Annotated in this window: 42 protein-coding genes; 13 read left to right on the plus strand and 29 right to left on the minus strand. The window is 58.7% G+C overall.

What is annotated here, in order from left to right:
* The 4 genes from VGK14_RS08330 to VGK14_RS08345 form a co-directional block, all read right to left on the minus strand.
* The coding region (locus VGK14_RS08330; RefSeq protein ID WP_331508600.1) for a crossover junction endodeoxyribonuclease RuvC at window positions 1-238 on the minus strand (238 nt) is incomplete at its 3' end.
* Window positions 238-963: a YebC/PmpR family DNA-binding transcriptional regulator gene (locus VGK14_RS08335; RefSeq protein ID WP_331508547.1), complete on the minus strand. Its 726-nt coding sequence runs from the start codon at window positions 961-963 to the stop codon at window positions 238-240. The genes VGK14_RS08330 and VGK14_RS08335, both read right to left, overlap by 1 nt.
* Window positions 964-1,009: 46 nt before the next feature.
* Window positions 1,010-1,924, minus strand: a complete 915-nt coding sequence (locus tag VGK14_RS08340; RefSeq protein WP_414691712.1) for a DMT family transporter — start codon at window positions 1,922-1,924, stop codon at window positions 1,010-1,012.
* Between the two features lie 42 nt (window positions 1,925-1,966).
* Window positions 1,967-2,476 (minus strand): MarR family winged helix-turn-helix transcriptional regulator, encoded by a 510-nt coding sequence (locus VGK14_RS08345; RefSeq protein ID WP_331508549.1) that lies wholly within the window; start codon window positions 2,474-2,476, stop codon window positions 1,967-1,969.
* 117 nt (window positions 2,477-2,593) lie between these two features.
* Here VGK14_RS08345 and VGK14_RS08350 point away from each other — a divergent pair, with 117 nt between their 5' ends.
* Window positions 2,594-3,022 carry a CBS domain-containing protein gene (locus tag VGK14_RS08350; protein ID WP_331508550.1) on the plus strand — a complete coding sequence of 143 codons (429 nt, stop codon included), beginning with the start codon at window positions 2,594-2,596 and terminating at the stop codon, window positions 3,020-3,022.
* On the opposite strand, the gene yegQ is transcribed toward VGK14_RS08350, so the two are convergent.
* The 9 genes from yegQ to VGK14_RS08395 are packed head-to-tail and all read right to left on the minus strand — an operon-like array spanning window position 3,019 to window position 12,073.
* On the minus strand, window positions 3,019-4,365 hold the full coding sequence (yegQ, locus tag VGK14_RS08355; protein WP_331508551.1) for a tRNA 5-hydroxyuridine modification protein YegQ: 1,347 nt from the start codon (window positions 4,363-4,365) through the stop codon (window positions 3,019-3,021). The two genes, VGK14_RS08350 and yegQ, sit on opposite strands and share 4 nt — an antisense overlap.
* The gene (locus tag VGK14_RS08360; RefSeq protein ID WP_331508553.1) at window positions 4,362-5,489 is read right to left on the minus strand and encodes a deoxyguanosinetriphosphate triphosphohydrolase; all 1,128 of its coding nucleotides are present in this window, start codon (window positions 5,487-5,489) and stop codon (window positions 4,362-4,364) included. The genes yegQ and VGK14_RS08360 overlap by 4 nt, the downstream gene beginning before the upstream one ends.
* Window positions 5,482-6,564, minus strand: coding sequence for a 3-dehydroquinate synthase (gene aroB / locus VGK14_RS08365; RefSeq protein ID WP_331508554.1), 1,083 nt, complete (start codon window positions 6,562-6,564; stop codon window positions 5,482-5,484). The genes VGK14_RS08360 and aroB overlap by 8 nt, the downstream gene beginning before the upstream one ends.
* Before the next feature lies 1 nt (window position 6,565).
* Window positions 6,566-7,081, minus strand: coding sequence for a shikimate kinase AroK (gene aroK / locus VGK14_RS08370; RefSeq protein ID WP_331508555.1), 516 nt, complete (start codon window positions 7,079-7,081; stop codon window positions 6,566-6,568).
* A gap of 43 nt (window positions 7,082-7,124) precedes the next feature.
* Window positions 7,125-9,233 carry a type IV pilus secretin PilQ gene (gene pilQ, locus VGK14_RS08375; protein ID WP_331508556.1) on the minus strand — a complete coding sequence of 703 codons (2,109 nt, stop codon included), beginning with the start codon at window positions 9,231-9,233 and terminating at the stop codon, window positions 7,125-7,127.
* Between the two features lie 8 nt (window positions 9,234-9,241).
* Complete coding sequence (locus VGK14_RS08380) at window positions 9,242-9,748, minus strand: pilus assembly protein PilP (RefSeq protein WP_331508557.1); 507 nt, start codon at window positions 9,746-9,748, stop codon at window positions 9,242-9,244.
* Window positions 9,745-10,416 carry a type 4a pilus biogenesis protein PilO gene (locus tag VGK14_RS08385; RefSeq protein ID WP_331508559.1) on the minus strand — a complete coding sequence of 224 codons (672 nt, stop codon included), beginning with the start codon at window positions 10,414-10,416 and terminating at the stop codon, window positions 9,745-9,747. The genes VGK14_RS08380 and VGK14_RS08385 overlap by 4 nt, the downstream gene beginning before the upstream one ends.
* A gap of 2 nt (window positions 10,417-10,418) precedes the next feature.
* The gene (locus tag VGK14_RS08390; protein ID WP_331508560.1) at window positions 10,419-11,009 is read right to left on the minus strand and encodes a PilN domain-containing protein; all 591 of its coding nucleotides are present in this window, start codon (window positions 11,007-11,009) and stop codon (window positions 10,419-10,421) included.
* Window positions 11,006-12,073 (minus strand): pilus assembly protein PilM, encoded by a 1,068-nt coding sequence (locus tag VGK14_RS08395; RefSeq protein WP_331508561.1) that lies wholly within the window; start codon window positions 12,071-12,073, stop codon window positions 11,006-11,008. The genes VGK14_RS08390 and VGK14_RS08395 overlap by 4 nt, the downstream gene beginning before the upstream one ends.
* 160 nt (window positions 12,074-12,233) lie before the next feature.
* Here VGK14_RS08395 and VGK14_RS08400 point away from each other — a divergent pair, with 160 nt between their 5' ends.
* The 3 genes from VGK14_RS08400 to VGK14_RS08410 are packed head-to-tail and all read left to right on the plus strand — an operon-like array spanning window position 12,234 to window position 15,971.
* Window positions 12,234-14,606, plus strand: a complete 2,373-nt coding sequence (locus VGK14_RS08400) for a penicillin-binding protein 1A (RefSeq protein WP_331508562.1) — start codon at window positions 12,234-12,236, stop codon at window positions 14,604-14,606.
* A complete protein-coding gene (locus VGK14_RS08405) occupies window positions 14,606-15,217 on the plus strand; it encodes a hypothetical protein (protein WP_331508563.1) in 612 nt (203 codons plus the stop codon). The genes VGK14_RS08400 and VGK14_RS08405 overlap by 1 nt, the downstream gene beginning before the upstream one ends.
* Complete coding sequence (locus VGK14_RS08410; RefSeq protein WP_331508564.1) at window positions 15,210-15,971, plus strand: flagellar brake protein; 762 nt, start codon at window positions 15,210-15,212, stop codon at window positions 15,969-15,971. The genes VGK14_RS08405 and VGK14_RS08410 overlap by 8 nt, the downstream gene beginning before the upstream one ends.
* A gap of 13 nt (window positions 15,972-15,984) precedes the next feature.
* Here VGK14_RS08410 and hemB read toward each other — a convergent pair whose 3' ends face one another.
* From hemB to rpe, 8 genes are all read right to left on the minus strand, one after another.
* Window positions 15,985-16,986: a porphobilinogen synthase gene (gene hemB, locus VGK14_RS08415; protein WP_331508565.1), complete on the minus strand. Its 1,002-nt coding sequence runs from the start codon at window positions 16,984-16,986 to the stop codon at window positions 15,985-15,987.
* A 12-nt stretch (window positions 16,987-16,998) separates the two neighbouring features.
* Window positions 16,999-17,787 (minus strand): indole-3-glycerol phosphate synthase TrpC, encoded by a 789-nt coding sequence (gene trpC, locus VGK14_RS08420; protein WP_331508566.1) that lies wholly within the window; start codon window positions 17,785-17,787, stop codon window positions 16,999-17,001.
* Between the two features lies 1 nt (window position 17,788).
* Window positions 17,789-18,817 carry an anthranilate phosphoribosyltransferase gene (gene trpD / locus VGK14_RS08425; protein WP_331508568.1) on the minus strand — a complete coding sequence of 343 codons (1,029 nt, stop codon included), beginning with the start codon at window positions 18,815-18,817 and terminating at the stop codon, window positions 17,789-17,791.
* Window positions 18,817-19,383, minus strand: a complete 567-nt coding sequence (locus VGK14_RS08430) for an aminodeoxychorismate/anthranilate synthase component II (RefSeq protein WP_331508570.1) — start codon at window positions 19,381-19,383, stop codon at window positions 18,817-18,819. Before VGK14_RS08430 ends, trpD begins: the two co-directional genes overlap by 1 nt.
* A gap of 9 nt (window positions 19,384-19,392) precedes the next feature.
* Window positions 19,393-20,883, minus strand: coding sequence for an anthranilate synthase component I (gene trpE / locus VGK14_RS08435; RefSeq protein WP_331508571.1), 1,491 nt, complete (start codon window positions 20,881-20,883; stop codon window positions 19,393-19,395).
* A 95-nt stretch (window positions 20,884-20,978) separates the two neighbouring features.
* A complete protein-coding gene (locus VGK14_RS08440; RefSeq protein WP_331508572.1) occupies window positions 20,979-21,677 on the minus strand; it encodes a phosphoglycolate phosphatase in 699 nt (232 codons plus the stop codon).
* The gene (locus tag VGK14_RS08445; RefSeq protein WP_331508575.1) at window positions 21,670-22,095 is read right to left on the minus strand and encodes a hypothetical protein; all 426 of its coding nucleotides are present in this window, start codon (window positions 22,093-22,095) and stop codon (window positions 21,670-21,672) included. Before VGK14_RS08445 ends, VGK14_RS08440 begins: the two co-directional genes overlap by 8 nt.
* Before the next feature lie 2 nt (window positions 22,096-22,097).
* On the minus strand, window positions 22,098-22,796 hold the full coding sequence (rpe, locus tag VGK14_RS08450; RefSeq protein ID WP_331508576.1) for a ribulose-phosphate 3-epimerase: 699 nt from the start codon (window positions 22,794-22,796) through the stop codon (window positions 22,098-22,100).
* Between the two features lie 124 nt (window positions 22,797-22,920).
* On the opposite strand from rpe, the gene hemA reads away from it, so the two are divergent.
* Window positions 22,921-24,171, plus strand: a complete 1,251-nt coding sequence (gene hemA / locus VGK14_RS08455; RefSeq protein WP_331508578.1) for a glutamyl-tRNA reductase — start codon at window positions 22,921-22,923, stop codon at window positions 24,169-24,171.
* A 51-nt stretch (window positions 24,172-24,222) separates the two neighbouring features.
* Window positions 24,223-25,305 (plus strand): peptide chain release factor 1, encoded by a 1,083-nt coding sequence (prfA, locus tag VGK14_RS08460; RefSeq protein ID WP_331508579.1) that lies wholly within the window; start codon window positions 24,223-24,225, stop codon window positions 25,303-25,305.
* 163 nt (window positions 25,306-25,468) lie between these two features.
* Here the strand turns inward: prfA and VGK14_RS08465 are convergent, their stop codons facing one another.
* The 5 genes from VGK14_RS08465 to VGK14_RS08485 form a co-directional block, all read right to left on the minus strand.
* A complete protein-coding gene (locus VGK14_RS08465; RefSeq protein ID WP_331508580.1) occupies window positions 25,469-26,305 on the minus strand; it encodes a hypothetical protein in 837 nt (278 codons plus the stop codon).
* Between the two features lie 199 nt (window positions 26,306-26,504).
* A complete protein-coding gene (locus VGK14_RS08470) occupies window positions 26,505-29,477 on the minus strand; it encodes an AsmA family protein (RefSeq protein WP_331508582.1) in 2,973 nt (990 codons plus the stop codon).
* 46 nt (window positions 29,478-29,523) lie between these two features.
* On the minus strand, window positions 29,524-30,147 hold the full coding sequence (locus VGK14_RS08475; RefSeq protein ID WP_331508584.1) for an exopolysaccharide biosynthesis protein: 624 nt from the start codon (window positions 30,145-30,147) through the stop codon (window positions 29,524-29,526).
* Between the two features lie 15 nt (window positions 30,148-30,162).
* On the minus strand, window positions 30,163-30,963 hold the full coding sequence (locus tag VGK14_RS08480; protein WP_331508585.1) for an undecaprenyl-diphosphate phosphatase: 801 nt from the start codon (window positions 30,961-30,963) through the stop codon (window positions 30,163-30,165).
* A 72-nt stretch (window positions 30,964-31,035) separates the two neighbouring features.
* On the minus strand, window positions 31,036-32,271 hold the full coding sequence (locus VGK14_RS08485) for an AmpG family muropeptide MFS transporter (RefSeq protein ID WP_331508586.1): 1,236 nt from the start codon (window positions 32,269-32,271) through the stop codon (window positions 31,036-31,038).
* Between the two features lie 111 nt (window positions 32,272-32,382).
* Between VGK14_RS08485 and VGK14_RS08490 the strand changes: the two genes are divergently transcribed.
* Window positions 32,383-33,054: a sulfite exporter TauE/SafE family protein gene (locus VGK14_RS08490; RefSeq protein WP_331508587.1), complete on the plus strand. Its 672-nt coding sequence runs from the start codon at window positions 32,383-32,385 to the stop codon at window positions 33,052-33,054.
* Here VGK14_RS08490 and metW read toward each other — a convergent pair.
* On the minus strand, window positions 33,042-33,671 hold the full coding sequence (gene metW, locus VGK14_RS08495; protein ID WP_331508588.1) for a methionine biosynthesis protein MetW: 630 nt from the start codon (window positions 33,669-33,671) through the stop codon (window positions 33,042-33,044). The genes VGK14_RS08490 and metW overlap by 13 nt on opposite strands.
* Entirely contained in the window at window positions 33,668-34,792 is a 1,125-nt protein-coding gene (metX, locus tag VGK14_RS08500) for a homoserine O-succinyltransferase MetX (protein ID WP_331508589.1), read from the minus strand. Before metX ends, metW begins: the two co-directional genes overlap by 4 nt.
* A gap of 21 nt (window positions 34,793-34,813) precedes the next feature.
* Between metX and VGK14_RS08505 the strand changes: the two genes are divergently transcribed.
* From VGK14_RS08505 to VGK14_RS08515, 3 genes are all read left to right on the plus strand, one after another.
* Window positions 34,814-35,371, plus strand: coding sequence for a gamma carbonic anhydrase family protein (locus VGK14_RS08505; protein ID WP_331508590.1), 558 nt, complete (start codon window positions 34,814-34,816; stop codon window positions 35,369-35,371).
* A 47-nt stretch (window positions 35,372-35,418) separates the two neighbouring features.
* Window positions 35,419-35,988, plus strand: a complete 570-nt coding sequence (locus VGK14_RS08510) for a DUF6806 family protein (RefSeq protein WP_331508592.1) — start codon at window positions 35,419-35,421, stop codon at window positions 35,986-35,988.
* Between the two features lie 403 nt (window positions 35,989-36,391).
* Window positions 36,392-37,234: a BRO family protein gene (locus VGK14_RS08515; RefSeq protein WP_331508593.1), complete on the plus strand. Its 843-nt coding sequence runs from the start codon at window positions 36,392-36,394 to the stop codon at window positions 37,232-37,234.
* A gap of 361 nt (window positions 37,235-37,595) precedes the next feature.
* On the opposite strand, the gene prmC is transcribed toward VGK14_RS08515, so the two are convergent.
* Window positions 37,596-38,459, minus strand: coding sequence for a peptide chain release factor N(5)-glutamine methyltransferase (prmC, locus tag VGK14_RS08520; protein WP_331508594.1), 864 nt, complete (start codon window positions 38,457-38,459; stop codon window positions 37,596-37,598).
* 143 nt (window positions 38,460-38,602) lie between these two features.
* Here prmC and VGK14_RS08525 point away from each other — a divergent pair, with 143 nt between their 5' ends.
* From VGK14_RS08525 to VGK14_RS08535, 3 genes are read left to right on the plus strand one after another with little or no spacing between them, the layout of a single operon-like run.
* Window positions 38,603-38,935, plus strand: a complete 333-nt coding sequence (locus VGK14_RS08525) for a DUF4870 domain-containing protein (RefSeq protein ID WP_331508597.1) — start codon at window positions 38,603-38,605, stop codon at window positions 38,933-38,935.
* A gap of 13 nt (window positions 38,936-38,948) precedes the next feature.
* Window positions 38,949-41,003: a M3 family metallopeptidase gene (locus VGK14_RS08530; protein ID WP_331508598.1), complete on the plus strand. Its 2,055-nt coding sequence runs from the start codon at window positions 38,949-38,951 to the stop codon at window positions 41,001-41,003.
* Window positions 41,000-41,560, plus strand: a complete 561-nt coding sequence (locus VGK14_RS08535; RefSeq protein ID WP_331508599.1) for a glutaredoxin family protein — start codon at window positions 41,000-41,002, stop codon at window positions 41,558-41,560. Before VGK14_RS08530 ends, VGK14_RS08535 begins: the two co-directional genes overlap by 4 nt.
* Window positions 41,561-41,565 lie beyond the last annotated feature (5 nt).

Raw genomic sequence — 41,565 nt, forward strand, 5'->3', positions numbered from 1 at the left:
TGGATTGCGGGTTGACGTTGACGAACACTTTCTCGATGGCGACTTGCTCGGGATGGTAAGTCGCCATCACTTCGGCTAGGCCGTCGAGAATGATTTTGAGGCGTGCCGGCAGCTCGCCGCCAGCGCCGGTTTTGATGACGCCGCTGGCGATATAGGCCAGCTTTTCGCCGGTTTTTTCAATGACGCCGAAGCCGGTGATCCGCAGGCCGGGGTCGATGCCGAGAATGCGCGCCGTGATTACTCCTCGATCATTGCAGAGGTGTAGACTTCCTGCACGTCGTCCAGATCGTCCAGAGCGTCCAGCAGTTTCTGCATTTTCACTGCGTCATCGCCGGTGAGCACGGTTTCAGTGGCAGCTTTCATCGTCACTTCGCCCATTTCGGCCGTCAAACCCGCTGCCTCCAGCGCTTCCTTTACCGCGGTGAAATCGTTGGGAGTGGTGATGACTTCGATGCTGCCGTCGTCATTGGTGACGACGTCTTCCGCCCCGGCCTCCAGCGCGGCTTCCATGATCCGGTTTTCGTTACTGCCGGGGGCGAACAGCAGGCTGCCGCAGTGCTTGAACAGGAAGGCCACCGAACCGTCGGTGCCGAGATTACCGCCATGCTTGGAGAACGCATGGCGCACATCGGCCACCGTGCGTGTCTTGTTGTCGGTGAGGCAGTCGACCATCACCGCAGCGCCGCCGATGCCATAGCCTTCGTAACGGATTTCTTCGTAATTCACGCCGTCCAGCTGGCCCGAGCCGCGCTTGATCGCATTTTCGATATTATCCTTGGGCATGGATTCACCCTTGGCTTTGTCCACCGCCATCCGCAAACGCGGGTTGATCGCCGCATCGCCTCCGCCCATGCGGGCGGCAACGGTGATTTCCTTGATCAGACGGGTGAATATCTTGCCGCGTTTGGCATCCTGACGGCCCTTGCGATGCTGGATATTGGCCCATTTGCTATGTCCTGCCATGACTACCTCAATAATTCATTGAAATCGTGCGAATTTTACCACAGGACTATTCCTGGCCGATGGCAGGGTCAACCTCTTCGTGGCGACGGATGCCGTGCCAGGCAATGAGCGCCAAGGCCAGGGCGATCAGCAGCATGCCGGTCGTTTCCAGCTGGGACGGCACCTCGTGCAATTGCAGCCAGGCGGCCAGCACGCCGATGACCGGCGCCAACAGCGAGATCATGCTGGCAACGCCGGCCTGCATGCGCTTCAGCGCATATAACCATAGCAGCCAGGCCAGCGCATTGCAGGCGACGACGTTGTAAGCCACGGCACCTACCAGGTAGTTGGTCCACTGAATCGGCGGTGCCGGCAACAGCAGCGCCACCGCAACGATGGGCAGCGAGCCGAGCAGCATCTGCCATGCGGTGAACGACAGCAGATCCATATCCGGTGAGCGATGATGCAGTTTCTTGGCGAGTATCACCGCCAGCGCCCAGCTCACGCCGGCCAATACCGCCAGTGCATTGCTGAGCTGGTTTCCGTGCATGTGCCACGGCTCCAGAATAAGTGTCAGACCGACGACTGAAGCCATTGCCGCCAGCCATTGCAACCCGCGGATTTTTTCGCCCAGCAACGGCCAGGCAAGCACCATGACCCAGAACGGCATGGTGTAGGTCAGCACCGCCACCTTGCCCGCGCCGCCTTCTACCAGCGCCCAGATGATGAGTCCGGTAAAACCGCTGGTTTGCAGTATTCCGATCAGCGTCAGCCGCCCAAGATGCTGTGGGCGCAACGTTTTCTTCTGCATCAGCAGCACGGCGAACAGCATGATGGCTGCGAGAAACGTGCGTATGGCACCGAACTGGAAAGCGCCGATATGGAGCAGCGCCAGTTTCATGACTACCCAGTTGTAGCCCCATATGACGGACAACAGCATCAAGGCGGCTATTGCCGCGGCAGGATGTTCCGGTTTATTGATCAAGGCAAATGCTTTCGAAAATCCGAGGGTATGAAGATCAGGCTAGCTGCCGGAAAGTTCGGAAATGCCAGCCTGAATGCGGTCGAGCAGTTGGATAAACTGTTTTCGGTCTGTCTCGCCGAGCGGAGCCATCAAGCGTCGGACGCGCTGGTAATAATCCGGCATTACCTCATCCAGCCTGGCCTGGCCGGCCGCCGTCAGATGAATCGCGACCCGGCGCCGGTCATGATTGCCCAGTACCCGCTCGACCAGACCGTCGCGCTCGAGGCCATCCAGTAAGCCGGTCATCGTCGCGCGGGAAACTCCTGCTTTGTCGGCCAGTGCCGATGGTGCTGCGGTGCCGTCCACCTCGCGCATCAACAGGATCAAAACCCACCAGCGGCCCTGCAGTAGCGCATGCTGCTGCAAACAGGCGTCAAGGGCATCGGACAGATCGGTTGCGGTTCGCAGCAAATGCAGGAAGGTGACCACTGCTGTGATATCCGCGTCGGGATAGCGCTGCGCGAATTTATGCAGAATTGCGGGGGTGGGAAGGTCGCGGAGCTGCAGCATGGGTACATTGTAGTTAGCTGGCTAACCATGTCAAGCGCACAAGCCAAAACCATATCTGCATTTGCCCGAAAAGGAGTAATATTTCTCGATAAAGCCAATAACCATGAGGAGAACACCATGAAGACCGTGCGACAACTGCTGGAGCAAAAAGGCAGCCGGGTACTTTCGACAACGCCAGACGCTACCGTTTACGATGCCTTGCTGATCATGGCGGAAATGGAAGTCGGAGCCCTGGTCGTTATGGATGGAGATCGGTTGGCGGGAATCATTTCTGAGCGGGATTACGCCCGTAACGTCATTTTGCGGGGGAAAACTTCTAAAACCACGTCCGTCAGCGAGATCATGACCAGCAAAGTGCTCACCATCAGTTTCAATACGACGATAGAACAGTGCATGAACTTGATGACAGACAAGCGTGTGCGCCATTTGCCGGTCGTGGACGATGGCAAGGTGGTCGGTCTGCTGTCAATCGGCGATATCGTGAAGGAAACGATCGAACATCAGAAATTTCTAATTTCGCAACTGGAGAATTACATCAAGGGTTAAAGAAAACGCGCCACCAGCGCCCGTTCGACATTTCCACCCGGTAGCGGCAGACGTACCCGATAGCCGCTGCCGGGTGCTTCGTTCACGGCTTCGCCAGATATACCGATCAATTTTTCGACCTTGATTTCACGATTGCCTGCCGGATGGATGATTTCCAGCCGGTCCCCCACGGCAAAACGGTTTTTCACCGCGATTTCCGCCAATCCGCTCGCCGCATCGTAGTTGACCACATCTCCCACGTACTGCTGTCGCTCCGACTCCGAATGGCCGCGCAGATAATTCTGGTGCTCTACCGTGGAGTGACGTTGATAGAAGCCGTCGGTATAGCCGCGGTTGGCGAGGCTTTCCAGATCGGACAGCAACGATAAATCGAATGCCTGCCCTTGCATGGCATCGTCGATAGCCTTGCGATAAGCCTGGGAGGTGCGCGCAACATAATAAAGAGACTTGGTGCGTCCTTCGATTTTGAGCGAGTCTATACCTATCCGCAGCAACCGTTCGACGTGCTGTATCGCGCGCAGATCTTTGGAGTTCATGATGTAAGTGCCGTGCTCGTCTTCGAGGACCGGCATCAGCTGGCCCGGCCGTTCGCGCTCTTCGATCAGGTATACCTGGTCCGCCAGCGGATGACGTGGCAGGCTGCCGCAGTCGGACAAGGCGGATTGCTCCATCTCGGCGCGGAAATCGAAATCCTTGATCTGGATGATGCCAGCCGGATCTTCCTCGGCATCGTGTACCTTGTAATCCCAGCGGCAGGAGTTGGTGCAGGTGCCCTGATTGGGGTCGCGGTGGTTGAAATAGCCCGACAGCAGGCAGCGGCCGGAATAGGCGATGCACAGCGCGCCGTGGACGAAGACTTCCAGCTCCATGTCCGGACACTGCTGGCGGATTTCCTCGATTTCGTCCAGAGAGATCTCGCGCGAAAGTATCACGCGGGAGAGTCCCAGTGCCTGCCAGAACCTGACCGCGGCATAATTGACGGTATTGGCCTGCACCGACAGGTGCACCGGCATGTCCGGCCATTTTTCACGCACCATCATGATCAGGCCGGGGTCGGCCATGATCAGCGCATCCGGGCGCATCGCAATGACCGGTGCCATATCGGCGAGATAGCTCTTGAGCTTGGCATTGTGCGGCATCAGGTTGGAGGCGACATAAAACAGCTTGCCGCGCTGATGGGCTTCTTCTATGCCCTGCGCCAGTTGCGGCAACGCAAACTCGTTGTTGCGCGCACGCAGGCTGTAGCGCGGCTGGCCGGCATATACCGCGTCGGCACCGAAATCGTAAGCGGTACGCATTTTCTCCAGCGCACCGGCAGGCGCCAATAATTCGGGTGCTTTCATAGTGGTTGGTCTTCTATTGCAAACAGGCGGCGGTGTTCCAGAATGGCGTAACGATCGGTCATGCCGGCGATATAGTCTGCGATGGCGCGGGCGCGGCTATCTTTCGCTCTGGCCTGAAATTCGTCCGGTAACAGGGTTACATCTTCGATAAACGCATGGAACAGCTCGCGGATGATGCGACCGGCTTTGCTGCTCATGCGATTGACCCGGTAATGCCGGTACAGGTTGGCATGCAGAAACCGCTTGAGCTCGCGCTGCTCCTGCTGCATGGCGCTACTGAAAGCAATCAATGGCTCTGCCGTGCGCACCGCATCGATATCGATAGGGGCGCTCTCGGCGATATTGCACTCGCTTTGCCGGCATAAATCGACTACCAGCGTGTTGATCATGCGGCGTACGGTTTCGTGGATCAGGCGGCGTCCGGAAAGCACGGGATACAGTCGGCGCACTTCTTCCAGCTGACGTGAAAACAGGGACGCTTGCGATAACTGCTCGATGGAAATCAGTCCCGAACGCAGGCCGTCGTCCACGTCATGGTTGTTATAGGCAATTTCATCGGCCAGGTTGGCAACCTGCGCTTCGAGCGATGGGCTGTGGCCATGCAGAAAACGTGCGCCGAGCTCGCCCAGGGAGGGGGCATTATCGCGCGAACAATGCTTGAGTATGCCTTCGCGGGTTTCAAACGTCAGGTTGAGGCCGTCGAAACCGGCGTATTTCTGTTCCAGTTCGTCCACAACGCGCAGCGATTGCAGATTGTGTTCGAAACCGCCGTGCCCGCGCATGCATTCATTGAGCGCATCCTGTCCGGCATGGCCGAACGGCGTGTGGCCGAGGTCGTGTGCCAGCGCAATGGCTTCTACCAGATCCTCGTGCAGGCCTAGGTTGCGCGCGATGCCGCGCCCGATCTGGGCTACCTCCAGGCTATGCGTCAAGCGGGTGCGGAACAGGTCGCCTTCGTGATTGACGAAGACCTGCGTCTTGTATTCCAGCCTGCGGAAGGCGGTGGAGTGGATGATGCGGTCGCGGTCACGCTGGAACTCGTTGCGTCCCAGCGGAGGGGGTTCCTGATGTCGTCTGCCGCGCGTGCGTTCGGGTTGCGCGGCGTAAGGGGCAAGCTCAAGCATGGGCTGCGGCAAGCGTATCGCGCAGCAGTGCGGGCGGGTAATCGGCGGTAAATGTGGCCTTGCCTATGGCTTGCAGCAGAATCAACCGTATCTTGCCGTCCTGCACTTTTTTGTCCAGGCCCATCAAATCCAGGTAGGTATCAGGGTCGAGTTGCGGCGCAGCTACGGGCAGGTTGGCGGCTTGGTGGATCGCTGCAATACGCGATACATCCGCATCGCTGAGCCAGCCGAGACGGCGCGACAAATCCGCGGCCAGCATGGTTCCGGCGGCGACGGCTTCACCGTGCAGCCAGACGCCGTAACCCATGCCGGCTTCAATCGCATGGCCGAAGGTATGGCCCAGGTTGAGCAAGGCACGCACGCCGTTTTCGCGTTCGTCGGCAGCCACGACGGCCGCCTTGTTTTCGCAGGAGCGGCGTACGGCATAGGCCAGCGCTGCGGGTTCGCGGGCCATTAAGCGCGGCATATTCTGTTCCAGCCAGACGAAAAACTCGGGATCGCGAATCAGCCCGTATTTGATGATTTCCGCCAGACCGGCGGAAAGCTCGCGGTCCGGCAGGGTATTCAGCGTGCGCGTGTCTGCCAGCACCAGTTTCGGTTGCCAGAACGCGCCTATCATGTTCTTTCCCAGCGGGTGGTTGATGCCGGTTTTGCCGCCTACGGAAGAGTCCACCTGGGCCAGCAGGGTCGTCGGTACTTGAATGAACGGAACACCCCGCAGAAAGGTCGCCGCCGCGTAACCGGTCATGTCGCCGACGACGCCGCCACCCAACGCAAGCAATGTCGTGCCGCGTTCGCAGCGGTTTTCCAGCAGCGCATCATAAATCTTGCCTAGTATTTCGGCATTCTTGTAATGCTCGCCATCCGGCAGGATGATAGTGACGATGTCAACGTTTTCACGCCTTAGAGGTGCGCAAAGCTGTTCCAGATAAAGCGGCCCGATGGTGGTGTTGGTTACCACGGCGACCTGTTTGCGCTTGAGGTGCGGCCGAATCAGGTCGGCCCGGGCAAGCAGGTCCTGCCCGATGTGGATGGGATAGCTGCGTTCCGCGAATTCTACATTGAGCGTTTGCATATCAGGCTTTGAGACTGTTTTCGATTTGGGCGACTATCGTGCCGACGGGCTGTCCACCCGTGTCTATAACAACATCGGCAATTTCATTATAAAGCGGATCGCGTTGGGAATAGAGCATTTGCAAGCGTTCATGCGGATTTTCCGTCTGCAATAAAGGGCGATTGCGATCGCCGCGTGTGCGATGGCACAGCTCTTCAACACTGGCGCGCAAATAGATGACCTTGCCATTGTTTCCCAGCATCTGGCGATTTTCGGTGAGCAGCACTGCTCCGCCTCCGGTGGCTAGAACAATATCCTGTAACTTAGCCAATTCAGCGATGGCCTGGGCCTCACGTTTGCGAAATCCGGCCTCGCCTTCCAGTTCGAAAATTAGAGGAATATTGACGCCGGTGCGCCGCTCGATTTCGTGGTCGGAATCGTAAAAGGTTTTACCCAGCGATTTTGCCAGCAGTTTGCCCACTGTGGTCTTGCCGGCACCCATCAGGCCTACCAAAAAAATATTGCCCGCCACTCTCATGACGGGCAATTCTACCGGATAGCCCAGTGCCTACCAACAAAGATCAATTCAGCTGCATTGAATCGGACATGATCTTGGGCGTGATGAAGAACAGAATTTCCTGCTTGCTGTCCTCTCTGGCGTTGGAGCGGAACAATGGGCCGACGATCGGCAGCGCGCCGAAGAAAGGTACGCGCTCATTGGCGTCCTTCTTGGTTTCCTTATAGAAGCCGCCGAGCACTGCTGTTTCGCCATTATCCACCAGCACTTTGGTCTTGACTTTGTTCGTGTTGATGGCCGGTCCTGCGGTAGTGTCCTTGCCGCGCGAGTCGTTGGTGACCTCGATATCCATGCCAATTTTGTCGTCAGGCGTGATTTGCGGTGTTACCAATATGCCCAATGTAGCCTTCTTGAAAGCTACGCTGGTTGCACCTGAACTGCTGGCCTGCTGATACGGGATTTCTTCGCCGAAATCGAAACTCGACTGTTGCTGATTGGCCGTGATGACACGCGGGCTGGAAATAATCTTGGTTTTGCCGTCGGCCTCCGCCGCCGAAAGCTCGAGATTGAGCAGGAAGCCGGCAGGCAGTTTGAACAAGGTAAACGCCAGTGAAGACAACGCGGAGCCCGTTGCGCTGGTGGCTGGCAGGTTGACGTTCAGATCCTGGACTTGGCCCAGTGTCGTTGTTTTAGTGGCAAGATTTTGGGAATTGGCGACATGCGAACTGAATGCGTTATTACCGTTCTTTTTGGTGACGCCGAACTTTGCCCCCAGGCTCTTGCTGAAGCTCTCATCTGCGTTGACGATACGGGCTTCGATCAGCACCTGGCGTGCCGAAATATCCACTTTGTTCAGAATTTCCTGGATTTTCGCCAGCGAAGTGTCAATGTCCTTGACGAACAGCGTATTGGTCACAGGGTCAACAACCGCGCTGCCACGTTTTGACAATAAGGGCTGCTTGGCATCGCTGATCAGTGTCTTGATATCTGCGGCCTTTTGGTATTTGACTTCAAACGATTGCGTCACCAAAGGCTTGATATCGTCAATCTGGTTTTCCTGCTCCTGATCCTGTTTGCGGCGCGTGGCGATCTCATCCTTGGGTGCGAACACCAGGGTGTTGCCGAGATTGTCCATGCCCAGGCCTTTCTGTTTCATGATGATGTCCAGGGCTTGGTCCCATGGCACATCTTTCAGACGCAAAGTGATGGTTCCCTGTATGGCATCTGAAACCACCACATTCTTGCCGGTAAAGTCCCCTATGATACGCAATAAGCTCTTTACATCTATCCCATTGAAATCCAGTGAAAGTTTATCGCCGCTGAAGCCGGTTTTTGATCCCTGCATGATTTTGTTGGGATCGAATACGATGGGCTTCACCTCAACGGTAAAGCGCCGATCCGTTTGATAGGCTGAATGTTCCCAATCGCCTTTAGGCTCGATCACCATGCGGATGTTCTGTCCCTGCCTGTAGGTGTCGACAGTGAGTACCGGCGTGGCAAAATTCGTTACATTAAGCCGCCGTTCCATTTTTGCCGGGATGGCGGTGTTGAGGAATTCCACCACCAGATTTTTCCCTTGCTGGCGAATGTCGATGCCTGTGCCTGCTTCCTCAAGATCAACAATGATGCGGCCTTCGCCATTTTTTCCGCGCTGAAAATCGACATTTTTCAAAGCATTCTTTTGCAGGCCGGTTACTGCCTGACTAAAGTGCGTAGTAGCCGCGTCTGGAACCCCCGCACTACCGTTAGCCTGCAGCGTGACCAGTACGGTGCGGCCCTCAATGCTTGTAGAGTATGTGGCTGGTTTGTTGAGGTTGAGCACGATGCGGGTTCGGTTATTGGCTTGAACTGCGTTCATGCTTCGCAGCAGGCCATCACCCGCATTTATCGCATTTTTTGGTAAGTGATTGCCTACATTCACGAAATCAAGCGCAATGCGTGGTGGAGCTGCAGTGGTGAACGCTGCGGGAGGCTGCGCCGGTTCTTGTTTGAGCGTGACTTTTACAACGACTTTGCCTCCTGGCAACGCCGAGTAATCGATCTTTTCCACCGTGTTTGAATCACTCGCAACGTCTGCTCCGGAGTTGTCCGCCGCGCTCGCATTCAATGCCAAAAGCCCCATGGCAAGCAATGCGCCCAGCCATCTAAATTTCATGTATTGATAATTAATCATTTTGGCACCTACTCTTGCGGATTGATTGTAACGCGACGTTCCACATACTCGCCCGTCGTGTCCAGCAGCATTTCTTTAATAGCGACCTCGTCCTTGCTAAGACTCGTAACTAAGCCGTAATTCTGACCCATGTAATTTCCCACTTGTACCTGATACACCGCGTTATCCGGAGCCATGATCAATGCCACGCTCTTCTTGCCTTGCTCCAGGTAACCGACAAATTTGAGGCTTTCCAGGGGGAAAGATTCCAAGGGTTCTTTCAGGCGACTCAGATCCGGTTTCAATCCTCCGGATCTACCGCTGTCAGCGGCGCTACGCGCTTTAAACGGATCATGAAGCGAGCCATCTGCGTTGTACATTAAAGGTTCGTACTTTTTCAATTCCGGCAATGGTACGATCTTGCCTTTGACCTGAGACATGCGCTCTTTCATCCAGCGGTCGAGATCGTCCTCTTTCCCCCCGGAGCAACCGGCCAATATCAGTAGCGATGTCAACAACAGGGTAAACAGCCTCATGAACCTTGCCTCTTGGGTGAAACGCCTTTCTTGCTGGGGGCTGGCGCCTCGCTTTTATCCAGAGCCCGGAAAGTCGTGGCGATGGCATCCATGCTCAATTTGATTTGAGCGTTGCCTTTGCTGTCTTTGGCGCTGACGGGAACGATAGAGATTTCGCTCAAAGTTACGATGCGAGACATTTGTCCAAGATCGGCTGCAAACGCGCCAAGATCGTGATAAACGCCCAGCACGCGAATATTGATGGGCATTTCCGCATAAAGATTGGATGGCTTCTCAGCGCCGGGCTTGAACAAGTCGAACTCCAGCCCGCGGCCTATGCCAGCTTGATTGATATCCGTCAACAGCCCGTCCATCTGGGACTTATCCGGGAGCTGTTTAAGCAACGCATTGGATTTCTGCTCGGCTTCCTTTAATTGCGCCTTATATTTATCAAGATTGGCTGCCTGGGCCATCCTAGTTTCAAAAGCGCTTCGTAAACCGCTATTTTTGTCTGGCCCCCATTCTTCATCCCGCGCTATTTGCAGGTCGTCCAGCATCGGTTTCCAGATAAACCATCCGCCCGCAGCAACCACTACCAGCAGGATTGCCAGCAATAACACACCCTTGACAGGCAGCGGCATGCTGCCGATATTCTTGAAATCAATATTGCGCAGATCGTTGAGGTTCATGGCTAGCCTCTTTTCTGCTGAAGCTGCTTCATGGCATCAGAATCGGGTGTGGCCGACTTCAGTTTGACCGTCATCGTGAATGCACTCATTTTTTGGTTATTTTGGTTAGACGAAACAATTTGAATTAACTGTGGTGAATATAATATGTTCGAGTTGCTTAAATTCTTCACCAGGACGGCAACCCGAGCATTTGTATCCGCCACGCCTTCCATTGTGATGAGATCGCCAGTCTGTTTGAGGCTTTTCAGGGCTACGGCTTCCGGTATCTGGCGGGCGATCTCATCCAGCATCACCACTGCGCGGGACCTGTTGTTTTGCAACGATTCCACCGCCTGAATGCGATCCTTGAGTTCGCCAATTTTCGCCTTCAGGCCATCGATCTCCTTGATTTCATTGTCCAGCTTTGCGATCGCATCCTTTAGCCGCTGGTTTCTGGATGCCTGCGCCGCAACATCGGTGCCGATATACGTATATCCGGTAAAAATAATGGCGAGGCCAAGAGTCAGTACCGCCGCGGCCATGAGCCCAAACTGGCGCTGTTGTTCGGCACGCTTGATCTGGCGGTGCGGCAGTAGATTGATGCGAATTCTCATGCGTCGAATCTCCGCATTGCCAGACCGCAGGCGATCATCAATGAAGGTGCGTCCGCAGCCAGTTGGGTGGCATTAATATGTTTGGCCAGCGCTATATTGGCAAAAGGATTGGCTGTTACCGTATGGAGCTGCGTACGCGCTCCGACTGCCTCGTCGGCTCCGGCGATGGAGGCGCAGCCGCCCGCCAGCATGATATGGTCAATGCCAAACTGGGTGGAGTTGGTGAAAAGCTGTGCCGCGCGCGCAATTTCCATCGCCAGTGATTGCACAAATGGCTGCAATACTTCGGCGTCGTAATTATCCGGCAGTCCGCCTTTACGTTTGGCTATTTCGGCCTCTTCCGGGGACAAGCCGTAGCGACGGATAACTTCCTGCGTCAGCTGATTGCCGCCAAAAGGCTGTTCGCGGGTGTAGACCGATTGATTGTCATGCAACACATTGATATGCATCATTTGCGCACCGACATCGACGATCATGACCGTTTGATCGCTGCCGGCGTTGGGCAGCTGGCTGGCGGCAAGGCTGTACGCCGCTTCAGTAGCATAGGTTTCCACGTCCATGACGACCGCCTTGAGCCCGGCTTCCTCGGCGACGGCGATCCGGTCTTCAATGCGTTCTTTCTTGGACGCTGCGATTAAAACTTCGACATTTTGAGGGTTGTTGGGGACGGTATCCAATATCTGGAAATCGATATTGACCTCATCCAGAGAAAACGGAATGTACTGATTGGCCTCGGCTTCAACCTGAAGCTCCATTTCCATTTCGCTCAAGCCAGCCAGCATATTGACTTTTTTGCTGATGACCGCGGCCGCGGGCAGTGCCAGTGCAATATTCTTTTCGCGCGTCCCCATCAATTTCCAGGCGCGGCGAATGGTCTCGCTGACGTGTTCCAGGCTGGCGATATTACCGTCCACCACGGCATCCCTGGGCAGCGGTGCGATGGCGTAACGCTCGAGCCGATAAGCGCCCTTGCCGTCATCGGCCAATTCCACCATTTTCACTGTGGTCGAGCTGATGTCGACACCGATAAGCGGTGGAGCATGATCTTTAAAGAAATCAAACAACCCGAAATCCCTTCTATATCGATCAGTTACGGGCTAAGCAAACAATTTACGTTAAATCCTAGCAACAACTATCGACACTGTAAAGATTTTTTTTAATTTTCATTTATTTGCCGTGCGGCATATAATCCATTTTGAAAAAACTGTGCTGAAAATTTTTCCCATGTTTCTCAATAAATGGTGGCAATACCTGATCCTAGCAACGGTCGTTGCCGTCCTTGCGGTAGCTTCGCTGATCGGCCTGGCGGCCGTGCTGATATATCCCGATCTGCCTTCTCTTGAATCGTTGACCGATTATCGGCCGAAAGTGCCGTTGCGCGTATATTCCGAAGATGGCTATCTGATTGGCGAGTTTGGCGAAGAGCGGCGTGCGGTGGTCAAAATTGAAGATGTTCCGCTGCATATGAAACAAGCCATTCTGGCGGCGGAGGACGAGCGTTTCTATCAGCATGGGGGAGTCGATACCCTGGGTGTGCTGCGTGCCGCATTCGCCAATCTGAGTGCAGGCGGAGCCAAAGAAGGGGCGAGTACCATCACCATGCAGGTGGCGCGCAACTTTTTCCTCTCCAGCGAAAAAACCCTCAAGCGCAAAATCAGTGAAGCGTTGCTGGCTATCAAAATCGAGCATAGTCTTTCCAAAGACCGTATTCTTGAGCTGTATATCAATCAGATTTACTTGGGGCAGCGGGCGTATGGTTTTGCCGCCGCATCTCAAGTCTATTACGGCAAGCCGCTCGATAAATTGAATGCTGCCGAATTCGCAATGCTGGCCGGGCTGCCAAAGGCACCGTCGCGCTACAACCCTTTCGCTAACCTTAAACGTGCCGAGGCGCGCCAGAATTATGTGCTGAAGCGCATGCGCGAATTGAAATTCCTCAGCGAAAGCGAGTATCAGGCCAGCCTCAAGCAGGAGCTGCACTTCAAGGCATCGCGCCAATCGCGTGATCTCGCAGCTGATTATGTGGCTGAGATCGTGCGTCAGGAATTGTATTCGCGTTACCAGGAAAGCATCTATAGCAGCGGAATGAAGGTGGTCACTACCATCCTCAAGAAAAACCAACTTGCCGCCAATGAAGCCGTGCTGCGCGGCGTTCTGGATTATGACAAGCGCCATAATTATCGAGGTCCGGAAGGACTGGTTCACCTGGCGCATGGAGATCAGGGCTCGCTGGAGGCACTGATGGACGACGCGCTGGATGATGTGCAGGAATTTGGCGGATTGGTGCCGGCGGTGGTACTGGATGCATCGCCCAAGCGTATCAAGGCTTACCGCCAGAATGGGCATATCGAAGAAATCACCGGCGATGGCCTGCAGCTGGTAGCCAGGACACTTGCGGAAAAAGCTGCCGATAAGCAGAAAATCAAGCGTGGCTCCATCATTCGGCTATACCAGGCCAACGACGGCAAATGGAGCGTGGTACAGCTGCCCCAGGTGGAAGCTGCGCTGGTGGCCGCAGATCCTCAATCCGGGGCTATCCGTGCACTGGTGGGTGGCTTCGACTTTACCCGCAATAAATTCAATCATGCAACCCAGGCCTGGCGGCAACCCGGTTCCAGTTTCAAGCCGTTTATTTATTCTGCGGCGCTGGAAAAAGGGCTGACTGCCGCTACCGTCATTAATGATGCGCCTATCGTGATCAGTGCCGCCGAAACCGGCAGCAGCGAATGGACGCCGCAAAACTTCGACGGTAAATTCGAAGGACCGATGCGCATGCGTACCGCGCTTACCAAATCCAAGAACATGGTGTCGATTCGTATCCTGCAGAATATCGGCGTGCCTTACGCACAGGACTATATTCAGCGCTTCGGATTTTCCGCCAAGGATCACCCGCCCTATCTGGCAATGGCTTTGGGTGCCGGCTCGGTGACTCCGTGGCAAATGGTCGGCGCGTATTCCGTGTTTGCCAACGGTGGCTACCGGGTACAGCCTTATCTGATCGCGAAGATCACCGATGCCCAGGGTAAACTGATCGAGCAGGCTAAACCGGTGAGTGCCGGTGCCGGTGCGGAGCATGTCGTCGATCCGCGCAATACCTTCATCATGACCAGCATCCTGCGCGACGTCGCTCGCATCGGTACCGCCGCCAAGGCGCGTGAGCTGGGGCGTTACGATCTCGCAGGCAAGACCGGTACCACCAATAATCTGGTGGATGCCTGGTTCGCCGGTTATAACCCGACACAAGTCGCGGTGGCCTGGATCGGGTTCGACCAGCCGCGTACGCTGGGCAATCAGGAAACTGGCGGCCACGCTGCATTGCCGATGTGGATCAGTTATATGGGCAAAGTGCTGCAGGGCGTGCCGGATGAGCCATATCCTGTTCCGCCGGGAGTGGTGCAGGCCAAGGTCAATCCGCTGACAGGTTTGCGGGTGGATGAAAACGAAAGCGGCCTGTATGAATATTTTTATCAGGAATTCCTGCCGCCGCTGGCACACTCGGGCGAAAGCAATATTCTCGATGGAGAGGAGCCCGCAATACCGCCGCCGGGTGGAGGCGGAGGCGGCGTCAGTCCGATGCTGCAGGATCAGCTATTCTGATGTCCAAGGATTCCACTACGCGCCAGCATCACCTCAGGCAGCTGGTTGCGCAGCAAGCCGCACGCATGATGGCGGAAGAAGGCATCGCCGATTATGCCTTCGCCAAGCGCAAGGCGGCACGGCAGCTCGGCATGACGGACGCGAATTGTCTGCCGGGAAATGCCGAAATCGAATCGGCGCTGAGAATTCATCAGGAAATTTATCACGCGGAAGAGCATGCCGCCGCGCTGCACCGACTGCGTACCGATGCGCTTGCCACGATGCGCCTATTGGAGCGCTTTGATCCTCAATTAACCGGGTCGGTGCTGGACGGTACGGCGGGTCGCCACGCCGAAACCGATATTCATCTTTTTGTCGACAGCGACAAAGAGGTGGAAATTTTCCTGTTAAATAATAAAATATCGTATCAGACTAGCGAGAAAAGCTACCATCACGGCGGCGAGCGGCGCAAGGTGCCGGTATTTACGCTGGAAGGCCCAAGCGGGCCGATCCGGCTCATTATTTTTTCGCCCGAAGATGCGCGCACTTCGCCGCGTAATGCCGCAGGCGGTGTAGTTTCGCGTGCTCGGCCGGTGGCTGTGGAAAGCCTGCTCAACGAAATCCATGAATGACAGCGACGTAAAATTTGAACTCTCTTCAACGCCGGACGATTCCCGCTTCCTGGTGCACAGCAACCTGGAAATCGTGCGTACTTTTCGCGGTCTGATCAGTCGCAATGAAATGGTGAGCGCGTTTTTCAACGCGGGAAATGAGCTATTGCTGACTTCCGTACTGGCCGTGGACCCCGATGCCAATACGGTGATGCTGGACTATGGCTCCAATCCGGCCGTCAACCAGCGCATACTCAAAAGCGAAAAAATCATTTTCGTCACGACGTTGGACAGCGTGAAAGTGCAGTGGGTCAGCAGTCACATAGAAAGCGATGCTTTCGAAGGACGCGATGCCTTCCGGATCGCCATCCCCCAGCAGATCTTGCGCTTGCAGCGGCGCGAATATTACCGATTGACGACGCCGGTCATCAATCCGCTCAAATGCAAGATTCCTACCGCGGAGGGCATGACCGTCGATATAACGATCGCGGATATCAGCGCCGGCGGCATAGGTATCGTTATTGCCCAGCCGCTTGGTGTGGCGTTCGAAGTCGGCGCGACATTTCCCGGCTGCCGGGTGGAATTGCCCGGTGTAGGGACGGCCGAATTCACGCTAGCCATCCAAAGCACCTGGGAAGTGACAATGAAAAACGGCAATAAAAGCTTGCGGGCCGGATGCCAGTTCGTCGATATGCGGCCCGGCATACAGGCATTGATCCAGCGTTACATCATCAAGCTCGAGCGGGAACGCATCGCTAACGCTCCCGGCCACTGATCGGTTAATTGGATCAGTCTTTAAGCCAGCGCGCAACGTCCAGCGCGTAATAAGTCAAAATCCCGTCCGCCCCGGCGCGCTTGAAGGCCAGCATCGCTTCCAGTACGCAGGCTTGCTCGTCCAGCCAGCCGTTCTGCGCCGCTGCCTTGAGCATCGCGTATTCGCCGCTGACGTGATAGGCAAACGTCGGCACGCCAAATTCTTCTTTCACCCGGCGCACGATATCCAGGTAGGGCATGCCGGGCTTGACCATGACCATGTCCGCGCCTTCCTCCAGATCCAGCGCGACTTCTTTCAACGCCTCGTCGGAATTGGCCGGGTCCATCTGATAGGTATGCTTGTTGCCTTTGCCCAGGTTGGCAGCCGAACCCACGGCATCGCGGAACGGGCCGTAAAAGCTGGAAGCATATTTCGCCGAATAGGCAAGGATGCGGGTGTGGATGTGGCCGTCGAATTCCAGCGCCTGGCGGATCGCGCCTATGCGCCCGTCCATCATGTCGGACGGCGCCACCACGTCGGCGCCGGCTTCGGCATGGCACAGCGCCTGCCTTACCAGCACCGCCACGGTTTCATCGTTCAGCACGTAGCCGCTGCCGTCGATCAGGCCGTCCTGGCCGTGGATGGTGTAGGGGTCGAGCGCGACGTCGGTGATGATGCCGAGCTGCGGAAAGGACGACTTCAATGCCTTGATCGTGCGCGGCACCAGCCCGTCCGGGTTGTAGGCTTCCGCGGCATCCATGCTCTTGAACGACTGATCCACCACCGGGAACAGCGCCAGTGCGGGGATGCCGAACTTGGCGCATTCTTCCGCCGTTTTCAGCAGCACGTCTATGCTCTGGCGCTGCACGCCGGGCATGGAGGCCACATTCTCGACGCGGTTTGCGCCGTCCAGCACGAACACCGGATAAATCAGGTCGTTGGCGGTCAGCACGTTCTCGCGCATCAGGCGGCGCGAGAAATCGTCGCGGCGCATGCGGCGCGGGCGTGCCGCAGGATGTTTGCCATAGGTACCCATAATGCTCTTCCCTTATCCGAAAACTCTGGCCAATTCTACGCCGGGGTCGGGCTGGCGCATGAAGGCCTCGCCGACGAGAAAGGTATTGACGTTGTGGCTGCGCATCAATGCGACATCCGCGGGAGTGAAAATGCCGCTCTCGGTTACGACGATGCGTTCCTGCGGGATGCGGTTTAATAGCTCCAGCGTGGTGTCCAGCGTGACGTCGAAGGTGCGCAGATTGCGGTTGTTGATGCCGATCAGCGGCGTATCCAGTTGCAGCGCCAGGTCGAGTTCCTCGCCGTCATGCACTTCGACCAGCACCGCCATGCCGAGATCGTGCGCCAGCGCTTCGAGTTCCTTCATGCGCGGCAGGTTCAATGCAGCGACGATCAGCAATATGCAGTCAGCGCCCATTGCCCGCGCTTCATAGACCTGATAGGGCTCGATCATGAAATCCTTGCGCAACACCGGGATGTCGCAGGCCGCTCGGGCTTGCTGCAGGTATTCCGGGCTGCCCTGGAAATACTGTCTGTCGGTCAACACCGAGAGGCAGGCCGCTCCATGCGCAGCGTAGGTCGCGGCGATTGCCACCGGCCGGAAATCTTCGCGGATGATGCCTTTCGACGGGCTGGCCTTCTTGATCTCGGCGATCACCGCCGGCCGGCTTGCGGCAATTTTCGCTTGAATGGCGCCGATAAAGTCGCGCGGCGGCGGCGCGTCTTCCGCTTCGTTGCGCATCAGGATCAGCGGCTTGGTTTCTCGCGCCTCGACCACTTCGGCGTGCTTGGTATCGAGGATTTTCTTCAGGATGTCGGACATGTCACACCGTGCGCTGCGACAGCGCTATCAATTGCTCAAGTTTATGTTTGGCGATTCCGGTATCTATGGCCTGGGCGGCGGCGGCAATGCCCGCTTTCAGGCTGTCCGCGATGCCTGCGACATAAATTGCCGCGCCGGCATTGAGCAATACGATATCGCGGGCCGGGCCTGCCTGGCCCTCTAGCACGGACAGAAGCATATCTTTGGACGCACCGGCATTCTGAACGCGGATGTCCGTCGCGCAGTGCAAGCTCATGCCGAACTGCTGCGGGTTCAACACATATTCGTTCACGCGACCGTCTTTCAGTTCTGCGACAAAAGTATCGCCGGCAAAAGAAATTTCATCCATGCCGTCCGCGCCGTGCACCACCATGACGTGCCGGCTGCCGAGTTGCTTCAGCACGTGTGCGAGCTTGCCGGTCAGATCCTTGTCGAACACGCCCATCACCTGGTTTTTGGCGCCGGCGGGATTGGTCAGCGGTCCCAGCAGGTTGAACAATGTACGCACGCCCAGATCGCGACGCACCGGAGCGGCGTGCTTCATCGCGCTGTGGTGATTGGGAGCGAACATGAAGCCGATGCCGATTTCGTTCACGCATTTTGCCACTTGTTGCGGCGTGAGGTTGACGTTGACGCCGAGCGCTTCGAGCACATCCGCGCTGCCGCAGGTAGAGGACACCGAGCGCCCGCCGTGCTTGGCGACCCTGGCGCCCGCGGCTGCCGCGACGAAGGCGGCTACGGTGGAGACGTTAAAGGTCTGGATGCCGTCGCCGCCGGTGCCGCAAGTGTCGATCAGGTGTTCGTCGGCCGAAATTACCACCTTGGTCGAAAGCTCGCGCATCACCTCGGCGGCGGCGGCGATTTCGTCGACGGTCTCGCCTTTCATGCGCAGCGCGATGAGTAACCCGGCGATCTGCGCCGGCGTCAGTTCGCCGCCCATGATTTGGCGCATCACGTCCAGCATCTGCGCATGCGTCAGATCGCTGCGCTCGAGCAGCAGTTGCAGTGCTTCTTTGGCGGAGAGCGGCATCAGTAGCTCTTGAGGAAATTATCCAGCAATTCGTGCCCGTACTCGGTGAGAATGGATTCCGGGTGGAACTGCACGCCTTCGATCGGCAGCGTCTTGTGGCGCACCCCCATGATTTCGTTGTCCGGCGTCCACGCTGTGATTTCCAGGCAGTCCGGGCAGGTTTCGCGCTCGATCACCAGCGAATGGTAGCGCGTCGCGGTGAACGGGTTGGGCAGGCCCTTGAACACGCCGACGTTATTGTGCGACACCGGCGAGGTCTTGCCGTGCATCAGCTGCTTGGCATGCACGATGTTGCCGCCGAACGCCTGGCCTATGCTCTGGTGGCCCAAACATACCCCCAGAATCGGCACCCTGCCGCCGAATTCCTTGATCAGCGGCACCGAAATCCCGGCCTCGTTGGGCGTGCACGGCCCCGGCGAAATGACGATATGGCGCGGCTTGAGTTCGGCCACTTTATGGAGATCGATCTCGTCGTTGCGGTACACCACCACTTCCTGCCCCAGCTCGCCCAGATATTGGACGAGGTTGTAAGTGAACGAATCGTAATTGTCTATCATCAGCAGCATGGTGTTCTCCTAGCGGTGCGCCTCGTCGTCGAGGCCTTCCAGAACCATTTCGGCGGCGCGCAGCACGGCGCGCGCCTTGTTCCGGGTTTCCGTCCATTCGCTCTGCGGCACCGAGTCGGCGACGATGCCGGCCCCAGCCTGCACGTAAAGTGTGCCCGCCTTGACCACCGCGGTGCGGATCGCGATGGCGACGTCCATGTCGCCGTTGAACGCGAGATAACCCACCGCTCCGGCGTAGATGCCGCGCTTGGAGGGCTCCAGTTCGTCGATGATTTCCATCGCCCGCACCTTGGGCGCGCCGCTCACCGTGCCGGCGGGGAAAGTCGCCTTGAGCACGTCGATCGCGTCCATGTCGGGCTTGAGCCTGCCTTCGACGTTGGACACGATATGCATCACGTGCGAATAGCGTTCTATCATCATGTTGTCGGTGACTTTGACCGTGCCGGTCTGCGCTACGCGGCCGACGTCGTTGCGGCCCAGGTCCATCAGTTGCACGTGCTCGGCGCGCTCCTTGGGGTCGGCCAGCAGCTCTTCGGCCAGCGCCAGATCCTGCTCGCGGGTCTTGCCGCGCGGGCGGGTGCCGGCGATGGGGCGGGCGGTCACGACGTCGCCTTCCAGCCGCACCAGGATTTCCGGCGACGAACCGACTACGTGATGATCGCCCATGTCGTAGTAGAACATGTACGGCGACGGGTTGAGGCTGCGCAAGGCGCGGTACAGCGACAGCGGCGGCGCGGCAAAAGGCTGGCTCATGCGCTGCGATAGCACCACCTGCATGATGTCGCCGTCGAAAATGTAGCGCTTGGCCTTTTCCACCGCGGCCATGAAATTGGCTTCGCCGAATTCGGAAAAGGCTGCGGCAGGCGCCATCGCCGGCGCAAACGGAATGGCCGCCGGCTGGCGCAGCGCTTCCAGCAGTTCGCGCAGACGGGCGCAGGCCTGGGCATAGGCGCCGGCCAGCGACGGATCGGCATAGACAATGAAATACAGCTTGCCAGACAGGTTATCCACCACCGCCAGCTCCTCGGTCAGCAGCAGCAGCACGTCCGGCGTGCCGAGCACGTCCGGTTTTTGCGTATCGGCGAGGCGCTGCTCGATATGGCGCACCGTGTCGTAGCCGAAATAGCCGGCCAGCCCGCCGGTGAAGCGCGGCAAACCGGCAGCGGGCGCTACCTTGAACCGTGCCTGGTAGTCCTGGACGAAATCGAGCGGATTGACGTTCCCGGCGGTCTGGATGACGGAATCACCGGATTTGACCTCGACGTCGCGACCGTAGGCCACGATGCGCGTTTTGGCCGGCAGGCCGATGAAGGAATAGCGGCCGAAGCGTTCGCCGCCCTGCACCGATTCCAGCAGGTACGAATAAGGCCGGTTGGCGAGCTTGAGGTAAAGCGAGAGCGGGGTGTCGAGGTCGGCGAAGGTCTCGGCGACCAGCGGTATGCGGTTATAACCCTGACGGGCAAGATGGTTGAATTCCTGTTCGGTAATCGTGTGCAGCATAAAAACTCCAAATCTGTTGGGTGAGAGGGCGCGTGGCGATCAGCTCAGTGCCACCATCGCCAGCTTTCTCCCGGAAGATTGAAGAGTCTCATGCTTTACAGGTCGGCTTTACGGATTAATCTGGTTGCCGCGAGCAGACTGTCCACCACCGCATCCTGATCCAGCAGGCTCACATGATTCCCATGATTGTAGCCGTAGGGAACGCAGAATACGTGGCAGCCGGCGGCGCGGGCGGCCTCGGTGTCGTTTTGCGAATCGCCTATCAGCAGCATTTTGTCGGGCGTGATGCCGAAATGCTCGCAGGCGTGCAGCAGCGGCATGGGATGGGGCTTCATTTTCGGCAAGGTGTCGCCGCTCAGGATCAGCTCGAAGTAATGGTGCAGATCGGTCTGCTTGAGCAGGGGCACCGTGAAGCGCTCGGCCTTGTTGGTGATGCATGCCAGCCGGTAGCCCGTCTGCCGCATCGCTTGCAGGCCCTCCACCACGTCGGGGAACGGGCGGCTGTGCAGGCTCAGCACCTCGTGATAATTTTTTTCGAATAGGGGCTTGGCGCGGGCGAACAGCTCCGCATCCGGCTCGCCATGCATGTCGCCGGTCAGGGTGCGCTTGATGAGCTGGCCGACGCCGTTGCCGATATAGGATTTGAGCGTTTTTTCCGACACCGGCGGCATGCCGAGGTCCGCCAGCATGCGGTTGGCGGCTTCGGCCAAGTCCGGCGCGGTATGCAGCAAAGTGCCGTCAAGGTCGATGACGACGGCTTTGATCGGCAGCGGAAACAACTGACCGTCATCCATGTGTTTTCTCTTTGTCTTTGCCGTCCTTGGGGGCTACCGGCTTGTTGTCTTTGGCGGCACCGTCTTTCTTCGCATCGGCCATGCCGTCGGCGGCTTTATCGTCTTTTTTGGCTTCGCCCTCGGCCGGCGTATCGCCTTTCGCTGCGGTTTCGGCGGCTTTTTTCGGCGAGGCCGCGTTGCTCAGGGTGGGGTCGAGCTTGCCGGCCTTGATGTCCTCGTCCGCGGATTTCCAGCCGTCGAGGATGGACGACGGACTCTGCGTCTCGTTTTCCTTCATGCAGGCTTCGGGCTGCTTTTGCGAGACGCGGCAGGCGAAGCCGATGGCCTCGGCGTCCGCAATCTTCTGTTCTGTCGCGCCGGTAAGCTTGTCGCAACCGGCAAGGGACAGCGCCATCAAAACGCAGGCGAGGGCACGCATGATCAGGCTTTGGCCAGCTCGGCGCGCAGCGCGGCGATGACGCTGTCGTAACGGTGCGGGTCGCTGTCCTTGCCCGCGCCGTAGACCGCGGAGCCGGCGACAAAGGTGTCGGCGCCGGCGCGGGCGATCTCGGCGATATTGGCGGTATTCACGCCGCCGTCGATTTCCAGCCAGATTTCGCGGCCGGTCTTTTCGGTATAGGCGTCGATCTTGGCGCGCGCCTGCTTCAACTTGGTGAGCGCCTCGGGGATGAACTTCTGGCCGCCGAAGCCGGGGTTGACCGACATCAGCAGGATCATGTCGATCTTGTCCATCACGTAATCCATGTAATCCAGCGGCGTGGCCGGATTGAACACCAGGCCGGCCTTGCAGCCCTGGTCGCGGATCAGCGCCAGCGAGCGGTCGATATGGTCGGAGCCTTCCGGGTGGAAGGTGATGATGTTGGCGCCAGCCTTGGCGAAATCGGGAATGATGCGGTCCACCGGCTTCACCATCAGGTGCACGTCGATGACGGCGTCGGTCAGCGGGCGGATGGCTTCGCAGATCAGCGGGCCTATGGTCAGGTTGGGGACGAAATGGTTATCCATCACGTCGAAGTGGATGATATCGGCGCCGGAGGCGAGGACGTCGGTGATTTCCTGCCCCAGCTTGGCAAAGTTGGCCGACAGGATGCTCGGGGCGATACGGAAGGGTTGGGCCATGATTGTTCTTTCCAGCGCAAAAAAGGAACTATTTTAACCGCATTTTGTTTTATAGAAACTTTCCGATTCAGGATAAACAGCTGAAATTGTTGCTTAAGCACCCGCGATAACGGAAAATTGGCATATGCATCTGTTTGCCCTTGGCGTTAACCATACTACCGCTCCCCTGTCCGTACGCGAGCACGTGGCCTTCCATAGCGAAAGTCTGGGGCAGGCATTACGCGACCTGACCACGCACGGCGCGGTCAAGGAAGCCGCGATCCTGTCCACCTGCAACCGCACCGAACTCTATTGCCATACGGACGAGCCGCAGTCGGCGCTGGACTGGCTGGCGCAATATCACCGCATCGAACCGCAAACGATACAACCCTACGTCTACAGCCTGCCGCAGCAGGAGGCCGTCAAGCACGCTTTCCGCGTCGCCTCCGGGCTGGATTCCATGGTGCTGGGCGAGCCGCAGATCCTGGGCCAGATGAAGCAGGCGGTGCGCATCGCCGAGCACGCCGGCACCATGGGCATGCTGCTGCACAAGCTGTTCCAGCGCACCTTTGCCGTGGCCAAGGAAGTGCGCTCGACCACCGACATCGGCACCAGCTCGGTATCGATGGCGGCGGCTTCGGTGCGCCTCGCGCAGCGCATATTCGGCGATTTCAAGGGACTCAAGGTGCTGTTCATCGGCGCCGGCGAGATGATAGAACTGTGCGCCGATCATTTCGCCGCGCAGCATCCGGCCGCGATCACCGTCGCCAACCGCACGCTGGAGCGCGGTGCGCTGCTGGCGGAAAAGCTGGGCGGCAAAGCCATCGTGCTGGCCGACTTGCCCGAGCATCTGGCCGATTTCGACATCATCGTCACCTCCACCGCCAGCCAGTTGCCTATCGTGGGCTTAGGGTTGGTGGAACGCGCGATCAAGACGCGCCGCCACCGGCCGATGTTCATGGTCGATCTCGCGGTGCCGCGCGATATCGAGCCGGAAGTGGCCGATCTCGACGACGTGTTCCTCTACACCGTGGACGACCTCGCCGAGATCGTCAAGGAAGGTATAGGCAACCGCATGCAGGCGGCGGAAGAGGCCGAGGTCATCATCAACGTGCGCGTCGACAATTTCATGCACTGGCTGGAAATGCGCGAGGCAGTGCCGACCATACGTGCGCTGCGCGACCATGCTGAGCGGCTGCGCCGCCACGAGCTGGAACGGGCGCACAAGGCGCTGGCCAATGGCGAAGAGCTGCAGCAAGTGCTGGAGAGCATGAGCCAGTCCCTCACCAACAAGCTGCTGCACGGCCCCAGCCACGCCTTGAACAACGTGCGGGGCGACGAGCGCGCGCAGCTGGAAACCTTGCTGCGCCAGCTGTACCAGATCCACAATTCCTAGTCGGCGCGGAACGCGCGCAACCCAAGCTGTACCCCAAGTGAACTTGATCAGATGAAGCCCTCGATGCAGAAAAAGCTCGCCACCTTGAGCGAGCGCCTGGAAGAACTCAACCGCCTGCTGTCCAGCGAGAATGCGACCGCGGACATGGACAACTACCGCAAGATTTCGCGCGAGCACGCCGACATCACGCCGGTGGTCGAGCATTACCGCGGGTTCCTCAAAATCGAGTCCGATATCGCCGACGCCCAGGCCATGCTGGCGGACCCCGAGATGAAAGCGTTCGCCGAGGAAGAGCTGGCCGCAGGCAAAATCCGGCTGGAGCAGGCGGAAACCGAGCTGCAGAAGCTGCTGCTGCCCAAGGACCCCAACGACGAGCGCAACATCTTCCTGGAAATCCGCGCCGGCACCGGCGGCGACGAATCGGCGCTGTTTGCCGGCGACCTGTTCCGCATGTATTCGCGTTATGCCGAACGCCAGCGCTGGAAAGTGGAAGTGGTCTCCGCCAGCGAATCCGAGCTGGGCGGGTACAAGGAAATCATCGCCCGGATTGAGGGCCAAGGCGCCTATTCCAAGCTCAAGTTCGAGTCGGGCGGGCACCGCGTGCAGCGCGTGCCGGCCACCGAAACCCAGGGCCGCATCCACACTTCGGCCTGTACCGTGGCGGTGATGCCGGAGGCGGACGAGGTGAGCGACGTGGTGATCAACCCGGCCGATCTACGCATCGACACCTATCGCGCAAGCGGTGCCGGCGGCCAGCACATCAACAAGACCGATTCCGCGGTGCGCATCACGCATATTCCCACCGGCATCGTGGTCGAATGCCAGGACGACCGCTCGCAGCACCGCAACAAGGCGCAGGCGATGAGCGTGCTGGCGGCGCGCATCAAGGATGCCCAGGTGCGCGAGCAGCAGTCCAGGGAGGCCGCCACGCGCAAAAGCCTGGTCGGCAGCGGCGACCGCTCGGAGCGCATCCGCACCTACAATTTCCCGCAGGGCCGCATCACCGACCACCGCATCAACCTGACGCTGTACAAGATCGACGCCATCACCGAAGGCGATCTCGACGAACTGGTGAACGCGCTGGCCAGCGAGCATCAGGCCGAGCAGCTGGCGGCGCTGGGTGAGGATAATTAAGCTTTCCTGCCTTGGATTTGTGGCTGAAAATTTACTCGATAGCCAAATTGCATTCAGCAGTTGTTTTAGCTTTGTGGCGGATGTTGCAAAACGACCCATTGCGGACGATCCAAATTCTACATAGCGGAAGTTCAACGGGCGGGCGTAAGCCGGATGTTAGGTGTCAATTGGGTTGTACCAATGGTTTGTCCAATGGATTCTCTGGCTTTTCCGTGGAACTCTTAACGAGTCTTTCTGCTGCATCCAATATCACGGCGGCGTTAGATACCGCGCTCTTACTATCCCGAGTTCCTGATATCTCGGCTCTAAACTCATCAATCATTTCATCTTTGAGGTACTTGAGAAAAGCGTTTGTTCCTTCGAGTACGTTCGCATCGTACAAGTTAAGGATGTCCGCGGGCGCTGATGCTTCAATCAATTGCCGTTCGTTTACATGTTTCCAGATTTCGGCGTGATTCATAGATGGAAAAAGAAACATTGATGCCTTGGTGATGCGCGACATATAGAAACCGCTATACGCGGCATATAGAGCCCAGCCTCGCTCAGAAATAAAGGGGCGATCCAATTCTGTGTCATTTTGCTTTTTCAGGAACGCTAGATGCTCGGGGTTCTTCAACAAAATCTCGAAATTCGATTTTGTTGAAGGGTTTGATCCGTACTTTTGTACCCAATCTATTGGAAGTACTGCCACGAACATGGAGGCGGCGGACATTTCATTCCACGCTAAAACTGAATTCCAAACAGTCTCAATAGCCTTAATTTTGCGAGGCAAGATGGTAATTTGAGATTGCGAATAGGCGATATGGCCGGCTGAAGTTATATCGCTTAGCGTGGAGTTCGCTCTTTGTAACTGTGACCTCAGCTCCTCAAGCTTTGAGTCATTATCCAGCCGTATATCTGCTGTAAGGCGGGCCACAATCCATGTTCGCCCAAGCCAAATGGCGGCGGCAAAAAGTCCGACGGACACGGCTGACGTGGTGAGGATTTCTTCGAAGGCCATATTTACTGCGACCCCTAACGAAGCTGTAGAAAAAGTATTTTCATTTGCGAATCGTGCCGCAAGTCAAATTGGAAGGCAACCTCGACCGGCTGCTCGTGGCCGATATGAGGCATTCCTGGCATAACGAATCAACACGAATGAAAATCTCCGTGCCACCGGTTCTTGACCGAAATCAACCGCGGATTACGGATACCCGGATTTATAAGCCCAGCAGCTTGTTGAGCTTTTTCTTGGCTTTTTCTTCCGGTGTCAGCTTGGGTTTTTCCTGTGGCGCCGGTTGCGGTGCGGCTTGCGGTTGGGTTGAATCGGGCGTCGCTGGAGCAGCGGGCGGTGCCGGCGCCTCCGCTTTCTTCTTGCCGCCCAGCAGGCCTTCCAGCGCACCCGCCTTGTCGCCACCGAGCAGTTTCTGCACCGCTTCGCCCTTTTCGCCCCCGACCTTGCCCAGCAGGTTTTTCTGCGCGACGGCCGCGCCGAGCGCGGCGAAATCCAGGCCGTATTTCGGGCTGGAGAAGGTGCCGGTGACTTTCACCGGAAACGTCAGCCCGTTGAGCGCGCCGATATCGGCGCCGCCCTGGCCCTTGAGCGAAGCCACCACGGTGGGCTTGGCGACGTAGTCGAGCTTTTCGCTGCCGATGTCGATGTCGCCGCTGCCGGCGATACGCAGCAGGGGCGACTTGATGTCGAGGTCGTCGTTATGCGCGACGCCGCCCACGATCTTGAAGCTGGCCTTCATTTCGCTGAAATCGGTTTTTTTCTTCTGGTCCGCTCCCAGCGTATTGCCCTTGAAATTGAATTTGCCTTTGATGTCGCGGAGGGTGCCGGCGATGTCGATGCCTTTTACCGCGCCGTCGGCCAGGTTCACCGCCGCAGTGCCGTTCAGCGCCTTTTTCAGCGCGCCTACGGTGGCACCCTGGGTCTTGAGGTCGGCGACTACCGTGCCCTTGCCTTCCAGCATGTCGTTGTTGATCGCATCCACCAGCAGCGGGCCTACCGCCACGTTCTTCATTTCCTGTTTGAAAGCGACCGCCGGCGTGGCGCGGGCGTCGACACTGAGGGTACCGTTCATGCTGCCCTGGTAGAGGTCGGCCGAGAACGGCGCCAGCGTTGCCTGCCCGTCTTCGGCCTTGACGCCGAGATGCACGTTGGCGGTTTTGACGTTGGCGATCTTGAGCCAGCCCACGCGCGCCTCGCCGCTGGCATTCAGTGTTTTCAGCGCGGAAAGATCGAGCGGTGTATCCGCTTGCGCTTTGGCGGCGGGCTCTTTCTTGGTCAGATAGCGATCGGCGTCCAGCTTGTCGATGTCGACGTTGAAGCTGAATTGCGGGTCGTGAAACCTGGTGATACCGAGGACCGCCTTGACCTGGCTATCGTCGATCCTGGCTGAGAGCGGGTTGATATTGAGTTTCTCACCGTCGGCCTTGAGGTCGATGCGGACGCTGGATGCCTGGGTCTTGCCGTATTTAAGGCTGCCCACGCGCAGGCTGCCGTTGGCATTCAACGCTTTCAGCGCCGACAGGTCGAGCGGCTTGGCCGGGCCGCTGTCGGCGGTTTTCGTGGTTGCGGGCGGCAGGTAGCGGTCGGCGTCGATGCGGTCGATATCGAGGTCGAAGGTGTACAGCGCGCGCTCGAAATGGCTGATGCCGATGCTGCCCTTGATCTGGCTGTCGTCGAACTTCACGGACAGCGGATTGACGGCGAGCGTCTGGCCATCGGCCTTGACCGTGGCCGCGAGGTTGGCGATGCGGTACTTGTCGTAACTGATCGCGCCGATGTTGAGCGTGCCCTGCGCCAGCACGTTCTTCAGCGCGGAAAGGTCGGCCGGCTTGGCAGCCGCTTCCGGGTTGGTTTTCTCTTGTTTGCCAAGCAGCTTGTTGAGATCCAGCTGATCTGCGGTGAGGTCGAATTTGACGCTGGGTTTGCTAAAGCCGGCTACCGCGATGTTGCCGTTCAATTTGCTGCCATCGATATTGGCATGGAGTGCTACCTTGGCCTGTTCCCGCTTGAGATTGGTATGTGCGTCGATGCTGAAGCTGGCCTGCATGCCGCCCCCGGGCAGTGCCGGGTCTTTCACGTCCACATCGCCGGCCAGCTTGGGCAGGTCGAAGACGCGGTTTTCCAGGTCGCCGGAAAAGGGCGAGGAAAACTTGCCCGAAAGCGTGCGCTTGCCCTGCGAGCCGGAAATCTCCCCGCTGATGCTGGAGCTCTGGAAAGCACGGGGCGAACCTTTGAGGTCGGCGATTACCAGCTTCGCAGTCACCTTGTCGTCGCCCTGGGTCTGGGTCTGGGTCAGGCTGACATGCGCTTCCTTGCCACTGACTTCGTCTTTCTGCGCGGTGAGGCTGGGCGCGTCCAGCTCCAGTTCGATGGCCTTGTTCTCGAGCCTGGCTCTGGCCGCCAGTTTCAGGCCGTCGATAAGGAATTCCATGGTCTCGGGCCTGGCGTCGAGGTCGCCGGAAAGCTTGAGGTCCAGCCCCTTGGCGGAGGCCACGTCGCCCTGCAGTGCGAGGTCCATGCCCTTGGCGACATAATGCTTGTGCTCGGTATCGGCCAGCAGCTCGCCCTTGAACTGCATCTTGGCGTCGATTCTGGGGTTGTCGCCTTTGACAACGAAGCTGGTTTGCAGGTCGATGGGCTGATTCTTTGCGACATGGCCGGTGGTCAGGTCCATCTGGTCTATCGAGAAGTGGCGGTTGCCTTGTTGATCGTCGAGCGCAACGCCGGCATTGGTCACCCGCACGCCGTCGATATCGAACTTGATTTCCTCGGATTCTTCCTTACTCAGCAAATCGTCGAAATTGGTGGTGCCATCCTTGAAGCGCACAATATTGGCGTGCACGCCGTCGATCTTCACGGTATCCACTACCAGTTGCTTGTTCAACAACGGCATTACCGCGACGAACACCTTGGCGTTTTGCATCCTGGCAAACTCCTTGTCACCATTGTGCTCGGAAATGGATATTTTGCCCAGATCCGCGCCCAGCTTGGGCCAAAACGCCAGCTTGATATCGCCCTCGATATTCAGCGTGCGCTGCTTCTTGTCTTTTACCATTTTGACGATCAACGGCTTGTAGTCGTTGGGATTGAACGTGAGTGCGAGAACGGCGACGGCGACGGCCAGCAGGCCGATGAAACCGCCGACCCCGAGCAGAGAATATTTTAGAAGCTTGTTCATGAATTTTTACCCGCGTGATGACTGCGGAAAGTTTAGCACCAGTCGGTTACTGGAAGAAGGCAATCGCCTCGTTGCCGAAGAACCACAACGCCAGAAAGAACGCGGTGAAATAAACGACCGTTACCGCCAGCCAGAAGAAGGCGACATACACCATGACTCCGTCCTGTTCCAGCTCGCCGACGCCATAAAACAGGATCGCCAGACCCGGAAGCACGTTATTCAGCGGCAGCACGCCGAAAGGAATAGCCATTAAGAGCCCGCTTGCCATCAGCACGAAGCCGCCGATCTGCCGGCCCTTGCGCCCTTCGAACAGCCAGACATGGCGTGGCTTGGTGAACCTGCGGCAGAAACCGAGCAGCTTGAGGCAGACTTTTACCAGCAGGCGCCAGCTGTGTTCGTTCATCTCCACCGCGCGGATGCGCTGCGGCAGCACCGGCGATTCGTGGCCGCGCAGCATCTGCCAGCCCAGCACCGCGAACGTCAGCCCGCCGATGACGGTCAGCGGCCCCAGCGGGATAGGCTGCATGAAAGGCAGCACCAGGATGATCGCGATGAAGGAATAAGCCGCCTCGTCCAGCGTATTGATGGCTTCGCCCAGCGTCAGCGGCCGCAATTTCGCCTGCTCGGCAAAGCCGTTCAGCGTGGCGACCAGGGTTTTGTAATCGCACATGGGTGGGTCGGCAGCCTAATGCCAGAAATAGGCCAGCACCAGTGCGCCGAAGCCGATGCGGTACCAGGCGAAGGCGCGGAAATCATGATGCGCGACGAAGCGCAGCAGGGCTTTCACCACCAGCAGCGCGCTGAAAAACGCGGTGACGAAGCCGACCAGAAACACGTCGAGGTCTGCCGCATGCAGCATCTCGCGCCCCTTGTAGACGTCAAAAAACGTCGCGGCGAACATCACCGGAATCGCCAGGAAGAACGAAAACTCGGTCGCCGTCTTGCGCGACAGCCCGAACACCACGCCACCCAATATCGTCGCCCCGGCGCGCGATACCCCCGGAAACAGCGCCAGCGCCTGCGCAAAGCCCACCTTGAGCGCATGCTGCCAGTCCATCTCGTCCACCGCATGCGTATCCGGCTGCGGCGCGTATTTTTCGATGACGAGAATCGCCAAGCCGCCGACGATCAGCGCCAGCGCAACGGTGACGGGCGAGAACAGGTATTGCTTGATCGCGTGGTGAAACGCCAGCCCCAGCACCGCCGCCGGCAGGAAGGCGATGAACAGGTTGACGGCAAAGCGCCGCGACGCCGTTTCCGTTGCCATGCTCGCCAGCACATGGCCGATCCTGGCGCGGTACTCCCAGCACACCGCCAGAATAGCGCCCAGTTGGATGACGATCTCGAACACCTTGCCGCGCTCGTCGTTGAACTGCAACAGATCGCCGACGATGATCAGATGGCCGGTGCTGGAAACGGGGAGGAATTCGGTCGCGCCTTCGACGAGGCCGAGGATGATGGCTTTAAGCAGCAGAAGCAAATCCATAATATTGTCCGGTGAAGTGAGCCCGCAGTATACGTGATGCGGGGCCGGGTTCAGGAGGTCGGGCTCCGTTATTCAGGCTGTTCTGGCCTTCCACGGTGCCACTTTGATCAGCAGCAGCATGCCCGGCAGCGCCGCGGCGAAACACAGCAGGAAGAAACTGGTCCAGCCCATCCATTCCACCAGATAGCCGGTCGTGGCATTGGCCAGGGTGCGCGGAACCGCGGCCAGACTGGTGAACAGCGCGAACTGGGTCGCGGTGTAGAGCGGGTTGGTGGTATGGGCGATAAACGCGACGAAGGCCGCCGTGCCCAGGCCCACGCCAAAGGCCTCGATGCCGATCACGGCCGCCAGCCAGAACAAGCTGTGGCCCACCGTCGCCAGCCAGGCGAAGCCAAGGATCGCAGCCATTTGTATCGCACCGAACAGCCACAGCGCGCGGTTGATGCCCAGCTTGATCATCCATGCGCCGCCCAGCAAGCCGCCGACCACGCTGGGCCACAGCCCGGCGTTCTTGGCGATCAGGCCGATTTCGGTCTTGGAAAATCCCATGTCGAGATAGAACGGCGTCGCCAGCGCAGTGGCCATGCTATCGCCCAGCTTGTAGAAAAAAATGAAGGCCAGCACCAATAAGGCAGAATCCCAGCCGTTACGACCAACGAATTCGTGAAATGGTTCTATCACCGCCTGGCGCAGCGTTTTCGGCGCGCCAGGCTTGATGTCGGGTTCGTTCACCAGCAGCGTCATCGCCAGCCCCGGCAGCATAAACAATGCGGTAATCAGGAACACCGCATCCCACGGCAAGCGGTCTGCCAGCACCAGCGACAACGCGCCGGGAACGAGGCCGGCAATCTTGTAGGCGTTGACGTGGATCGCATTGCCCAGGCCCAGTTCGATATCCGGCAGCAGTTCGCGCCGGTAGGCGTCGATGACGATGTCTTGCGAGGCCGAGAAAAACGCCACCACGCCGGCGAGATAGGCGATGGCCCACAGGTCCGGCGTCGGATGCAACCCGCCGAACAGCGGAATCGACAGTAGCAGCGCGGCCTGGGTCACCAGTAGCCAGCCGCGGCGGCGCCCCATCGGCAAGGCGTAGCGATCGAACAGCGGCGCCCAGATGAATTTCCAGGTGAACGGCAGCTGGATCAGCGCAAACAGGCCAATGGATTTGAGATCCACATGTTCCGAGCGCAGCCAGGCCGGCAACAGGCTGATGAGGATGTAGAGCGGAAGGCCGGAGGTGAAGCCGGTAAAGATGCAGATCAGCATGCGCCGGTTAAGCAGCGCGGTTTTCCATGCGGTTTTGGTCATGGCCGACACCTTACCGGAATCGCGGACGCTGTGCCACAATGCCGTAGCGCAGGCGGCCCCGCCTGCATTATTGAAACGCTTACTGCAGGCGGGCCGCCTGCGCTACAGGGTATGCTCGAACTCAGCTATTTCTCAGCCTTTCTCGTCGGCCTCTTGGGCGGCGGCCACTGCGTCGGCATGTGCGGCGGCATCGTCGGCGCGGTAACGCTTTCGCTGCCTGGGCAGCGGCCCAGAATGCCGTTCCTGCTGACCTACAACTTCGGCCGCATCGCCAGTTATACCTTGGCCGGAGTGCTGGCCGGGCTGATCGGCGCTTCGAGTTTTTTTCTCGACCATGTGTTGCCGGTGGAGAAGCTGCTGTACCTGCTGGCCAGTCTGATGCTGGTGGTGCTCGGACTCTACCTTGCCGGCATCTGGCACGGCGTGCTGGTGCTGGAGCGTGCCGGCGGCGTGCTATGGAAGCAGTTGCAGCCGCTGTCCAACAATTTCCTGCCTGTCAAAACCCATCGCCAAGCCTTCGCGCTGGGGGTGGTGTGGGGCTGGCTGCCGTGCGGGCTAGTGTACAGCGTGCTGGTGGCGGCATTGGCAACCGGCAGCGCGGCGCAGGGCGGCTTGCTGATGCTGGCGTTCGGGCTCGGCACCTTGCCTGCCTTGCTGGCGATGGGGCTGGCAGCCGTCCGGCTCAAGGCATGGCTGCAGAATATCTGGGTGCGGCGTGCAAGCGGCGTGCTGGTGCTGGGGTTCGGGGTGCTCGGTTTGCTGAGGCTGGCTCAGGCGGTCTGAAAACGGTACATCGCCAGGTTGCCCAGTAGGTTGGGCAGCACGCCTACGGCCTTGCCGTCCGTCATCACCAGCCGTTCGCTGACGCGAATGCTGTGTTCCGCGCAGAAAGCGTCGAAGTCGTGGATCGTGCACATGTGCACGTTGGGCGTGTCATACCACTGGTAGGGCAGGCTCTTCGACACCGGCATGCGCCCGACCATGAGTTGCAGGCGGTGTTTCCAGTAGCCGAAATTGGGAAAGGTGACGATCACTTCCTTGCCCACGCGCAGCATTTCCAGCACGATGCCTTCGGTCTGGTAGACCGCCTGCAAGGTCTGCGACAGGATCACCACGTCGAACGAATCGGCTTCGAAGCCGGACAATCCTTCTTCCAGGTTCATCTGGATGACGTTGATGCCGTTTTGGACGCAGGCCAGCACGTTGGCATCGTCTTTTTCCACGCCGTAGCCGTGCACGTTGAGCGTATCCCGCAGATAGCCCAGCAGCGAGCCGTCGCCGCATCCCAAGTCCAATACCTTGGCGCCCGGCGCGATCCAGCGGGCAATGGCGGCGAAGTCGCGGCGTTCGGTGGCGGCTTCGGCGAAATGCCGGTGAGCCTGTGCGGGTACGTGGATCATTCCATGTTCTCCAGGTAGGCGCGCACCACCGCATGGTAATGCGGGTCGGGCATCAGGAAGGCGTCGTGGCCGTGCGCCGCGGTGAGCTCGGCGTAAGTGACCGCCAGTTCGTTGTCCAGCAGCGCCTTGACGATTTCGCGCGAACGGGCCGTCGAGAAGCGCCAGTCGCTGGTGAACGAAACCACGAGGAAATCGGCTTTGGCGCGCTTGAGCGCGGCACTCAGGTCGCCGCCGAAGGCCGCCGCCGGATCGAAGTAGTCCAGCGCCCGCGTCATGCGCAGATAAGTATTGGCGTCGAATTCGCCGGCGAACTTGTCGCCCTGATATCGAAGGTAGGACTCCATCTCGAACTCGACGTCGAAGCCGTACCGGATTTCGCCATGTTTCAGCTTGCGGCCGAATTTCGCACCCATGGCATCGTCGGAAAGATAAGTGATGTGGCCCAGCATGCGCGCGATGCGCAAGCCGCGGCGCGGCACCACGCCGTGCCCGTAGAAATCGCCGTCGTAGAATTCCGGGTCGGTGATGATGGCCTGGCGTGCGACCTCGTTGAACGCCATGTTCTGCGCGGTGAGATTGGGTGCGGCGGCGATGACCAAAGCATTTTTCACGCGATCCGGGAAGGTGAGCGTCCACTGCAGCGCCTGCATGCCGCCCAGGCTGCCGCCCACCACCGCGGCGAAGCGGCGGATGCCGAGGTGATCGGCCAGCTGCGCCTGCGATGCCACCCAGTCTTCCACCGTGACCACGGGGAAGCGCGATCCCCAGGGCTTGCCTGTCGCCGGGTTGATCGTGGCGGGCCCGGTGGAGCCGTGGCAACCGCCCAGGTTGTTGACGCCGATGACGAAAAACTTGTCGGTATCCAGCGGTTTGCCGGGCCCTATCATGTTGTCCCACCAGCCGGGGTATTTGTCGTCTTCGCGGTATTTTCCGGCGACATGGTGCGTGCCCGACAGCGCGTGGCAGATCAGCACTGCGTTGGATCTGTCGGCGTTGAGCGTGCCGTAGGTTTCATACACCAGGTCGTATTGTGCCAGCGTCGCGCCGCATTGCAATGCGAGCGGCTTGCTGAAATGCGCGGTTTGCGGGGCGACGATGCCAACAGAGGATAAATCGGACATGCGCGGATTATACTATGCCTTATGGCACCTGCTTATCCGCTTAATATCATTCCTTATCAAGGCATTTTGCCGCAGATCGGCTCCGGCGTTTACATCCACGCTTCCGCCGGCGTCATCGGCGACGTCGTGCTGGGCGACGATGCTTCGGTGTGGCCGGGCACGGTAATCCGCGGCGACGTCAATGCCATCCGCATCGGCGCCGGCACCAACGTGCAGGATCTGTCGGTGCTGCACGTCAGCCACAAGTCCGAGTGGGACCCCGGCGGCTCGCCGCTCGTCATCGGCAGCAACGTTACCATCGGTCACAAAGTCATTTTGCACGGCTGCACCATCGGCGACGAATGCCTGATCGGCATGGGCGCCATCGTCATGGACAAGGTCGTGGTCCAGCCGCAAGTGCTGATCGGCGCCGGCACGCTGGTGCCGGAAGGCCGCGTGCTGGAATCCGGCCACCTCTACCTGGGCAGCCCGGCGCGCAAGATCCGGCCGCTGACGGAGCAGGAGCGAGGGCGTTTCCTGTATTCGGCAAAGCATTACATCCGTCTCAAAAACAGTTACTTGGATGCGGCCGGCGGCTGAGTCTGCTATAATCCGACACCCGACTCAGCAATACCCAAGGAATCCTCATGCGTCTCGAAGTTCACCTGCACGGCTACATCTACCTGTGTGAGGGCGTGACGCGGCGCCAGGTCGAAACCGCGATGCGCCCGCTGTTCGATTACCTGGATGTCGAGAACATGGGAGAAGTGCAAAGCCTGGAAGACAACCAGCCCGGCATCGTCTACCACCAGCGCGACTTCGGCCTGGAAATCTGCTGCACGCTGGATGTCGGCGGCAGCTTCTTCGCCGCGCTGGAAGGCGCGATGAGCGGCATCGGCCATCTGGCCGAGCAGGGCACCGCGATGGAAGTGATCCTGTACCACGACGACGGCCGCGACGAAACCCAGCTGATTTTCATCGGCCCCTCCTCAGAAGCCATCTACGACGCCCAGCGCCGGCGCATGGTGGAGGATGTCACCGGCCTGCTGCGCCGCCAGTTCAGCGAAGCCGGCACCGACGAGGTGGTGAAGCTGATCAACGACCTGTTCCGCCGCGAGCGCGGGCAGGCGGCCGCTGCTGCAGCAGCGACCGAAGAACCCGACGATTTTCCGACTTCGCAGATGCCGGGGAGCATAGGGCGGAGAAGGTTGCACTGAGCGCTGATGTCGTCATTCCGGGGCCGTCGCAGACGGAACCCGGAATCCAGGGAGTTGAAAAAGCCGAGGCAACTCGGCTTTTTATTTTTGATTGGGTCAAAATCAAAACCGTCGGTCTCGGCCGACAGCCGAGATACTTTCCTTTGCTTGCCCAAAGGAAAGTAACCAAAGCAAAGGGCACCCCGGTGCCACGCCCCCTACGGGGGTTCCCTGCGCTGCTTCGCCAAGCCGGGCGGCTGCGGAACTCGCTGCGCTCAAACAGTCCTCGCCGAATTCCCCGTCTCGGCTATGCTGCTCGGCGTGGCACAGGGGAATGGGGTGGGAAGTCATCTGTTGAAGTAATTGAAGCTACAACAGTAATTGATTTATATATAATTCGGCTAACAACCAGAGGGGTGCCGTTATGCAATTGGAATTCAACCTAGAGCGATTTGAAAATTCGGCTCACCAGAACGGAATCCGTTATTGGATTGCACACGAATTTATGGTTACCCTTGGGTATGAGACGTGGGCCTCTTTTCAAAACGTAATTAATAAGGCTATGGCTTCTTGTGCTTCGCTAAATGTGCAAATACAAGAAGTTTTTATTCCCGATGTATTCGTCGAAGGAGGGAAAGAGGTCAGCACCTTTCGCCTGACACGTTTTGGTTGCTTTCTGGTTACCATGCATGCGGATTCAAAGAAGCCACAAGTTGCCCAAGCTAAAACCGTTCTTGCCGCCATTGCTGATGCGCTAGTAGAGCAGCAAATCCAGAAGGATGCATTGGAACGGATTGAGGTTCGTGATGAACTCAAGGGTGGAGAATCCATAATGAGCGGCATCGCTTACCAAGCTGGTTTACAAACAACAGAATTTGGCATTTTCAAAGACGCTGGTTTTCGCGGAATGTACAACCTGTCTTTGCAACAACTCATTAAGCATAAGGGAGCAACCATAGAGAAGGGCCGCACCCTTTATGATTTCATGGGTAAGACAGAACTGGCTGCCAATCTATTCCGTGTGACGCAAACTGCTGAGCGCATAAAGAACGTAGGGGCCTCGGGGGTACGTCAGTTAAGTAGCACCGCCCAAGAAGTTGGTAAAGAAGTGCGAAATATCATGCTTAAATCGAGCGGTATTGCACCAGAGCACCTACCGCTTGATGAAGATATTACGAAAGTAAAGGGGCAGCTTAAATCTGCTGCCAAGGAAATGAAGAAGCTCGACGGCCCTAAAAAAGCATCTCCTAAAAAGGCCTCTAGGTAAACTCAAGGTTGGATATCTGAGCTTGAACTGAGTCAAATCTTGAATAAACACACTCCCAATTGTTCTTAACGGCGACCTACCGCTCCGTTCCCCTGTGCCACGCCGAGCAGCACAGCCGGGCCGGGGAATTCGGCGAGGACTGTCTGCAGCGAGTTCCGCAGCCGCCCGGCTTGGCGAGCAGCACAGGGGAGCCCGTAGGGGCCGTGGCGCGGGGTGTCTTTTTCTTGCACCGATTTCTTTTGGACAAGCAAAAGAAATCGGTTCGGTTGTCGGCCGAGACCGACGGTTTTAAGGTTTTAATCCCAAGACAAAACTGCCCCTCACCCCTGCCCTCTCCCGCAAGGGGAGAGGGAGTGGCAGGCTACGGCAACCTCCCCTGCGTCACCCGCATCACTCCCGCCAAATCCGCTCCCGATCCCACCTCCCCAAACCCTGCCTTCCGCAGCAATTTGGCCACCGCCTCTGCCTGATCGTACCCATGCTCCAGCAATAGCCACCCGCCGCCAACCAGATGTGCCGGCGCCGCGCGCACGATCAACCGAATATCGTCCAGCCCATCCGCGCCTGAAGCCAACGCCGCAGCCGGCTCGAAGCGCAGGTCGCCCTGCGCCAGATGCGGGTCGTCCGCGGCGATATAGGGCGGATTGCTGACGATGACGTCGAACTGCTCGCCGGCCAGTGCCGCAAACCAGTGGCTCAAGTGGAATTCGGCATTGCCCGCGCCGAGCTTGCGCGCATTGTCGCGTGCGACTTCCAGCGCGGTGGGCGAGCTGTCGATGCCGGTCACGCGGGCTTGCGGCCGGTGCCTGGCAATGGCAATGGCGATCGCGCCGCTGCCTGCGCCCATGTCCAGCACGCGGCAGGGCGTAGTGGGTGGAATGCGCGTCAGCGCGGCGTCGACCAGGGTTTCGGTGTCCGGGCGCGGGATCAGTACCGCGGGCGTGACGCTGAAATCGAGGCCGTAGAACTCGCGTTCGCCCAGCAGGTAGGCCACCGGTTCGCCGGCCAGCCGCCGCTGCAGCAATTGCTGGAAAACGGCGGCCTGCGCCGGGGAGGGGATGTCGTGTTCGTGGGCGATCAGCCAGGCGCGGCTGACGGCGCCGACGGCTTGGCGCAGCAGGGCCTGGGCTTCGATGCGGGCTTCGGCGTCGGGCAGCTGGAGTGCCTGGGCGATCTGGCGGCGGGCGTTTTGCAAAAGCTGGGCGATGGTGGATGGGGCAAGCATGTTGGCTGGGATGGAGTCGATGGCGCAATATTACCTGTATTGTGGGGGCGGGCGTTGCGCTCGGCGGGGGTTGTGGTTAATCTTGCGGATGCGATGTTTGCATCAGCCCGCAATCCTTCACCGCGACCCCAAGGAGAATGGAAATGACCGACGGCATCACCCCCAATGACAAGAATATTGCTGTGCTGACCCATCTTGGCGGCATCTTTTTCGGCTTCATCCCGGCGCTGGTGGTCTGGCTGCTGAAGAAGGACGACAGCCCTTTTATCGGCGGGCAGGCGCGCGAGGCGCTGAACTTCCAGGTCACGGTGCTGATCGGTTATGTCGTCGCCTGGGTATTGGCCTGGGTACTGATCGGATTTTTGCTGCTGCCGGCAATTTATGTCGCCAATCTGGTCTTATGCATACTGGCGGCAGTCGCCGTCAGCAAAGGCGAAGACTACCGTTATCCGTTGGCGTTGCGTTTAATCAATTAGGAATTTTTACTGCATGAACAATCCCTTGCTTCATTTCGGCGGTTTGCCGCAATTCGACCGCATCCGGCCGGAACACGTCACGCCTGCGGTCGAGCAGTTGCTGGAAGAGAGTCGTACCTTGCTGGCGCAGCTCGAAGCCGATGCCGCCGCACCCCGCTGGGATAATTTCGTGCGCCCGCTGGAAGACGCCGAGGAACGCCTGGGCCGCGCCTGGGCGCAGGTGTCGCATACCAACTCGGTGGTCAATACGCCCGAGCTGCGCGAGGCCTACAACGCCAATTTGTCCAAGCTCACCGCATTCTACGCCGACTTGTCGCAGAATGAGGCGCTGTACGCCAAGTACAAGCAGCTGCGCGCCGGTGCCGATTTCGAGCGCTTGAGCGCGGCGCAGCGCAAGATTATAGAAAACGAGTTGCGCGATTTCCGCCTGGGCGGCGCCGAGCTGCCGCAGGACAAGAAGGCGCGGTTCAAGGCGATTCAGGAAGAACTGTCCGCGCTGTCGGCCAAGTTTGAGGAAAACGTGATGGACGCGACCGATGCTTACGCGCTGTTCATCGAGGACGAAAGCCGCTTGGCCGGTATCCCCGCCGATGCGCTGCAAGCCGCGCGCGAAGCGGCGGAGAAGGATGGCCAAGGTAAAGACAATAAAAAGCCGGGCTGGAAGTTCACGCTGCATTTCCCTTCCTACATGCCGGTGCTGCAATACGCGGACGACCGCAAGCTGCGCGAACAGCTATATTTTGCCTATGCCACGCGCGCCTCGGAATTTGGTAAGCCGGAACTGGACAACACCGGGCTCATTGCGCAGATTCTCAAGTTGCGGCGCGAAGCCGCGCGGCTGCTGGGCTACGACGATTACGCACAGGTTTCGCTTGCCACCAAGATGGCGCAGACGCCGGCGCAGGTGATGGATTTCCTGCGCAGCCTGGGAAGCCGCGCGCGGCCGTTCGCCGAGCGCGACATGGACGAGTTGCGCGAGTTTGCCGCAAAGCTGGGCCTGGACGAGCTGGAAGCCTGGGATGTGGCCTATGTTTCGGAAAAACTGCGCGAAGAGCGCTACGCCTTTTCCGATCAGGAAGTGAAGCAGTATTTCCCCGAGCCGCAGGTGCTGCAAGGGTTGTTCCGCGTGATCAGCTCGCTGTACGGCGTGCAGGTGCGCAAGGCCGATGCGCCGGTGTGGCACGCCGACGTCGGCTTCTTTGAGATCGTCGACCGCGACGGCCAGTTGGTCGGCCAGTTCTATCTCGACCTCTACGCCCGCGACAAGAAGCGCGGCGGCGCCTGGATGGACGAGGCCATTACCAGGCGCAGAAAGGTGCACGGCATCGAGACGCCGGTGGCCTTCCTCACCTGCAATTTCTCCGCGCCGGTCGGCAACAAACCGGCGCTGTTCACGCACGACGAAGTGATCACGCTGTTCCACGAATTCGGCCACGGCCTGCACCATCTGCTGACCAAGGTCGAGGAATACGGCGTTTCCGGCATCAAGGGCGTGGAGTGGGACGCGGTCGAACTGCCCAGCCAGTTCATGGAAAATTTCTGCTGGGAATGGGACGTGCTGCGGCATATGACGGCGCATGTCGATAGTGGCGAGCCGCTGCCTAAGCCGCTGTACGACAAGATGGTCGCCGCGAAGAACTTCCAGGCTGGCCTGCAAACCCTGCGCCAGATCGAGTTCGCGCTGTTCGATATGAGATTGCATGGCGAATTCGACCCGCAGGGCAGCAAGACCGCGCTGGATTTGTTGCTCGAGGTGCGCAAGGAAGTCGCGGTGGTGTTCCCGCCGGTCTACAACCGCTTCCCCAACAACTTCACGCACATTTTCGCCGGCGGTTACGCAGCGGGCTACTACAGCTACAAGTGGGCAGAAGTGCTGTCGGCGGACGCCTACAGCCTGTTCGAGGAAAATGGCGTGCTGAGCGAGGAAACCGGCCGGCGCTTCTGGAGCGAAATCCTGGCCCAGGGCGGCTCGCGCCCGGCACTGGAATCCTTCGTCGCATTCAGGGGCAGGGAGCCGACGCTGGACGCTTTGCTGCGCCACAACGGCATGGTGGAAACGGCGGCATGAGATTCGCCTGGGTATGGGTTCTGCTGGCAGCCGTTCCGGCCTGGGCCGGCGACCTGTACAAATGGCAGGCCGAGAACGGCATCACCCGCTACAGCGACCAGATGCCGCCTCCCGGCGCGAAAAACGTGCAGAAGCTCAAAAGCACGGTCAATGCGCTGATGGCCGAAAAGCCGGCGGCGGCGCTGCCTGACGAGTCGCGCACAGCGGCCATGAAACATCCGATCACGCTCTACTCCTTCGACGATTGCGGCGATCCTTGCAAGCAGGCGGAGGCGTTTCTCGACAAGCGCGGCGTGCCATATACCGTCAAGAGCAGCAATGCGGACAAGGCTGAAATGAAGAAGCTCACCGGTAAACTGGAAGCGCCGGTGATTGTGTTCGGCAACACCGCCCCCATCGCCGGCTTCGAGGAAGGCCGCTGGAACAGGGAGCTGGATCTGGCAGGTTATGCCAAGAGCAACCCTTACCTCAAGCCCGGCGCGAGCATGGCGATCAAGTCGCCGCCCAGGGAGCAGGCGCCCGGCTCCGAAACCGCGCCGGGAAATAATCTGCAATGAAGCTG

The organism is Novimethylophilus sp. (assembly GCF_036504375.1).
Lineage (GTDB): Bacteria > Pseudomonadota > Gammaproteobacteria > Burkholderiales > Methylophilaceae > Novimethylophilus.

What these genes read in the sequence shown, in the direction of transcription:
- hemA (WP_331508578.1), top strand. Translation starts at nt 22,921, where the DNA reads ATGCATCTGTTTGCCCTTGGCGTTAACCATACTACCGCTCCCCTGTCC.
- VGK14_RS08410 (WP_331508564.1), top strand. Translation starts at nt 15,210, where the DNA reads ATGAATGACAGCGACGTAAAATTTGAACTCTCTTCAACGCCGGACGAT.
- trpE (WP_331508571.1), bottom strand. Translation starts at nt 20,883, where the DNA reads ATGCTGCACACGATTACCGAACAGGAATTCAACCATCTTGCCCGTCAG.
- VGK14_RS08465 (WP_331508580.1), bottom strand. Translation starts at nt 26,305, where the DNA reads ATGGCCTTCGAAGAAATCCTCACCACGTCAGCCGTGTCCGTCGGACTT.
- VGK14_RS08345 (WP_331508549.1), bottom strand. Translation starts at nt 2,476, where the DNA reads ATGCTGCAGCTCCGCGACCTTCCCACCCCCGCAATTCTGCATAAATTC.
- VGK14_RS08390 (WP_331508560.1), bottom strand. Translation starts at nt 11,009, where the DNA reads ATGAGAATTCGCATCAATCTACTGCCGCACCGCCAGATCAAGCGTGCC.
- VGK14_RS08405 (WP_331508563.1), top strand. Translation starts at nt 14,606, where the DNA reads ATGTCCAAGGATTCCACTACGCGCCAGCATCACCTCAGGCAGCTGGTT.
- VGK14_RS08515 (WP_331508593.1), top strand. Translation starts at nt 36,392, where the DNA reads ATGCAATTGGAATTCAACCTAGAGCGATTTGAAAATTCGGCTCACCAG.
- VGK14_RS08535 (WP_331508599.1), top strand. Translation starts at nt 41,000, where the DNA reads ATGAGATTCGCCTGGGTATGGGTTCTGCTGGCAGCCGTTCCGGCCTGG.
- trpD (WP_331508568.1), bottom strand. Translation starts at nt 18,817, where the DNA reads ATGCCGCTCTCCGCCAAAGAAGCACTGCAACTGCTGCTCGAGCGCAGC.
- rpe (WP_331508576.1), bottom strand. Translation starts at nt 22,796, where the DNA reads ATGGCCCAACCCTTCCGTATCGCCCCGAGCATCCTGTCGGCCAACTTT.
- VGK14_RS08380 (WP_331508557.1), bottom strand. Translation starts at nt 9,748, where the DNA reads ATGAGGCTGTTTACCCTGTTGTTGACATCGCTACTGATATTGGCCGGT.
- VGK14_RS08525 (WP_331508597.1), top strand. Translation starts at nt 38,603, where the DNA reads ATGACCGACGGCATCACCCCCAATGACAAGAATATTGCTGTGCTGACC.
- metW (WP_331508588.1), bottom strand. Translation starts at nt 33,671, where the DNA reads ATGATCCACGTACCCGCACAGGCTCACCGGCATTTCGCCGAAGCCGCC.
- hemB (WP_331508565.1), bottom strand. Translation starts at nt 16,986, where the DNA reads ATGGGTACCTATGGCAAACATCCTGCGGCACGCCCGCGCCGCATGCGC.
- aroB (WP_331508554.1), bottom strand. Translation starts at nt 6,564, where the DNA reads ATGCAAACGCTCAATGTAGAATTCGCGGAACGCAGCTATCCCATCCAC.
- aroK (WP_331508555.1), bottom strand. Translation starts at nt 7,081, where the DNA reads ATGAGAGTGGCGGGCAATATTTTTTTGGTAGGCCTGATGGGTGCCGGC.
- VGK14_RS08470 (WP_331508582.1), bottom strand. Translation starts at nt 29,477, where the DNA reads ATGAACAAGCTTCTAAAATATTCTCTGCTCGGGGTCGGCGGTTTCATC.
- VGK14_RS08440 (WP_331508572.1), bottom strand. Translation starts at nt 21,677, where the DNA reads ATGGATGACGGTCAGTTGTTTCCGCTGCCGATCAAAGCCGTCGTCATC.
- VGK14_RS08360 (WP_331508553.1), bottom strand. Translation starts at nt 5,489, where the DNA reads ATGCTTGAGCTTGCCCCTTACGCCGCGCAACCCGAACGCACGCGCGGC.
- pilQ (WP_331508556.1), bottom strand. Translation starts at nt 9,233, where the DNA reads ATGATTAATTATCAATACATGAAATTTAGATGGCTGGGCGCATTGCTT.
- VGK14_RS08505 (WP_331508590.1), top strand. Translation starts at nt 34,814, where the DNA reads ATGGCACCTGCTTATCCGCTTAATATCATTCCTTATCAAGGCATTTTG.
- VGK14_RS08530 (WP_331508598.1), top strand. Translation starts at nt 38,949, where the DNA reads ATGAACAATCCCTTGCTTCATTTCGGCGGTTTGCCGCAATTCGACCGC.
- VGK14_RS08385 (WP_331508559.1), bottom strand. Translation starts at nt 10,416, where the DNA reads ATGAACCTCAACGATCTGCGCAATATTGATTTCAAGAATATCGGCAGC.
- VGK14_RS08490 (WP_331508587.1), top strand. Translation starts at nt 32,383, where the DNA reads ATGCTCGAACTCAGCTATTTCTCAGCCTTTCTCGTCGGCCTCTTGGGC.
- VGK14_RS08475 (WP_331508584.1), bottom strand. Translation starts at nt 30,147, where the DNA reads ATGTGCGATTACAAAACCCTGGTCGCCACGCTGAACGGCTTTGCCGAG.
- VGK14_RS08400 (WP_331508562.1), top strand. Translation starts at nt 12,234, where the DNA reads ATGTTTCTCAATAAATGGTGGCAATACCTGATCCTAGCAACGGTCGTT.
- VGK14_RS08480 (WP_331508585.1), bottom strand. Translation starts at nt 30,963, where the DNA reads ATGGATTTGCTTCTGCTGCTTAAAGCCATCATCCTCGGCCTCGTCGAA.
- VGK14_RS08445 (WP_331508575.1), bottom strand. Translation starts at nt 22,095, where the DNA reads ATGCGTGCCCTCGCCTGCGTTTTGATGGCGCTGTCCCTTGCCGGTTGC.
- trpC (WP_331508566.1), bottom strand. Translation starts at nt 17,787, where the DNA reads ATGTCCGACATCCTGAAGAAAATCCTCGATACCAAGCACGCCGAAGTG.
- VGK14_RS08510 (WP_331508592.1), top strand. Translation starts at nt 35,419, where the DNA reads ATGCGTCTCGAAGTTCACCTGCACGGCTACATCTACCTGTGTGAGGGC.
- prfA (WP_331508579.1), top strand. Translation starts at nt 24,223, where the DNA reads ATGAAGCCCTCGATGCAGAAAAAGCTCGCCACCTTGAGCGAGCGCCTG.
- VGK14_RS08485 (WP_331508586.1), bottom strand. Translation starts at nt 32,271, where the DNA reads ATGACCAAAACCGCATGGAAAACCGCGCTGCTTAACCGGCGCATGCTG.
- yegQ (WP_331508551.1), bottom strand. Translation starts at nt 4,365, where the DNA reads ATGAAAGCACCCGAATTATTGGCGCCTGCCGGTGCGCTGGAGAAAATG.
- VGK14_RS08350 (WP_331508550.1), top strand. Translation starts at nt 2,594, where the DNA reads ATGAAGACCGTGCGACAACTGCTGGAGCAAAAAGGCAGCCGGGTACTT.
- prmC (WP_331508594.1), bottom strand. Translation starts at nt 38,459, where the DNA reads ATGCTTGCCCCATCCACCATCGCCCAGCTTTTGCAAAACGCCCGCCGC.
- metX (WP_331508589.1), bottom strand. Translation starts at nt 34,792, where the DNA reads ATGTCCGATTTATCCTCTGTTGGCATCGTCGCCCCGCAAACCGCGCAT.
- VGK14_RS08335 (WP_331508547.1), bottom strand. Translation starts at nt 963, where the DNA reads ATGGCAGGACATAGCAAATGGGCCAATATCCAGCATCGCAAGGGCCGT.
- VGK14_RS08430 (WP_331508570.1), bottom strand. Translation starts at nt 19,383, where the DNA reads ATGCTGCTGATGATAGACAATTACGATTCGTTCACTTACAACCTCGTC.